The 57671-nt window shown below is 41.8% G+C and carries 49 protein-coding genes, 1 tRNA gene and 1 pseudogene (2 of these 51 cut by a window edge); 2 read left to right on the forward strand and 49 right to left on the reverse strand.

Features of this window, described 5'->3' with window-relative positions:
- From BLP87_RS00545 to BLP87_RS00655, 23 genes are all read right to left on the reverse strand, one after another.
- Positions 1–891, reverse strand: the 5' portion of a protein-coding gene (locus tag BLP87_RS00545) for a TlyA family RNA methyltransferase (RefSeq protein ID WP_074460984.1). Its footprint begins 12 nt before the window's first position; only the first 891 of its 903 coding nucleotides appear in the window; its start codon is at positions 889–891; its stop codon lies beyond the left edge, outside the window.
- Positions 892–897: 6 nt separating this feature from the next.
- Positions 898–2748: a 1-deoxy-D-xylulose-5-phosphate synthase gene (dxs, locus tag BLP87_RS00550; RefSeq protein WP_074460985.1), complete on the reverse strand. Its 1851-nt coding sequence runs from the start codon at positions 2746–2748 to the stop codon at positions 898–900.
- Positions 2749–2754: 6 nt separating this feature from the next.
- Positions 2755–3699 carry a polyprenyl synthetase family protein gene (locus BLP87_RS00555; RefSeq protein ID WP_074460986.1) on the reverse strand — a complete coding sequence of 315 codons (945 nt, stop codon included), beginning with the start codon at positions 3697–3699 and terminating at the stop codon, positions 2755–2757.
- Positions 3699–3932, reverse strand: a complete 234-nt coding sequence (xseB, locus tag BLP87_RS00560; RefSeq protein ID WP_074460987.1) for an exodeoxyribonuclease VII small subunit — start codon at positions 3930–3932, stop codon at positions 3699–3701. Before xseB ends, BLP87_RS00555 begins: the two co-directional genes overlap by 1 nt.
- A gap of 14 nt (positions 3933–3946) precedes the next feature.
- Positions 3947–5161, reverse strand: a complete 1215-nt coding sequence (xseA, locus tag BLP87_RS00565; protein WP_074460988.1) for an exodeoxyribonuclease VII large subunit — start codon at positions 5159–5161, stop codon at positions 3947–3949.
- Complete coding sequence (gene nusB, locus BLP87_RS00570) at positions 5151–5552, reverse strand: transcription antitermination factor NusB (protein WP_074460989.1); 402 nt, start codon at positions 5550–5552, stop codon at positions 5151–5153. The genes xseA and nusB overlap by 11 nt, the downstream gene beginning before the upstream one ends.
- 26 nt (positions 5553–5578) lie before the next feature.
- The gene (locus BLP87_RS00575; protein WP_074460990.1) at positions 5579–5932 is read right to left on the reverse strand and encodes an Asp23/Gls24 family envelope stress response protein; all 354 of its coding nucleotides are present in this window, start codon (positions 5930–5932) and stop codon (positions 5579–5581) included.
- Positions 5933–6069: 137 nt separating this feature from the next.
- On the reverse strand, positions 6070–7506 hold the full coding sequence (locus tag BLP87_RS00580; protein ID WP_074460991.1) for a transglutaminase domain-containing protein: 1437 nt from the start codon (positions 7504–7506) through the stop codon (positions 6070–6072).
- Between the two features lie 33 nt (positions 7507–7539).
- Positions 7540–9477: a transglutaminase domain-containing protein gene (locus tag BLP87_RS00585; protein WP_074460992.1), complete on the reverse strand. Its 1938-nt coding sequence runs from the start codon at positions 9475–9477 to the stop codon at positions 7540–7542.
- Between the two features lie 31 nt (positions 9478–9508).
- Positions 9509–11113 carry a peptide chain release factor 3 gene (locus BLP87_RS00590; RefSeq protein WP_074460993.1) on the reverse strand — a complete coding sequence of 535 codons (1605 nt, stop codon included), beginning with the start codon at positions 11111–11113 and terminating at the stop codon, positions 9509–9511.
- 264 nt (positions 11114–11377) lie between these two features.
- Entirely contained in the window at positions 11378–13462 is a 2085-nt protein-coding gene (locus BLP87_RS00595; protein ID WP_074460994.1) for a polyribonucleotide nucleotidyltransferase, read from the reverse strand.
- A gap of 195 nt (positions 13463–13657) precedes the next feature.
- The gene (gene rpsO / locus BLP87_RS00600; protein ID WP_024864377.1) at positions 13658–13924 is read right to left on the reverse strand and encodes a 30S ribosomal protein S15; all 267 of its coding nucleotides are present in this window, start codon (positions 13922–13924) and stop codon (positions 13658–13660) included.
- A 212-nt stretch (positions 13925–14136) separates the two neighbouring features.
- Complete coding sequence (locus tag BLP87_RS00605) at positions 14137–15696, reverse strand: ABC-F family ATP-binding cassette domain-containing protein (RefSeq protein ID WP_074460995.1); 1560 nt, start codon at positions 15694–15696, stop codon at positions 14137–14139.
- The gene (locus BLP87_RS00610) at positions 15697–16611 is read right to left on the reverse strand and encodes a bifunctional riboflavin kinase/FAD synthetase (RefSeq protein ID WP_074461161.1); all 915 of its coding nucleotides are present in this window, start codon (positions 16609–16611) and stop codon (positions 15697–15699) included.
- 22 nt (positions 16612–16633) lie between these two features.
- On the reverse strand, positions 16634–17593 hold the full coding sequence (truB, locus tag BLP87_RS00615; RefSeq protein ID WP_074460996.1) for a tRNA pseudouridine(55) synthase TruB: 960 nt from the start codon (positions 17591–17593) through the stop codon (positions 16634–16636).
- A gap of 76 nt (positions 17594–17669) precedes the next feature.
- Entirely contained in the window at positions 17670–18620 is a 951-nt protein-coding gene (locus BLP87_RS00620) for a DHH family phosphoesterase (protein WP_143002059.1), read from the reverse strand.
- Positions 18610–19005 carry a 30S ribosome-binding factor RbfA gene (gene rbfA / locus BLP87_RS00625; protein ID WP_074461162.1) on the reverse strand — a complete coding sequence of 132 codons (396 nt, stop codon included), beginning with the start codon at positions 19003–19005 and terminating at the stop codon, positions 18610–18612. Before rbfA ends, BLP87_RS00620 begins: the two co-directional genes overlap by 11 nt.
- Before the next feature lie 39 nt (positions 19006–19044).
- Positions 19045–21927, reverse strand: coding sequence for a translation initiation factor IF-2 (gene infB / locus BLP87_RS00630; RefSeq protein ID WP_074460998.1), 2883 nt, complete (start codon positions 21925–21927; stop codon positions 19045–19047).
- A gap of 15 nt (positions 21928–21942) precedes the next feature.
- Positions 21943–22254 carry a L7Ae/L30e/S12e/Gadd45 family ribosomal protein gene (locus BLP87_RS00635; protein ID WP_074460999.1) on the reverse strand — a complete coding sequence of 104 codons (312 nt, stop codon included), beginning with the start codon at positions 22252–22254 and terminating at the stop codon, positions 21943–21945.
- A gap of 1 nt (position 22255) precedes the next feature.
- Positions 22256–22516 carry an RNase P modulator RnpM gene (rnpM, locus tag BLP87_RS00640; RefSeq protein ID WP_074461000.1) on the reverse strand — a complete coding sequence of 87 codons (261 nt, stop codon included), beginning with the start codon at positions 22514–22516 and terminating at the stop codon, positions 22256–22258.
- Position 22517: 1 nt separating this feature from the next.
- Complete coding sequence (gene nusA / locus BLP87_RS00645; RefSeq protein WP_074461001.1) at positions 22518–23777, reverse strand: transcription termination factor NusA; 1260 nt, start codon at positions 23775–23777, stop codon at positions 22518–22520.
- 26 nt (positions 23778–23803) lie between these two features.
- Positions 23804–24268: a ribosome maturation factor RimP gene (rimP, locus tag BLP87_RS00650; protein WP_074461002.1), complete on the reverse strand. Its 465-nt coding sequence runs from the start codon at positions 24266–24268 to the stop codon at positions 23804–23806.
- A gap of 219 nt (positions 24269–24487) precedes the next feature.
- Positions 24488–24559: transfer RNA gene (locus BLP87_RS00655), tRNA-Glu, on the reverse strand.
- A gap of 369 nt (positions 24560–24928) precedes the next feature.
- Between BLP87_RS00655 and BLP87_RS00660 the strand changes: the two genes are divergently transcribed.
- A complete protein-coding gene (locus BLP87_RS00660) occupies positions 24929–25792 on the forward strand; it encodes an Rpn family recombination-promoting nuclease/putative transposase (RefSeq protein ID WP_051198925.1) in 864 nt (287 codons plus the stop codon).
- A gap of 44 nt (positions 25793–25836) precedes the next feature.
- Here BLP87_RS00660 and BLP87_RS00665 read toward each other — a convergent pair whose 3' ends face one another.
- The 25 genes and pseudogenes from BLP87_RS00665 to glpK form a co-directional block, all read right to left on the reverse strand.
- Complete coding sequence (locus BLP87_RS00665) at positions 25837–27507, reverse strand: hypothetical protein (RefSeq protein WP_074461003.1); 1671 nt, start codon at positions 27505–27507, stop codon at positions 25837–25839.
- 222 nt (positions 27508–27729) lie between these two features.
- Positions 27730–32256 (reverse strand): PolC-type DNA polymerase III, encoded by a 4527-nt coding sequence (locus BLP87_RS00670; RefSeq protein ID WP_074461004.1) that lies wholly within the window; start codon positions 32254–32256, stop codon positions 27730–27732.
- Between the two features lie 69 nt (positions 32257–32325).
- Positions 32326–33384, reverse strand: a complete 1059-nt coding sequence (gene ispG, locus BLP87_RS00675; RefSeq protein WP_074461005.1) for a flavodoxin-dependent (E)-4-hydroxy-3-methylbut-2-enyl-diphosphate synthase — start codon at positions 33382–33384, stop codon at positions 32326–32328.
- Positions 33385–33408: 24 nt separating this feature from the next.
- Positions 33409–34461, reverse strand: a complete 1053-nt coding sequence (rseP, locus tag BLP87_RS00680) for an RIP metalloprotease RseP (protein ID WP_074461006.1) — start codon at positions 34459–34461, stop codon at positions 33409–33411.
- Positions 34462–34470: 9 nt separating this feature from the next.
- On the reverse strand, positions 34471–35622 hold the full coding sequence (locus BLP87_RS00685) for a 1-deoxy-D-xylulose-5-phosphate reductoisomerase (RefSeq protein ID WP_074461007.1): 1152 nt from the start codon (positions 35620–35622) through the stop codon (positions 34471–34473).
- Between the two features lie 85 nt (positions 35623–35707).
- Complete coding sequence (locus BLP87_RS00690) at positions 35708–36532, reverse strand: phosphatidate cytidylyltransferase (RefSeq protein ID WP_074461008.1); 825 nt, start codon at positions 36530–36532, stop codon at positions 35708–35710.
- Positions 36533–36546: 14 nt separating this feature from the next.
- Entirely contained in the window at positions 36547–37275 is a 729-nt protein-coding gene (locus tag BLP87_RS00695) for an isoprenyl transferase (RefSeq protein WP_026666603.1), read from the reverse strand.
- A 25-nt stretch (positions 37276–37300) separates the two neighbouring features.
- Positions 37301–37852: a ribosome recycling factor gene (gene frr, locus BLP87_RS00700; RefSeq protein ID WP_026666602.1), complete on the reverse strand. Its 552-nt coding sequence runs from the start codon at positions 37850–37852 to the stop codon at positions 37301–37303.
- A 33-nt stretch (positions 37853–37885) separates the two neighbouring features.
- Positions 37886–38578: a UMP kinase gene (gene pyrH / locus BLP87_RS00705; protein ID WP_034468240.1), complete on the reverse strand. Its 693-nt coding sequence runs from the start codon at positions 38576–38578 to the stop codon at positions 37886–37888.
- A gap of 24 nt (positions 38579–38602) precedes the next feature.
- On the reverse strand, positions 38603–39595 hold the full coding sequence (locus tag BLP87_RS00710; protein WP_026666600.1) for a polymer-forming cytoskeletal protein: 993 nt from the start codon (positions 39593–39595) through the stop codon (positions 38603–38605).
- Between the two features lie 36 nt (positions 39596–39631).
- Positions 39632–40591: a polysaccharide deacetylase family protein gene (locus BLP87_RS00715; protein WP_074461009.1), complete on the reverse strand. Its 960-nt coding sequence runs from the start codon at positions 40589–40591 to the stop codon at positions 39632–39634.
- Between the two features lie 115 nt (positions 40592–40706).
- On the reverse strand, positions 40707–41912 hold the full coding sequence (locus BLP87_RS00720; RefSeq protein WP_074461010.1) for an NADP-dependent isocitrate dehydrogenase: 1206 nt from the start codon (positions 41910–41912) through the stop codon (positions 40707–40709).
- Between the two features lie 25 nt (positions 41913–41937).
- Entirely contained in the window at positions 41938–42618 is a 681-nt protein-coding gene (locus tag BLP87_RS00725) for a GntR family transcriptional regulator (RefSeq protein WP_074461164.1), read from the reverse strand.
- Positions 42619–42629: 11 nt separating this feature from the next.
- Complete coding sequence (locus tag BLP87_RS00730; RefSeq protein WP_074461011.1) at positions 42630–44066, reverse strand: 2-isopropylmalate synthase; 1437 nt, start codon at positions 44064–44066, stop codon at positions 42630–42632.
- A gap of 163 nt (positions 44067–44229) precedes the next feature.
- Positions 44230–44748, reverse strand: coding sequence for a cysteine hydrolase family protein (locus BLP87_RS00735; protein ID WP_026666595.1), 519 nt, complete (start codon positions 44746–44748; stop codon positions 44230–44232).
- A 51-nt stretch (positions 44749–44799) separates the two neighbouring features.
- Positions 44800–45165: a DUF1667 domain-containing protein gene (locus BLP87_RS00740; RefSeq protein WP_074461012.1), complete on the reverse strand. Its 366-nt coding sequence runs from the start codon at positions 45163–45165 to the stop codon at positions 44800–44802.
- Positions 45166–45282: 117 nt separating this feature from the next.
- Positions 45283–46746 (reverse strand): methyl-accepting chemotaxis protein, encoded by a 1464-nt coding sequence (locus tag BLP87_RS00745; RefSeq protein WP_074461013.1) that lies wholly within the window; start codon positions 46744–46746, stop codon positions 45283–45285.
- A gap of 131 nt (positions 46747–46877) precedes the next feature.
- The gene (locus tag BLP87_RS00750) at positions 46878–48956 is read right to left on the reverse strand and encodes an ABC transporter permease subunit/CPBP intramembrane protease (protein WP_026666592.1); all 2079 of its coding nucleotides are present in this window, start codon (positions 48954–48956) and stop codon (positions 46878–46880) included.
- Positions 48949–49719 carry an ABC transporter ATP-binding protein gene (locus BLP87_RS00755; RefSeq protein ID WP_026666591.1) on the reverse strand — a complete coding sequence of 257 codons (771 nt, stop codon included), beginning with the start codon at positions 49717–49719 and terminating at the stop codon, positions 48949–48951. Before BLP87_RS00755 ends, BLP87_RS00750 begins: the two co-directional genes overlap by 8 nt.
- 31 nt (positions 49720–49750) lie before the next feature.
- Entirely contained in the window at positions 49751–50620 is an 870-nt protein-coding gene (locus BLP87_RS00760; RefSeq protein ID WP_026666590.1) for a CPBP family intramembrane glutamic endopeptidase, read from the reverse strand.
- A 1-nt stretch (position 50621) separates the two neighbouring features.
- On the reverse strand, positions 50622–51413 hold the full coding sequence (locus tag BLP87_RS00765) for a DUF3169 family protein (RefSeq protein WP_026666589.1): 792 nt from the start codon (positions 51411–51413) through the stop codon (positions 50622–50624).
- Between the two features lie 49 nt (positions 51414–51462).
- Positions 51463–51666, reverse strand: coding sequence for a helix-turn-helix transcriptional regulator (locus BLP87_RS00770; RefSeq protein WP_026666588.1), 204 nt, complete (start codon positions 51664–51666; stop codon positions 51463–51465).
- Between the two features lie 139 nt (positions 51667–51805).
- Positions 51806–52786, reverse strand: a pseudogene (locus tag BLP87_RS00775) (NAD(P)/FAD-dependent oxidoreductase); the annotation flags it as partial.
- The gene (locus BLP87_RS00780) at positions 52783–54231 is read right to left on the reverse strand and encodes an NAD(P)/FAD-dependent oxidoreductase (protein WP_026666587.1); all 1449 of its coding nucleotides are present in this window, start codon (positions 54229–54231) and stop codon (positions 52783–52785) included. The pseudogene BLP87_RS00775 and the gene BLP87_RS00780, both read right to left, overlap by 4 nt.
- Before the next feature lie 47 nt (positions 54232–54278).
- On the reverse strand, positions 54279–55781 hold the full coding sequence (gene glpK / locus BLP87_RS00785) for a glycerol kinase GlpK (RefSeq protein ID WP_074461014.1): 1503 nt from the start codon (positions 55779–55781) through the stop codon (positions 54279–54281).
- A 191-nt stretch (positions 55782–55972) separates the two neighbouring features.
- Here glpK and BLP87_RS00790 point away from each other — a divergent pair, with 191 nt between their 5' ends.
- Positions 55973–56266 carry a hypothetical protein gene (locus BLP87_RS00790; RefSeq protein WP_026666585.1) on the forward strand — a complete coding sequence of 98 codons (294 nt, stop codon included), beginning with the start codon at positions 55973–55975 and terminating at the stop codon, positions 56264–56266.
- A 52-nt stretch (positions 56267–56318) separates the two neighbouring features.
- Here the strand turns inward: BLP87_RS00790 and BLP87_RS00795 are convergent, their stop codons facing one another.
- On the reverse strand, positions 56319–57671 hold the 3' portion of the coding sequence (locus BLP87_RS00795; protein ID WP_074461015.1) for a hypothetical protein. It continues 1185 nt past the right edge of the window; 1353 of the gene's 2538 nt are visible here — the last part of the coding sequence; its start codon lies beyond the right edge, outside the window; the stop codon is at positions 56319–56321.

Consider the following 57671-nt stretch of genomic DNA (forward strand, 5'->3'; position numbering starts at 1 on the left):
CTTGCCATGCGCCCTCATAACAGTCTCAGAAATAAGTTTCTCCATCTCAGGGGTATGTGAGAATCCGTCTCCGCCTGCTTCTGTTTCTTTTAATATTTTTTCACCCTCAGCCTCCGTAAGTTCTGAAACTCTTTCATCGGCGTCGGGATTTTTCCTTATGTGTATCAGATATTCAATATTCCCCTCAGGTCCTTTTATGGGAGAAAAATCCAGATGCAGAACTTCAAATCCCGCTATATCCACGAAATCCGTGATCCTGTGAACCACCTCTTCATGTACTTTCGGATCTCTTACAACTCCCTTTTTGCCGACTTTTTCCTTGCCGGCTTCAAACTGGGGCTTTATAAGGCAAACCATCTCTCCACCCGCTTTAAGAAGCCTTCTGGCGGGAAGAAGTATCTTGGTAAGTGAGATAAAAGAAACATCACAGGATGCAAAATCAAGATCATCCTGAATATCATCTCTTACCATATATCTGAAGTTGGTCTTCTCCATGCAAACGACTCTTTCATCGCTCCTGAGTTTCCAGTCAAGCTGTCCGTGTCCCACATCTACGGAATAGACCTTACTTGCACCGTTTTGAAGCATACAATCCGTAAATCCGCCTGTGGAAGCTCCTATATCCATACAGATTTTCTTTTCCAAAGAAACCCCAAAATTATTGACCGCCTTCTCAAGCTTAAGTCCGCCTCTGCTTACATAAGGAAGCATATCTCCCTTTACTTCAAGAGTCTTTATCTTACTCTCTTCAAAAGTAGTTCCGGGCTTGTCCTCTCTTTGTCCGTTTACAAAAACGTCACCTGCCATTATAAGTGTCTTTGCTTTTTCTCTGGAAACGGCGAGTCCTCTGTTTACAAGAAGAACGTCCAGTCTTTCCTTTTCTTTTGCCATATATCATTACCTGTGTAATTCGTTTATAATTCTTTCTGCGATAGAATCTGCATCTATCTTAAGCTCAGCTCTGAGCTTATCGACACTTCCGTGTGTAACGAACTGATCGGGAATTGCGATATTAAGAACTCCCGCATCTATTCTGTTCGTGTCAATATAATCTCTTACCTTCTCACCAAATCCGCCGGTAAGCACGTTCTCTTCCATTGTAACAAAGAGCTTGTGGCTATGTGACGCCGCTTTGATGTAGTCGGTATCTATAGGTTTATAAAAACGTGCATTTACAAGACTGCAGTTAAGCCCTCTGTCTTTTAAGAGCTTACGCACTTCTTCGCCTATTTTTACCATCGATCCGAGTGCAAGAAGACAGATGTCTTTTTCCTCATAAAGAGGCTCGCACTTTCCGAGTTTAACGGGTGCTCTGAAATCCTTCAGTCCGTCATATGCGTTTCCTCTCGGATATCTGACAGCAACAGGCATGTCAAAATCAACCGCAAATTTAAGCATATCCGAAAGCTCCCATTTATTCTTCGGAGCCATTATATGCATGTTCGGCATTGATGAAAGGAATGATACGTCAAAGATACCCTGATGCGTTTCGCCGTCGCTTCCTACAAGTCCCGCTCTGTCTATCGCAAAGACAACAGGGAGCTTCTGAAGGCATACATCTTCAAGTATCTGGTCATACGCCCTTTGAAGGAACGATGAATAAACCGCAAATACAGGCTTATATCCGCCTGCTGCCATTCCTGCCGCAAATGTAACCGCATGTTCCTCGGCAATTCCCGCATCAATAAATCTGTCCGGATACATGTTCCTGAATCTCTTAAGTCCGGTTCCGTCAGCCATTGCCGCCGTAATAGCGACAACTTTGGCATTTCTTGCGCCAAGCTTACACATTACGGTGCTGAAAATATCCTGATAATTGGCTGTAGTTCTCGGATTTCTCGGAAGTCCGTTCTCAACGATAAACGGCTCAGTTCCGTGGAATCTTGCGGGATGTCTCTCAGCGGGGCCGTAGCCTTTGCCCTTCTTGGTCATAACATGTATCATTACGGCCTTCTTGACCTTTTTTGCTTCCTTTATGGTTTTCTCAAGGCTTGCGACATTATGTCCGTCTACAGGGCCAAGATACGTAATTCCCAGGTTCTCAAAAACCATTCCCGGTACAAAGAGCTGTTTAAAACTGTTCTTGGCTCTTCTGATTCCGTCTACAACCTTGTGATTACTGCTAAGCTGCGCATATACATCTTCCTTGAGGTTAAGATATCCGTCCGCAGTACGAACGTTGTTGAGATACTTCTTCATACCGCCGACACTCTCGGAAATTGACATCTCATTGTCATTTAAGATAATGATAAAGTTTGTCTCAAGCTTTGATGCGTTATTAAGCGCTTCATAAGCAAGTCCGCCCGTGAGTGAGCCGTCACCTATAACCGATACAACGGTATAATCTTCGCCCATAAGGTCTCTTGCCTTCACCATGCCAAGTCCTGCCGAAATTGAAGTAGAACTGTGTCCGGTATCGAAACAGTCTGTGCTGCTCTCGCATCTTTTCGGAAATCCACTGAGTCCTCCGAACTGTCTGAGCGTATCAAACTTATCCTTTCTGCCAGTAAGGATCTTGTGCGTATAAGCCTGATGGCCCACGTCCCATATTATCTTATCCTTTGGAAGATCAAGTGCCAAATGAAGCGCCATTGTAAGCTCAACCGCTCCCAGATTGGATGCAAGATGTCCGCCTGTTTTTGATATTGTCTCGATCAAAAAGTGACGTATCTCACCAGCCAGCTCCTGATACTTCTGCTGTGGTATTTTCTTTATATCACCGGTTTTATTTATTAGTTCAAGTAACATAACATATCATTTCCTTCTATAAATCAAAGAATCAAAAAGATTTCCCAAAAATGAATCTTCAAATCCCTGTTCTTTCAAAATCTCCTCTGCCATTTCAGACAATTCTTTTACCTTTGCCGATGCAGCCTCCATGCCGTTGAGGCTTACATATGTGCTCTTATTGTTCTTCTCATCCGAGCCGACGGGCTTGCCAATCTCCGCCTGATCTCCGACAATATCAAGAATGTCATCCTGAATCTGAAATGCTATTCCGACGCAGCTTCCCGCTTTTTCCATAGCAGAAACCGAATCCTTCGACGCTCCGCCGAGGATTGCGCCTATCATAAGACTGCTCTCAATAAGTGCCGCAGTTTTATTTTCGTCTATATATGAAAGTATATCACTCATCTTATCTTTTGGAACATCAGTCGCATTCTCGGCCATTATATCGGCGCACTGGCCTCCGACCATTCCATATATTCCGGCTTTTTTTGATAAGATCTTAAGCGCCGCAAAATATCTGTTATCGGTATCTCCGTCATAGGAAGCAAGTTTTGTTCCCCTTGCCGCGCCATCTATCGCAGTCTCAAAAGCAAAATTCAAAAGTGCATCACCCGCAAGCGTTGCCATGCCTGCTCCGTATACCGCGTGTGTAGTCTTTCTTCCCCTTCTGTACTCATCATTATCCATTGCAGGAAGATCGTCATGTACAAGTGAATAAGTGTGGATCATCTCCATAGCTGCCATGAACGGCTCTACCACCGCTTCATCCGCATTGTCTCCCGCAAAGAGCTTATATGATTCAAGCATCATAACGGGCCTTAATCTCTTTCCACCTGCCAAAAGACTGTAATTCATCGCCTCTATCACTGTCTTGGCATAACCCTCTTCTTTCGGAAGATATTTTTTTAATATCTCTTCCACATGCTCCGCTCTCTTTAAAAGCTCGGCACTAAAATCATTCTGTGACATTACTCAAACTCCTCCAGACTGCCATCCGTAGCAATTTTCTGTACTTTTTTCTCAACGCTTTCTATCATCTCATGACAATGCTTTAAAAGCGTCATTCCCTCCTGATATTCCTTGAACGAATCATCCAAAGAAATATCTTCTTTCTCAAGCGCCTGTATTTTCTCCTCTATCTTGGCAAAAGCTTCCTCGACAGATAAATTGTTATTTTCATTCTGTTCTTTCTTGGCAGCCATATATCTTCTCCCGGTTATTTCCTGTCTATAAACATAGTTTCCGTAGCCGTCGCCTTTATAACACCGTCGGTCACATATATCGAAAGTTCATCGCCTTTATTCACCTGCTCTATACTGCGGACATTCTTTCCGTTTTCATCCGTTGTAAAAGAATATCCTCCCATAAGCCTTTCAAGCGGTGACAAGCCCTTCAATTTCTGTGTGTCGACCAGCAGTCTGTTTCGGGCTTCCATTATCTTTCTGTCCATGAGCGTTTGGATCGTGTCCTGCAATCTGTCCATCCTAAGAAGTTTTTCTTTGATCCTTCCCGCCGGGCTAAGGTGCTTTAAACTGTCGGCGTACTTTGCCTCTTTTAGCTTAAGCGTACCAATCACCCTGTTCATGCTCTTTTGCAATGTATAAGAATAGTCCTCAAGATCCTGCACAAATCTTCTGTACTCAAACACCGCGATCTCAGCCGCCGCCGAAGGTGTCGGTGCTCTTCTGTCAGCCACATAATCGGCTATTGTTGTATCAGTTTCATGTCCGACTGCTGAAATGATTGGAACAGGGCAGTTAAATATTGCTTCCGCAACAATTTCTTCATTAAAAGCCCATAAATCTTCGATAGAACCTCCGCCACGTCCGACAATGATAACATCAGTCTGCATTTCTGATAAAGTCTCAATTCCTCTGACTATGCTCTCGGCAGCCTGATCTCCCTGTACGATGGCAGGATAAAGAATAATCTGAATATGTGGATTTCTGCGGGTGGCAACATTGATAATATCCCGCACAGCCGCTCCCGTAGAAGCAGTGACTACGCCAAGAGTTTTTATATATGCCGGAATAGGCTGTTTGTACTCTTCAGCAAACATTCCGGATTCCGCCAATTTCTTTTTTAACTCTTCATATTTCTCAAAAAGAGCTCCCTCGCCGTCAAGTTCTATCTTTCTGGCATAGAGCTGATATTTGCCGTCTCTCTCATATACGTCAACGGTTCCGGAAACTTTGACCTGCTGTCCTTCTTTCATCTGAAATTTAAGGCCGCCCCTGTCTCTGTCTCCCCTGAACATTACACAAGAAATGGCACCACCCGAATCCTTCATCGTAAAATAGATGTGTCCGGAAGGATGGTACCTGCAATTACTGATTTCCCCTTTGACTGTGATCGATCTTAGCAGAAAATCCTGAGTAAACATGTTCTTTATATAGGCATTAACCTGTGTGACTGTGTATTCACTCCGCAAATTTAGCTAACACTCCATTTACAAAGGCGGGTGAACCGTCCTGTCCAAATTTCTTCGCAAGTTCAACTGCCTCATTGATCGCTACTCCGGTGGGAACAGACTCATCATGCTTTATCTCGTATACGGCAAGCCTGATTATTGTAAGCTCAACCTTGGCCATACGCTCTGTATCCCAGCCTTTTGTCTTTTCATTGATAGCCTTGTCGATATCATCGAGTTTCTCGGCTATCTTCTCATATTTTTCCCTGATATAATCAGCGTCCTGTTTGGAAAAATCATCATCGCTTGTTGAGGTAAAAAGCTCCTCCTGCTCAGGCATCTCTTCCATAGGATTAAATTCAACACGAAAGAGCAGTTTAAAAACCTGCTCTCTCAGTAAGCTTCTGTTCATCATTCGTCTCTCACTCTGAAAAATTTTTATGCTTTTGGCATTGTAATGCCGGCAATCCTAACATTTACGTCAGTAACTTCAAGTCCCGTCATGTTCTCAATTGCTGTCTGAACACGAGTCTGAGCCTGCTGACATGTAGCGGGTATATTGTATCCGTAAGACATCATAAGTGCAAGGTCAACTTTCACCTGAGTCTGTCCCACTACAACTTTTGCTCCCTTCGCAAGATTCTTGCGACTCACTTTTTCAAGTACATCGCTTGTATAATTACCTGCCATTGCTGACACACCGTCAACTTCAAGAGCTGCAAGGGCTGCTATTCTGGCTAAAACGTCATCGGCAATCTTTACTGCTCCGATTTCCGCAAGTTCTTTTCCCATAATACTATCACCTCATATTAAGTCTTTCTACATAGTATACCACACTTCTTGCTTAAATAAATAATTTCCTTAAACAGAAAAACATTGCCGATATTAACGATATAACCGCTAATACCGACAATGTTATGTTTTACACGTCACAACCAGAAAATAATTGTCTTGGTCTCTTCAAATGTTGTATAACGAACATTCTTTTTGTTATCACTGTCATAGCCGCCTCTGAGATAATCAAACACGGCTCCCTTTGATACCAATTTATCCAATAACGAATTATACACTTCTTTTGTTGCACACTTTATTGTGACATTTTCGCTTCCTTCATTGTAACGCCTGTCAAACAGTTCTCTTACAGGTTCGAGATCGTCGCTTTCAAAGTAAGCTTTTTCTCTCACATAGTAATTATCCGACATACTCTTACATTCAGGAAGTGCAATAACATCCGAAAACTTATGATTAGTAAGTATATTCTCCGTGGTAACACACAGATATTCATAATTAACTCTCGGAAGGTTTGTAACATCATCACTATCGCTACTTACCGTCTGATATGAAGAATCGCCCCAGGTAGTATCAATATAATAATAATTCCCATTACATAACACCAGATTCCAAGAGTGTTTTGCTTCAACATTCGATCTTGTATCCACCGTTCCCGAAACGGTTATGCAATCAATACCAAGCTTGTTCAGTAAGTACTGAGTGGCTTTGGCATATCCGTTACATACGCTTTCTCTTCCGATAAAAACAGAGCAAATATTCTGATTATCAGGTGCTCCGGACACATAATCCGTATTTGTTACCAGATAATCATATATATACTTGATCGTATAATAATCATCACCGGATGAAGGTGCACCTGCAATGCACTCATTTACATATTCGTCAATCTTTTTCTGCCTTGCGGCAACTTCTTTGAGGTCATAGGTGTACTGACCCGAAAAAGCCATTTTATCCGTAACATCGCCAACAGTATACTTTTTAAAAGAATAACCTTCCACCCAGAATATCTCGGGATGGTCGATCATCAGGTAATTAAAAACTATATCTATTGCCTGTTCACTCGTTGTGGAAACATATACGTCTTCAAGTTCCTGCTTAAGGATGAGCAACAACTCTGCATAAAGAGTTTTTCCCGCATCGGTAAGCTTGTCAAAAGCGTAATATCCTTCCTGATTTTTCTTCACCTTTTCTATATTCTCTTCGGTAAGTCCCGCTTCATCGCGAACTTTTTTCACTTCACCGTCAGAATCCGTGTCAAAAAACTTTCTATAAAATGCTGAAAAATCAAAACTCTCAGGGCCTTTCACATTACCGGACGCCCCTGAATTCAAAGATTCGTTGCCTTCTTTTGCCGCTTCATCGGTGGCCTCTTTTTCCTCAGAAGCAGTTTCGTCTGTATCAAGAAATGGCGAATCATCATAATCGTTATCAATCAGATCGAATTTTTCCAGAACTCCGTCAATATATTCACATCCGCACAAGAACGTTGATGCTACGGCAACTGTGGCAATAGCTGCAACCATTCTTGCATGTATACCTTTAAACTTTATCTTATTAACCAAGATATTTTTCAAAATGTCCCCTCATCTATGCCATATTATTCTGCTTTAATTAAGCCAGATGGCAATAGTGTTACTATCTTCGAAAAGCGTATATGAGAACTTCTTGTCACCCTGAAGGTAATCATATACGGCTCCGTCCTTTATAAGCTGTTCATACAGCGAATTGTATGTGTCCTTAGATTCACATTTTACTGTAACATTATCATTTCCGGACTCATATTCCTGTGCAAAAATCTCCTCCATCTGAGTGAGATTCGGGCTTTCCATGTAACGTTTTTCTCTTACATAATAGCTGTCCTTTGTGCTTGTGCACTCAGGATAATCAATTCTGTCAGAAAGTTTATGATTAACACTCATTGCCGCTTCTGTAGTACAAAGATAATCATAATTAATTCTCGGCTTGCCGTCTCGTGTAGTTACACCTGTGTCTCCCCAGGTTGTATCCATATAATAATAATCACCGTTACATCTTACTAGGTTCCACGCATGAAGTCCAGAACTTCCGGATCCATTGTCAGCCATTCCGGTTACATATGTACACTTAATTCCAAGTTTATTAAGCAAATACTGTGTTGCTCTTGCATATCCGCTACAAACAGTCTTTCTGTTAAGGAATACAGAGCAAATATTCTGATTGTCAGGAGCTCTGAGATCATACTCAGTATTAGCTATCAAATAGTCATAGATATATTTTATGACAAAATATTCATCGTCAGTTGAAGGTGCACCGGCAAGACATGTGTCAATATATTGTTGCATTTTTGCCTGTCTGTTTGCAACCTCATTTAGATCGTATGTATAAACTCCTGTGAAAGCAAGCTTATCAATTCCTCCGTTATTTGTAAAATGTTTTACATAACGATATCCGTTTACCCAGAAAATCTCAGGATGATCCATCATGAGATAATCAAATGCGAGCTGTATGGCATTCGGATCTCTTGTAGAAACAAATATCTCATTTGCCTCTTTATTGATAATCTGAAGAAGTTCAACATAAAGGGTCTTTCCTGCATCGCTTAGTCTGCTGTATGCATAATAACCTTCCTGCTGCTTCTTAAGTTCGTCAATACTTGCATCGGTAATTCCTGCAGCTTCACGATTTCTTCTTGCGTAATCATCGTCGAAGCCTCTGTATGAGCCTTCATAAGCTGCATCCATTTTTGCTCTTCCGTCATCCGGAAGAGGTTCGCCACCGTTTTGGTCGGTAACTTTGCCCTTGGAATCGTCAGGCTTTTCTGAACTATCCTCTTTGTTTGCACTGTCAGTATCTTTTTCTTTATCGGCCTCTTTGTCTGTTTCGCTGTCTTTTTGACTGTCAGTGTCTTCGGTAGATTCTTTGTTCGGATCACAATCAGTATCTTTTTTCTGATCGTCACCGGTGTTTTTGTCCTTGTTGCAATCTGTGTTCTGATTGTCACCGGTATCCTTGTTCTTATTGCAATCAGTGTTCTGATCGCCGTCCTTATCTTTGTTACAGTCCGTGTTCTTATCACAGGACTTATCCTTGTTGCAATCTGTGTTATTATCACAGACGTTGTTGCAATCCTTTTTTCTCTTATTGCAACCGTTGCCGTTGTTGTTATCGGCGTTGTTGCTGTCAATATCAAGATTAAGATCGGTACTGTTTCCGTCACTTGAATCCTCTGTCGTCCCCTCGTTAGAAGAATCATCCGACGAATCCTCGAGCTGATCGAGAAGATCGCTTATATCTTCCAGATCTTCCTTAGATATATCATTTTCATCAAGAATCTTTGAAATATCAATGTCTTTATCGGTATCGATGTCCTCAAGCAGATCGTAATATGCTTCTATGTCATCATAATCACATCCACTCAATGACATCGATGTTGTTGCAAGAATTGTGAATACCGTTGCATATCTTAATATTTTGCAACTTTTTTCTTTCATCCATATTAAGTTTTTCTTAACTATTAAGTCATTCTTTTCACCATTTTTTCTCTTTCCTCTTAAGCGTATCCTCAATAAATTACCCCCGTTGTGTTGCTTGTACTACTTAGTTTCTCTTAAATTCTGAAAGCATTAATCCCTCATTTCTTTCAATAGTCATTCCTACACTCCATTCGTTAACAAATAGAAGAAGCGGTCTGTCATGCATATCTTTGATCTTTTTCATGTCAGAAGTACCGATAATAGAGGCCATATCTATGTTATCGTTGTCCACCCATCTGATATGTTCGTATGGAAGATTTTCCAGAATGATATCTACATTGTACTCGCTTTGTAACCTAAATTTCAAGACGTCAAATTGAAGAATTCCAACAACTCCGACAATTATTTCTTCCAAACCCGTGTTAAACTCTTGAAAAATCTGGATTGCACCCTCTTGAGCAATTTGTGAAATTCCTTTAACAAATTGTTTACGTTTCATTGTGTCGACCTGACGCACTCGTGCAAAATGTTCCGGAGCGAAAGTCGGAATACCCTGATAGACAACATTATCCTTAGGCATACAAACAGTATCTCCGATAGCAAAAATACCCGGATCGAATACACCCATGATATCTCCTGCGTAAGCCTCGCTCAAAATTTTTCTTTCATCGGCCATAAGCTGCTGCGGCTGAGAAAGACGCATTACTTTTCCACTCTGTACATGCTTAACTTCTTTATTCGCATCATATCTTCCCGAACAGATTCTCATAAATGCAACTCTGTCTCTGTGAGCTTTATTCATGTTGGCCTGAATCTTAAATACAAATGCGGTAAAGTCTCTCTCAAACGGATCGATCATCTCTCCGTCTGCAGATGTACGTCCCATAGGAGGAGTAGCCATCTTAAGGAAGTGGTGTAAAAAGAGCTCTACTCCGAAATTCTGAAGCGCAGATCCAAAGAATACAGGTGTAAGTTCACCCTTTCTTACTCTCTCAAGGTCATATTCAGCTCCTGCCCCATCCAAAAGCTCAATTTCACCCTGTAATTTTTCAAACGCTTCATCTCCGACATGAGTTTCAATTCCTTCTTTGTCGGTAAGGTCTATTATTGTCTCCGTACCTTCTTTGGTACCTTTCTGTGTATCAGCGAAAGTAACGATATGTCCCTCTCTTCTGTCATATATTCCCTTGAAGTTCTTACCCGAACCGATAGGCCAGTTCATAGGACATGTTGCAATTCCAAGATTGTTTTCGATATCATCAAGAAGATCGAAAGTATCCATCGCATCACGGTCAAGCTTGTTGATAAAAGTAAAGATCGGAATATGACTCATAGCGCAGACTTTGAACAATTTTCTTGTCTGTGCCTCAACACCCTTACTAGCGTCAATTACCATGACTGCAGAATCGGCTGCCATAAGTGTTCTGTATGTATCCTCAGAGAAATCCTGGTGTCCCGGCGTATCCAGGATATTTATGCAGCATCCCTCAAAATTAAACTGAAGCACAGAAGAAGTAACCGAGATACCACGCTGTTTCTCAATTTCCATCCAGTCGGATACAGCATGTCTTGCAGTAGCTTTTCCCTTAACGCTTCCCGCCATATTGATTGCACCGCCGTAGAGAAGGAATTTCTCTGTAAGTGTAGTCTTACCTGCATCGGGGTGTGAAATAATCGCAAATGTACGTCTCTTATTTATCTCATTTATTGTTTCTTTTGTATTACTCATCTCTTTTTTCCTTTCTGAACTGCATTCAATCCGTTTATAGTTATTACTATGCAATCCAGAACTTAAGGTTCAAAATGCATTTCTTTTTCCTCTACTCAACATGAGGCCGGCATGAATTAACATCCCGACCTCATAAATCTGTTTATTATTATAGTTACTGATAGGACTAAGTAAGTTCTACTTTCATAAGGAGGTTCTGCTCTCGCACTTTGTGCTCGCCAGAACTAAGTAGTACACCAGACTCGAAAAAACCTCGTCAGGTGATTACTTAGCGTCCTTGATTGAGAAGCTGATTCTTCCCATCTTATCCTTACCGAGGCATACAACCTTAACTACATCGCCGAGTGTAAGAACATCCTCTACGCGGTCGATTCTCTCCTTGGAAATCTTGCTGATATGAACCATACCCTCTTTTCCGGGAGCGAACTCAACAAATGCACCAAACTCTTTTATGCTGATTACCTTACCTGTGAAGGTCTGACCTTTTTCGAAATCAGTAACAATGATATTTACCATATCGATTGCCTGCTGAAGCTTCTCCTGGTCTTCTCCGCATACAGAAACCTTACCGTCATCGGTAATATCGATCTTAACGCCTGTACGAGCGATGATCTCGTTGATTGTCTTTCCTCTCTGTCCGACAACATCACCGATCTTCTCGGGATCGATCTGAATAGATACGATCTTGGGAGCATACTTGGATACTTCCTTACGAGGCTCAGCAATAGCCTTGCTCATACACTCGTCCATGATGAAGAATCTTGCCTCGCGGCACTGCTCGATAGCTGTCTCAACGATAGGCTTTGTAAGACCGTGAATCTTGATATCCATCTGGATAGCTGTGATACCGTCTTTTGTACCTGTTACCTTGAAGTCCATATCTCCGAAGAAATCTTCAAGTCCCTGAATATCTGTAAGTACGATGAAATCATCGTCTGTATCGCCTGTTACAAGACCACAGCTTATACCTGCAACCATCTTCTTGATAGGAACACCTGCAGCCATAAGTGACATACATGATGCGCAAGTTGAAGCCATTGATGTAGATCCGTTTGACTCAAATGTCTCTGATACGCAACGGATTGCATAAGGGAACTCTTCAGGACTTGGAAGAACGGGAAGAAGTGCTCTCTCTGCAAGTGCACCGTGTCCGATTTCTCTACGTCCGGGTCCTCTTGAAACCTTTGTCTCACCTACTGAATAAGCAGGGAAGTTGTACTGGTGTACATATCTCTTATCTGAAGCAAACTCATCAAGTCCCTCAACTTTCTGAGCCTCTGAAAGAGGTGCAAGAGTTGTAACGTCACAGATCTGTGTCTGTCCACGAGTGAACATGGCACTTCCATGTACTCTGGGAATGATGTCAACCTCAGCTGAAAGAGGTCTGATCTGCTTGATATCACGTCCGTCGGGTCTCTTGTGATCTTTGAGGATCATCTTACGAACGGTCTTCTTCTCATACTGATAAATAGCCTCACCAAGAATTGCAAGCCACTCTTCGTTCTCTGCAAACTTCTCTGTAAGCTTATCTGTTATCTCTGCAATATTGTTCTCTCTTGTCTGCTTATCGTCTGTAAATACAGCCTTCTCCATCTCCTCGGGAGGAACAACCTCTTTGATAGCTGCAAAGAGTTCCTCGGGAACAGCACAGCTTGTATACTCGTGCTTGGGCTTACCGATCTCTGCAACGATACCCTTGAAGAATTCGATGATCTGAAGGTTTACATCATGAGCCTTGTAGATAGCTTCCTTCATCTTCTCCTCAGGAATCTCATTAGCTCCTGCCTCGATCATGATAACCTTCTGTCCTACAGATGCAACCGTAAGCTTAAGGTCACCAGTGTTCCACTGTTCCTGTGTGGGGTTGATGATAAGCTCACCGTCAACCATACCAACCTGTGTCATAGCACAAGGGCCGTCGAAAGGAATATCTGAAATTGAAACAGATACAGATGCACCAAGCATAGCTACGAGCTCAGGTCTGCACTGATTATCAACAGCCATAACCATAGTCTCGATTGTTACATCATTTCTGTAATCCTTAGGGAAAAGAGGACGCATAGGGCGATCGATAACACGGCTTGTAAGGATAGCATTCTCAGAAGGCTTACCCTCTCTCTTGTTATATCCGCCGGGGAACTTGCCCACTGCATAGAATTTCTCGCTGTATTCAACGCTCAAAGGGAAGAAATCAATTCCTTCTCTGGGCTTTGCAGATGCTGTCGCCGTACAAAGAACTGTTGTATCTCCATACTGCATAAATGCACATCCGTTAGCCTGTTTACCAACTTTGCCGATCTCTACTTTAAGAGTACGTCCGGCAAGATCCATTGTGTAAGTCTTAACCATTTTTATCTCCTTCACTCACATTAATCCGAATATGATACGTGGGTTTCAAGGTCATAATATGCATCTCGAATGCGTCGAAATGTATATTATAACTTTGAAAGCCCCGGTTCATATTCCATCACTTGAACAAAACATTAATAAAGACGGAATAAGCCGATTTGCATCAGCCTCATCCCGCCTTATTGTTTCTACAGATTACTTTCTCAAACCAAGATCTGCGATAAGCTTACGATAAGCTTCGATATCCTTCTTCTTGAGGTATCCGAGAAGGCTACGTCTCTGACCAACCATCTTAAGAAGACCTCTTCTTGAGTGGTGATCCTTAGGGTTCTTCTGAAGGTGAGCGTTGAGCTCCTGGATTCTCTCAGTAAGAATTGCAACCTGAACTTCCGGTGAACCTGTATCTCCGGCTTTTCTCGCAAACTTGTTGATAACTTCTGTTTTCTTCTCTTTTGTGATCATTTCTACACTCCTTATAATATTTTCTGAATCCGCCCGATACACAGACAAGGGTTGGAGTATCCCATATCCGAGTATAGGTAGTTCCGTTACCGACCATATAATCAGTAGGCAACTAAGTTATATTAGCATATATATTCTTTTATGTAAAGTCATTAGCGTATTGTCAAAAACGTTTCCATCATGCCCGTATTCATGCGTAGATCCGCTTAAGATCACAGACGTGTCGTCCATTTCGAGCAATCAAGGACCTCCGTCGCAAGACCTTCATAAAAATCAGGTTCATGGCACACCATAAGTATGCTTCCCTTGTATTCCAAAAGTGCTCTCTTAAGCTCATCCTTTGCATCGACATCAAGATGGTTTGTAGGCTCGTCGAGAACAAGAAGGTTTGATTCTCTGTTTATAAGTTTACAGAGCCTTACTTTGGCCTGCTCTCCTCCCGAAAGCACCTTGCACTTACTCTCTATATGCTTGGTCGTAAGTCCGCATTTGGCAAGCGCGGAGCGAACTTCATACTGTGAAAATCCCGGAAATTCGTTCCAGATTTCCTGCATACATGTAGTCTCGATATCAGGTGACATCTCCTGCTCAAAATAACCGATCTCGACATTTTCTCCGAGTTCCACCGTTCCTTCAAGTGAAGGAATAAGTCCGAGAATACTCTTTAAAAGAGTTGTCTTTCCTATTCCGTTTGCTCCCGTAAGAACAATCTTAGAGCCTCTCTCCATGGTTATGTTAAGAGGTGATGAAAGTGGATCGTCATATCCTATCACAAGGTCTTTTGTCTCAAATATAACTTTGCCGGGTGTCCTTGCCACCTTGAAATTAAACTCAGGCTTTGGCTTTTCCTTCACCATTTCGATTATGTCCATGTTATCAAGTTTCTTTTGCCTTGCCATAGCCATATTTCTGGTAGCGACCCTTGCCTTGTTTCTTGCAACAAAGTCCTTAAGATCCGCAATTTCCTGCTGTTGCCTGTTATATGCGGCTTCTCTTTGAGCTTTTTTCATCTCATATACTTCCATAAACTTATCGTAGTCGCCGACGTATCTGTCAAGAGAATGTGTCTGGCCGTCCATGTGGTAAATTATGTTCACCACGCTGTTAAGGAACGGTATGTCATGCGATATAAGTATAAAAGCATTTTCGTAGTCCTGAAGATATCTTGTCAGCCATACGATATGCTCCGCATCGAGATAGTTTGTAGGCTCGTCGAGAAGCAAGATATCAGGCTTTTCAAGAAGGAGCTTACCAAGAAGTATCTTGGTTCTCTGTCCTCCCGAAAGCTCGGTTACATCCCTGTCAAGGCCAAGATCAAGGAAGCCCAAAGCCCTTGAAACCTCTTCTATCTTCGAATCAATAAGATAAAAATCATGGTTGGTAAGAAGATCCTGAATCGTTCCGAGCTCTTCCATGTAATCTTCAAGTGTCTTTTCATCTGCTTCAGCCATTGCATCGCAGATCTCATTCATTCTGCGTTCCATCTCATAAAGTGGCTCATATGCGGAAGCGAGAACGTCACGTATAGTCATTCCCTGCTTCAATACGGCATGCTGATCGAGGTAACCCACCTTTACATTCTTGGCCCACTCGATCTTACCCGCATCAGGCATAAGTTTTCCGATAATAATATTCATAAAAGTGGACTTTCCTTCGCCGTTTGCTCCGACAAGTCCGATGTGCTCACCTTTTAACAATCTGAAAGAAACATCGTCAAATATGGCCCTGTCTCCAAAACCATGTGTGAGATGTTCGACATTTAATATACTCACTTAAAAACTCCTCACTGCATTTTTTATATCCTGCTGAATCTGCAATTTCAGCTGCTCCATACTTTCAAACTTCATCTCGGGTCTTACGAAGCTGTGGAGCACAACTTCTATATACTCGCCGTATACATCGCTGTCAAAATCATATATGTACGTCTCGACACCGACTTTTTCTTTGTCCGAAACCGTAGGCTTTCGCCCTATATTTGTCATTCCCTTAAACTCGCTGTCCCCGATCCTGACCGTACTGGAATATACACCGTATGGAGGAAGGAGTTTCATCGAAGGCGGAAGAATATTCACAGTGGGCACGCCTATCGTATGTCCGAGATGATTTCCGTGTTCCACGATTCCGGATATCGAATAATCCGCACCGAGAAGCCTTTTTGAAAGTGCAATATCCCCATCCGAGATAGCATTTCTGACTCTCGTGGAGCTTACCTCTTCTCCGTCGATCTTCACCTTATCAATAATGCAAAGTTCGTATGACAGCTCTTTTTCAAGCTTTTCAAGCAGCGCGCTGTCGCCTTTTCCCTTGTCACCAAAAGAAACATCACTTCCCGCCGCGATAAAGCCTGCATTAAGTTCATCTACAAGGATCCTTCTTACAAATTCCTCGGGATCGGTCGCCGCAGTTTCATCATTCAGCGGAAACATCACAAGAATATCAACGCCAAGGTCTTTAAATGCCTTGAGCTTTTCTTCCTTCGTAAAAAGCTGCGTCACCGGATGCCCCAAAAAGAATTCCTCCGGTGAAGGATCGAACGTGAACACAGTTGCCTTGAGCCCTTCCTTTTTCTTTTCAAGAATCTTGGAAAGAAGCTCCTTGTGCCCGACATGTATTCCGTCAAACTTTCCTATCGCAACCGCAGTTTTCTCGCGGATATTCAATTTATCAAGTTCGGTTATTATCTTCATTTTGACCCAATATCCGTTCTGATTATTTTTCAAAAAAGAATTTATCTACGTTAAACATTGCCGTCTTTGCACTGTAAGTGTAGATTCCAAAGAAAACATCATCTTCTGAATAAACTCTGAACTTATTACCTTCAGAGAACATCTCATTTTCGTATTCTTTGTCGTTTACGCCTTCCGGATCTTCATTTATGATATTATTCCTTCTGAAACTGTTTCCGTTCTCTAAAAGCGTTCTGACAGCGTTTTTCACATGTATCTTATCAAGGTCTCTGAAAATATATTCAGGCGACTTGATAATCTCTGTAAGTGTGCCTGCATCTCTCATATCCTCAACCTGTGAAAGCGTAACTGCCGTATCCAGAGTAAATGCTCCGACTCTTGTTCTTGTAAGGTGCTGCATTGCCGCACCACAACCGAGTCTAAGTCCGATATCGTGGCAAAGAGTCCTGATATACGTTCCCTTGCTGCACTTAACTTCTATTGTAAAAAGACCTTCAGACTCAATATGCGAATCATCAAGAACCGATATTGCAGAAATATGCACTTTTCTTGGCTTTCTCTCAACTTCAATACCTTCCCTTGCAAGCTCGTAGAGCTTTCTTCCGTCCTTTTTTATAGCAGAATACATGGGAGGAATCTGATCGTAATCGCCCACAAAAGCTTTTACCGCTTCATGTACCTGTTCTTTGGTAACTTTTACATCACTTGTATCTATGATATTTCCGGACATATCCTGCGTATCCGTTGTAACTCCGAGCCTGCATACGGCTATATATTCCTTGTCGTGATCCGTGAGCATCTCAACAAGCTTCGTTCCCGTTCCGAGGCATACAACAAGAACCCCGACCGCATCAGGATCGAGCGTTCCGGTGTGACCTATCTTTTTTTGCTTTAGGATGCCTCTTAATTTGGCAACCACGTCATTTGACGTAAATCCGGGTTCTTTATAGATATTTATAAGTCCGTTGTATGTACTTTTCATATTCTCCCGTGTTCTTAAAAAGGTACCCCTAAAAACAATCTTTATGGGTACCTTTTTCTTTTACTATAAAATATTTTCACTCTTCAAGTTGATGTTGAACATATCTCATTATGTTATTTATAACGTCATGGTAAGTTCCGTTCACACTGCATCCCGCCGCTCTTTGATGGCCACCGCCGCCAAATATCCCGGCGACTTTTGCAACATCTACGGCACCGTTACTTCTAAGGCTCACCTTATATTCCAAAGGCGCAATCTCATATGCAAATATCGAGCAGTCAACTCCGATAGTAAGCAGCATCTGGCTCACTATCCCGTCAAGATCGCTTGATACCGCACCATAGAACTCCATTGTCTGCTTCGAAATAACCGAAACGATACATCTGCCGTCAAGAAGCCTTATGCTCTCCAAAAGAGCTCTTCCGAGTATCTGGTTCTGAAGATAAGTCTTTTCATAAAAAACATGATCTATAAGACTTCCGAAATCAAAACCGTACGAGATAAGCCTTGCAGCAATCTCCATTGTTTTCGGAGATGTGTTTGAATATTTGAACACACCCGTATCTGTAACCATTCCGGTATATATTGTCTTGGCAATCTCAGCATCTATGCGTTCTTTGTCTATAACATCATACACAAGCTCGCATGCAGAGCTGGCCGTAGGAACAACATAATTTGCATCACCTGTTCCCGAATTACTCACATGATGATCTATGTTTATTGTCTTTTTGGCATTTTCAAAAAACTTCTCGGCTCCGCCTGTGCGCTCTTTTCCGCAGTCCAGAACAATAAACAGATCATAGTTTTGTACATCCGAAACAAAATCATTATTGATCTTGTCCGAATCCTTGATAAATGTAAGTTCCTGAGGTATCTTCTCAAGAAAAACATCTGCCTTAATATTTGGATAATTCTTTTTGAGGTAAAGATACATACTCATACATGCCCCAACACAATCTCCGTCAGGTCTTACATGTCCGCTTATTCCGACCGTACAGACACCGGTCAAATAATCATCAATCCTCATCAATATCCTCTCCACGAGCAATCTTTGCTTCATTATCCTTTGCAGTTACTTCATCAATTTTCTTGGACATATTGATTGCATACTCTATGGAATCATCCATGATAAAGCGAAGTTCGGGGGTATATCTCATATTCAGCTCTTTTGCAAGTGTGCTTCTGATATATCCCGCCGCACTCTTAAGTCCGGCTTCGGTTCTCTCCCTGTCCTCGTCATTTCCCATTACGGTAACCCAAACCTTACAAGTCTTAAGGTCCGGAGCGACCTCGACATCCATTACGGATGTCATGGGGCTGATCCTGGGGTCCTTGCTATATCTGATAGCCTCAGATATAACCTTCATGACCTCGCCGTTTATTCTTTTATTTTTATTGCTGTTCTTTCGCATCTTATCCCTTTCGATCGTCACAGGAAGTTCTGCTCACGATTATGTTCTGGGCACTTCAACCATCTCATATGCTTCTACAAGATCGCCTTCGTGAATCTGATCAAAGCCGTCAAATACAAGACCGCACTCGAAACCTTCTTTAACTTCCTTGACATCATCCTTAAATCTCTTGAGAGATGCAAGATCTCCTTCGAAGATCTGCTCGCCTTCTCTTGTAATACGAACCTTGCAGTTCTTCTTGATGATACCGTCCTTAACAAAGGAACCGGCGATATTTCCGACTTTAGAAGCCTTAAATATCTGTCTTACCTCTGCGTGTCCGGTTACTCTCTCTTCGAAGATAGGAGCAAGCATACCCTTCATGGCAAATTCGATTTCTTCGATTGCCTGATAGATAACCTTATAAAGCTTGATCTCTACACCTTCATGCTCTGCCATGCTCTTAGCTGTTGCATCGGGACGAACGTCAAAACCGATGATGATGGCGCTTGAAGCTGCAGCAAGTGTTACGTCAGACTCATTGATCGCACCTACACCGCCGTGAATAACCTTAACAACAACTTCCTCATTGGAAAGTTTAAGGAGACTCTGCTTAAGTGCCTCTACGCTACCCTGAACGTCAGCCTTGATGATGATATTGAGTTCCTGAAGTCTGCCTTCCTCAATCTTTGAATACAGATCGTCAAGTGACATCTTGGCTTTGGTCTCTTCAATAAGATCTTTCTTGTGCTGCTGAAGGTATGTATTTGCATACTGCTTAGCCTGCTTATCTGTCTCATGTCCGAGGAATACTTCTCCCGCATTCGGAACATCTGAAAGACCAAGGATCTCAACAGGCTGTGAAGGAAGTGCTTCCTTGAGCTTGTTACCCTTATCGTCAACCATTGCTCTAACCTTACCTGAGCTTGCACCGGCTGAAATAAAGTCACCTACATGAAGTGTCCCCTTCTGTACAAGTACGTTGGCAACAGGTCCGCGACCCTTATCAAGTCTTGCCTCAAGTACGAGACCTCTTGCTTCTCTGTCGGGATTAGCCTTAAGCTCGAGGATATCTGCAGTAAGAATGATTGTCTCAAGAAGTTCCTCGATTCCTTCTCCTGACTTAGCAGAAACAGGTACGAACTCTGTTGTTCCGCCCCAATCTGTAGAGATAAGGCCATACTCGGTCATTTCCTGCTTAACCTTATCAATATTTGCATTAGGCTTATCTATCTTATTTACAGCTACGATAATCTCTACTTCAGCTGCCTTTGCATGGTTAATGGCCTCAACTGTCTGAGGCATTACGCCGTCATCTGCGGCAACTACGAGAACTGCGATATCTGTTGATGTAGCACCTCTCATACGCATTGCAGTGAAAGCTTCGTGACCGGGAGTATCAAGGAAAGTGATCTTCTGGTCATTGACAGATACGGTATACGCACCGATTCTCTGTGTAATACCGCCTGCCTCTCTGTCTGTAACGCTTGTCTTACGAATAGCGTCAAGAAGTGAAGTCTTACCGTGATCGACGTGACCCATTACGCAGACAACGGGAGGTCTCTTCTTAAGTGTCTCTTCCGCATCTTCATCTTCTTTAAGAAGTTCCTCGATGATATCAACGGGAATCTCCTTCTCACAGATAATGTCATATTCGATAGCTATATTCTCAGCTTCTTCATAAGTAAGCTCTGTATTTACGGTAGAAATCTGACCTGCCATAAAGAGCTTCTTGATGATGACAGAAGGCTGCATCTTCATCTTCTCGGCAAGTTCCTTGATAGAAACCTTCTCAGGGATAGAGATAACCTTGATCTGCTCTTCGGGTTCCTCAACCTTCTTAACTTCAGGCTTGATGAATCTGCCGACTCTCTTACTTCTCGGCATCATCTCCTCCTGCTCGTAAGCAAGATCCTTCTTGTTTCTCTTATCCTTTTCCTGGCCGATTCTTCTTCTCTCATCGTCTCTGCGGCTTGAGTTGTCCTTCTGAGGAGCATCGGCAAATCCGCCTCTTGCGCCCTTATCGAACTTGTTGCCGCCGAATTTATTGTCACCCTTGCCCTGGAACTTACCATTCTGGCCGTTTCCGCCGTTGTTGTTATCTCTGCGGAATCCGCCGCCCTGGCCACCGTTTCTGTTCTGGAATGAATTTCTGTCTCCACCCTGGCGAGGCTGTCTGTTGTCTCTTCTGTCTCCGCCGTTTCCGTTTCTGTTGTCTCTTCTGTCGTTTCCGTTTCTGTTGTCGTTCCTGTTATCGTTTCTATTTTCGTTTCTGTTGTTATTCTGCTGAGGAGCCTGATTTCTCTCTGCAGATCTGTCGTTATTTCTCTCCTTATTAACGGGAGCCTTTGTCTGCTGCTTGTTCTCTGCAACAGTCTCCTTAGACTTAACCTGCTGATTTTCCTGCTTAACAGGTGCTTCCTTCTTGGCAGGAGCATTGTTCTGAACAGGTGACTTTGAAATTACAGATCCGTTTCCGTAGCTCTCAAGCTGAGAAGGCGCAGTCAAAGGCTTAATGGGATGATAAACATTCTGAGACTGAGCAAAAGTTCCTCTTCTGTTGTTCTGATTGCCGGAATTTCTGTTGTCGCGTCTCTGATTATTTCCCGCATTATTGTTATTCTGGTTCTGATAGCCGCCCATCTTGGAATTTCCTGCATTTGTAACCATTATGATCTTTTTCTTCTTTTTAGGTGCATCACCCTGAGCATTCTGATTGGAAGCTCCCTTTGCAGGCGCTTCTGTCTTAGCAGGCTTAGCTTCCTTAGATGCATCATTTGCACTTTTTTTACCAAAATGCTTTCTTGCAATCTCTGCCTCATTGTCATCAATCGAGCTGTTCGAACGCTTCGCCTCTATTCCCTTTTCCTGCAAAAAGCTAAGCAGCGCTTTTCCTTCGCACCCAAGCTCTGTTGCAAGTTCAGATATCTTAATTTTTGCCATTCACATTTCCTCCAACTAATCTTCTTGTAGTAAGTTCTTTAAAAGCGATTGCGCCAGCCCTTTGTCAGTGATGACAAGGCTTGTTCGAACTCCTTTACCAACTGCATGCCCGAGGCTCTCCATGTCTCCAAAAAAAGCAATAGGCACATTATAATAATTACATTTATCTTTGAACTGCTTCTTCGTATTGTCGGAAGCATCTTCACTCACTATCACGGCATACGCTTTGCCGCTGCGGATCGCATCCAATACCGAAAACTCTCCGCTCTTTAATTTCCCGGCCCTTGTACTTAGGCCAAGCAAAGAATAAATCTTTTTGTTATCCAATTTACTCTCCGAGCTCCTTATTCATCTGCTCAAGTATGTCTCCGGGAATCTGAGCCTTCAAAGATTTCTCAAGTCCCCTGTTTTTAACTGCTTTTTTTAGACATTCGGCACTGTTACAAATATATGCGCCTCTTCCGTTCGCTCTGCCCGTGACGTCAAGGCAAATCTCTCCCTCGGGAGTTTTTATCACCCTGATCATTTCCTTCTTGTCACGCATCTCTCCGCAGCCTACACACTTTCTTGTTGGAATTTTCTTCTGCATCTTATTCCTCTGCGTCAGTGTCCTCTTCTACTTCAATCTCAGCATCTTCTGCTTCTTCGAGTTCTTCAGCTTCTTCAAATTCTGTTTCTGCATCAGCATCTTCAGCTTCTACTTCATCGACTTCTTCGATTGCAGCTTCTTCAAATTCATCCTCTTCGTAATCATCTTCATCATCAAGATAATCTTCCATACGGAATCCGGGAGCATCCTTAGCCTGTGTTTCACTCTTTATATCAATCTTATAACCTGTAAGTCTTGCTGCAAGTCTTGCATTCTGACCTTCCTTACCGATTGCAAGTGAAAGCTGATAATCGGGAACAACTACTTTTGCGCTCTTCTCATCGGGATCTGCAAATACCGCAACGATCTTTGCAGGTGAAAGAGCATTCTGAATGAGGTTACCGGGGTTCTCATCCCAGTTGATAACATCAATCTTCTCTCCGTTAAGCTCATCTACGATAAGGTTAACTCTTGCTCCGTTAACACCTACACAAGCACCAACCGCATCAACATTCGGGTTATTTGAGAACACAGCGATCTTCGTACGGCTTCCTGCTTCTCTTGCAATGCTCTTAATCTCTACTGTTCCGTCCTGAATCTCGGCAACTTCCTGCTCAAAAAGTCTCTTTACAAGATCGGGATGAGTTCTTGAAACAAGGATTCTGGGGCCCTTTGAACCATTCTTAACTTCAAGGACATAAAGTCTGATTCTTGATGTAGGCTTATAGAAACCTGACTTAGCTTCGCTCTCAACCTGCTCATTCTCATTGAGAATGGCATCCGCACGACCAAGATTGATGCTGATATTCTTTCCGACATATCTCTGAATGACACCGGTCACAATATCATGCTCTTTCTTGTAGTACTCGTTATATATGGCACCACGCTCTTCCTCACGGATCTTCTGAAGAATAACGTTTTTGGCGTTCTGAGTAGCAATACGACCGAACTCTTTGGAATTGAGTGGCACATTGACAATATCATCGACTTTGCTCTTCTTGCTGATCTTCTTGGCATCGTCGAGTGAGATTTCAAGCATGGGATCCATTACATCGTCAGCAGTCTCAACAACTGTTTTCTCAGCATAGCACTTGAAATCACAGTTCTCTCTGTCAACTTCTACCCTGATGTTCTCAGCCTTTCCGAAATTATTCTTGCAGGCTGTGACAAGAGAATTCTCAATAGCATCAAACAGAGAATCCTTGCTGATGTTCTTCTCCTTCTCCAAAAGGTCAAGGGCATCCATTAATTCTTTACTCATCGTAGTCTCCTTCTTTTGCGCCCGGATTAAAAATCCAGAGCAAGCTTAATAACTGATATTTCTTTTCTCAAAAAAGTTTCGTCTTTGTCATTTATAGTTACGGTAACCGAAGTGCTATCGTAGCTCTTAAGTGTACCGGCAAACTCTTTAACTCCGTCAATTGCCTTATAGAGCTTGAGTTCAACATCCTTACCCAGGCTGTTCTCAAAATGCCTATCCTTCTTAAGCTGCCTTCCCAGTCCCGGACTGCTGACCTCCAATGTATATGCATCTTCAATGAAATCATCCACATCCAAAGCATCTGATAAAGCGTGATTTACATCAACGCAATCATTTATATTAACGCCTCCGTCCTTGTCAATGTATGCTCTAAGATACCACTCACCGGCTTCCTTCACATACTCGACATCATAAATCCTGACACCGCACTTCTCTGCTATCGGAGTAAGCAGCGCCTCTGTTTTCTTTTCAATATCTTCTTTTCTGGACATCTAATCTCCTTAAATTTAGACATTTCATATTTCGCTTCTTAGCCGTCAATGAAATCATGAAAAAATCCGAAACATGCAAAAAGTGGACTCGCGAAAGTCCACTCCTAAAATCAACTACATTATAACTTGCGTCGCGCTGTTTGTAAACAGCTACTTCAAAGAAAAAATCAAGTCACAAAGGACTTGATCTCGGGTTGGGCTGTTAAAAACAGTCTTGCGTACCTCGTAGCGGAATCGAACCGCTGATTCTGCCGTGAGAGGGCAGCGTCTTAACCGCTTGACCAACGAGGCTTAGTAGCTTTGTGTCAGCCGCTGTATCGCGGCGACTTGTTTATATTATCTCATAGTTTGAAATAATGCAAGCACTTTTTTAAATTTTTTTCAAAAAATTTTAAAAAAGTAGCCGTCACTGCCCTTTTTGCGCTGTATATATATGGAAAAAGCCGCATGGAAAGCGGTTTTCTCTTGAACACATCATCCTCTATCATGGTGAAAACGATTGATGCTGTATAACATCACAATCTACAAGAAATCTTAAGATTTTTCGTAGGTATTTCTTAAGATTTATATGATATCCTATCTAAGTCAGCAGGTTTTTCAACAACCATTCTTTGCTGAATTCATGGCTTATCGCCAAATCTATACAATTGAAAGGTGCATATGGGAAAGAAAGATATTGCAGAAAAGCATTTTGAAGAAATCAATAAAATCTTCGCAGACATTGTAAACGGAACATTATTTGGAGGAAATCAAACCATCAAAGAGGACGAACTAATCGACCTCCCACATAAATCACAGTATAAAGCTGATGACGGCAAGTTACACGAACAAGAACGTGATATTGTAAAACGATGGTCAAAAGAAAATGTCATATTTTCCATAATAGGAATTGAAAATCAGACCACAATAGATAAAGACATGGTCTTACGCGTGATCGGTTATGACGGAGCATCATACAGAAGCCAGCTTCTGGAAAAAAATCAATCCAAGCGATATCCGGTTATAACTATTGTGTTATACTATGGAAAAGAGGCATGGAATGCTCCCAGAAATCTCAAAGAAAGATTAGACATTCCAAAATGTCTTGATAAATATGTAAGTGATTATCATATCAATGTATTTGATATCTCTCACATGACCAATAACGAAATCAACACTTTGTTTCATAGCGATTTTAAAATACTTGCCAAATACATGAGTGGGATTACCGACACAGCTGATTATAATGAACAAATCGAGTTTCCTGATCCACTACTAAAAATAATATCTGTCTTAACAGGTAATAACCATTTTGAAATATTACGAGAACGCTTTCCAAAAGGAGGTACTACAATGAATTACTTACTTGATGATGCAATAAACAAAGGTCTGCTTGAAGGAAAAAATGAAGCCAACCGTCAAACAGCAATCAATCTTATAAAAAACGGAGTTTCTTTAGATACAATCATTGCTTCAATTCCGGATCTTCCAAAAGATGAAATTCAAAAGATTTTTGATAGCATCACCCAAAATGAAGCCAAATAATTTCAGGCACCATCCCTGAATTGTGGATGGTGCCTGTTTTCTGCTTATTTACTGAGTTCTGCAAGCAGCGTCTCATAATCCATATCGCCGCACAGCTCTTTGTAATCATACTTGCTGTATTTTGTGGTTATTTTTTTAATTTCTTTTTCGGACATTTTCTTGTCAGTATTGTTATGATATTCGACAAAGCAATCATCTCCATCGGACGCAGCAAGTTCTTCTTCAGAGGGATTTCCGTCACCGTCAAGATCTTTGAAATAGATATATTTTATATAATAATCCGTCGCAATCTCACCTTTATCGCGCTTTGACATAAATGAAGTGTAATGAACGTTATAATCGGAATTATCATTGATGAAAACATTTTTTCTTTCGGCATAGTAATATCCGGAATTAGCGCCTGCTCCATATGCCCAACCATCAATAAGCCTGTGAATATGGCCGTCTTCATATGCAAAAAGCGACACCCAATATCCGGGCCGTCCGATTACAAGTTCAGGAATATCGTCATCATCAGTATATGCAAGATCAAACTTATAGCCGTCATCTGCCACATGATAGATCTTTGCCATTTGAGCATATACCTCTTTATAGTTGTTATACACTCCGTTTTCATTGTCACCAAGAAGATATTTTTTTGCTTCTGCTATTGTTAGATTGCCTTTTAGCTCAGGTACATTTTCTTCATCCAGCTCTGCAATTCCACAGAAACCATTTGATTCATAATCATATTCATGCAAAATAATCTTTTTTCCGCAATATGAAATACACAAAACAGCAATATCCTGATAGCCGTCTGCGTTAAAATCAAAAAAGCCTATATCGTCAATAATTACCGGATATTGTGCATCATCAGATGCTTTGACATAATACCGAATGGTTGTAAGATATTTCCCATCTTTTACGATTTCTAATTCCGTCTCTTCAGGATCAACATTATATGTATAAAAACGCAGAGGACTGTCAAACTGTGTCAAATTCGCATCGAATGTTTTGTCTTTGACGCAAAGATCGTCCCACTGAATCTCATTTGATATCATTACAAGTTCATCATTTTCTTTAGTGAATTTCAAAACTCTGTCGGCGTCTTTTCCATAATGATCATCTGTAGCCATCTTGAATCTGATAGTATATACGTTTCCTTCTTTTTCTCCTGAAACACAACTGCAGTATTTTAGTTCCTTCCAACATACATTCATAAAATAATATGAATCATACTTCTCCAGATAGATCCAATGATTATAATCGTCTCCCCATGTATCCAGATCATCTTTATCGGGAGCATACTCATATCCTGCATGTTTTTTCGTGAAATTCATCATATCAGTCTTTCTAATAACTATAAAAGTGTCAATATCGTAAAGACAATCTTGATGTGTTGCCTCCAGATAGGCTTCTTTCTCGTCCTCACTTATATTTTCTACATTTATTCCTGCACCGTTTTGAAAAACATCATCCCACTCAATATCCTTGGGGCTGTTAAATCCGTCATCTAAAAAACCGCTATATTCACAAGTCCAGAACAACTGAGCAAATTCAGCCAGTTCTTCATTTGTCAAAGCGTTTTCCACAACCTCGCTTTGGGCTTCGGATGCCGAATCAACTTCAGATCCGCTTTCCACCGCAGCTGTAGACTGCGCATCCCCGTTCGATGACTTGGCACATCCTGCAAGCAGAAATGCCAGCGCAGCTAACGCAAATATTTTTTTCTTCATTGATTGTCCTTTCGTTGCCCATTACCTAACCCAAAGCATATTATACATAGGTGCAGGCATTTGAACTGTGAAATGTTTGTGTAGTTTGCACCGGCGCCAGGCTGACGGCATACAGCTGTATCTGCTGATGTTCGGCTGTGCGCGGATTTTATTAATTTCAAAAAGCCCGAAAATGCTTCCTTTCGACGTTGCTCATAGAAGTCAGCATTTTCGAGCTTTTTTCTATCCTTTCATTAGATCAAAGATACTAATCTGATTGGAGTCGGGAATATCGCCAAGGAGCCCCATATCTGCCATCTTGTCGATAACCGCCTGAGGGCACTTTGTTCTTTGTTTGAAGTCGTCCTTTGAAAGGAACGGACCGTCTTTGGCAGCTTCGACGATCTGGTCGGCAGCTTTTTCACCCATTCCGTCTATGCTGTTAAGCGCAGGCATGATCTTATCTCCTATAACCTGAAATTCTCTGGACTTAGCCTTAAAGATGTCGATTGGAAGGAACTCGATTCCTCTCTCGTACATCTCTTCAACAAGTCTCATATCGCCGTACTCAGCCTGCTGTGCATTTGAAAGCTCATCTTTCCTGTTTTTGTAGTCATTCATAACGGCATGAAGGTGGTTCTCGCCCTGGCACATATGCTCATAGTTGAACGCCTTAGCTCTTATACTGAACCACGCAGCATAGAATGCCTGCGGAACATAAACCTTGAAGTATGCGATTCTCCACGCCATCATAACGTATGCGGCCGCATGAGCCTTCGGGAACATGTACTTGATCTTTTTACAGGACCAAATATACCAATCGGGCACTCCCGCAGCGATCATGGCTTCTTCCATCTCCGGCTTAAGTCCTTTTCCTTTACGCACGGACTCCATGGTCTTGAAGGAAAGAGACTTATCCATACCCTTCTGAATGAGATAGATCATGATATCGTCTCGACAACAGATACAGGTATCGATCGTAGCCTTACCCTCCTGAATAAGAGTCTGGGCATTGCCAAGCCAAACGTCCGTACCGTGTGAAAGTCCCGAAATCCTTATAAGGTGAGACAATGATGTAGGCTTGGCGTCGATAACCATCTGCATGGCAAAGTCTGTACCGAACTCGGGAAGTCCGAGGCATCCGAGCTTCGTTCCGCCCAGCTGCTCAGGCGTAACACCGAGAGCAGTCGTATTCATAAACAGACTCATTACGTTTTTATCATCCAAAGGAACGAGCTTGGGATCGAGTCCCGTGCAATCCTGCAAAAATCTTATCATCGTAGGATCATCGTGTCCCAGAATATCGAGCTTAAGCAGGTTGTGATCAATCGAGTGATAGTCGTAATGTGTCGTGATTGTCGCGGTTGTCATATCGTTTGCAGGGTGCTGCACAGGACAGAATGAATTGATATCCTCTCCCACCGGCAAAACGATGATTCCTCCGGGATGCTGACCGGTACCTCTTCTGATACCCGTACATCCCTGAACTATTCTGTTTATCTCACATTTTCTTTTACTCGAACCGATGCCGTCATAATATTTCTTTACGAAACCGTATGCCGTCTTATCCGCAAGAGACGCGATGGTTCCCGCTCTGAAAGTCTGTCCGTAGCCGAAAATAACCTCGGTATATTTATGAGCCTTGGACTGATACTCACCCGAGAAGTTAAGGTCGATATCAGGCTCCTTGTCTCCCTTAAATCCAAGGAATGTCTCAAACGGGATATCAAATCCGTCCTTGTACAAAAGAGCTCCGCACTTCGGGCACCTCTTATCAGGCATGTCACATCCGGAATTACCGCCGTATTTAAGCACTTCTTCCGAATCAAAATCACTGTATTTGCACTTAGGACACACATAGTGCGGACTAAGCGAATTAACTTCCGTAATTCCCGAAGTAAAGGCAACGAAAGAAGATCCTACAGATCCACGCGATCCAACGAGGTATCCGTCCTCATTAGACTTCCAAACAAGCTTCTGCGCAATGATATACATAACCGCGAAACCGTTCTTGATAATTGAATTAAGCTCTCTTTCAAGACGTTCCTGAACTATCTCGGGAAGATTGTCTCCGTATATCTCATGTGCCTTGTCATAACAGATCTTGGTAAGAATCTCATCACTATTTTCAATAACAGGCGCGCACTTATCGGGTCTTACGGGCGATATGCTGTCACACATATCAAGGATCATCCTGGTGTTGTCTATTACAATCTCTTTTGCCTTATCACCGCCAAGATAATCAAACTCAGCCATCATCTCATCGGTCGTTCTGAGGAAAAGAGGTGATTCTTCCTCATCATTCATTCCCTTTCCGGCCATGATGATAGTCCTGTATATCTCATCCTCGGGATTTAAAAAGTGCGCATCACAAGTGGCGACAACAGGCTTATTAAACTGCTCTCCGAGCCTAACTATCTCTTTATTTATATTCTTGATATCTTCTTCACTGTTTATATCTTCATATCTCTCGGAGTCAATCATAAAGCGGTTGTTCGCAACAGGCTGAATCTCGAGATAATCATAGAAATCAACAAGTCTAGCTATTTCTTCAGGCGGCCTTCCTTCTACAACCGCTCCGTAGAGTTCACCCGCACAGCAGGCGCTTCCGACAATGAGTCCTTCCCTGTGCTTTATAAGTTCGCTCTTTGGAACAAGAGGAAATCTCCTGAAATAATCAACATGAGACTCACTTACAAGAGTATACAGATTAACTCTTCCAAGCGTATTCTTCGCCAAAATAATGCAGTGATTCGGGCGAAGGTGTCTTATCATCTCTTTTGTAGGCTTTCCGAGTATATTTACATCCGTAAGCGTTTCAGCCTTCTGCTCTTTAAGCATAGGCACGAATTTATTAAATATAAGCGCCGTACACTCGGCATCATCAACCGCCCTGTGATGGTGCTCAAGAACAACTCCAAGAGTCTTTGCGACCGCATCAAGCGTATGCTTTGCCTGAAGAGGGAAAAAGTATCTTGAAAGCCACAGCGTATCAACTGTCGTATAGTCAACATCAATACCAAGCTCTTTACAGTTCTGATTTATGAAACTGATATCAAATCCGACATTGTGTCCGACAAGAACCGCATCCTTACAAAACTCAACAAAACGCGGTATTATAACCTCCCTTGTCGGCGCATCAATAACCATATCATCCGTGATACTTGTAAGCTTGGTGATCCTGTACGGAATCGGAACCTCAGGATTTATGAACTCGGAAAATCTCTCAAGTATCTCTCCGTTTCTTACCTTAACGGCACCGATCTCGATTATCTTATTCTTAATAGGCGAAAAACCTGTCGTCTCAATATCAAATACAACAAAGGTCGTATCTTCGATAGGCTGTCCCTTGTCATTTACAACTATTTCCTTAAGGTCGTCGACAACATAAGCCTCCACACCCAGTATCAGTTTAAAAAAATCCTGCCTCTCAATGGGAGGCTCTCCTGCTTCTTTTCTTCTTTTCTTTTCCGCAGAATAAAGATCTTCCCAGACGTGATTAGCATCGGTGAGTGCCTGCACAACGCCGTGATCTGTGATGGCAATTCCGGGCATACCCCATTTATAAGCCTGCTTTACAATGTCCTTAACTTCGGAAACACCGTCCATATCGCTCATCTTGGTATGGCAGTGAAGCTCAACTCGCTTTACATCCGCTCTGTCGACACGCTTACTTGTAAAGTCAGGGATTTTCTTAACTCCGGCAACCGACTGAATAGAAAGCTCATGATCGAACTTATCAACCGCAGCAATACCCTTGATCTTAAGGAACGCTCCCATCTTGATATCTTTTGTGATCTCGGGAACATCCTCGGTCCTTACGAACATCTTTACCGTAATCGAATCCGTAAAGTCAGTTATGTCAAAGATAAGAATACTCTTTTCATTCCTGATATCTCTCTTATCAAAAAGAATTACTTTGCCGTGAACGCAGACTTCTCCGAGCTCTCCGACGAGATCCGAGAGCTTCATAGTCTCATCGTCAAAGTCCCTTCCGAATATAACATCAGGATTATCCGACCTCTTGAAGCTTCCTCCAAAATCTCTTTTTCCGCCCCATTTTCCTTTTGAAGCGCCGCCTTCTTTTCCAAAGGCTTTTCCGGCAGGTTTCTCCGGAGCAGTTTTCTTCTCCGCAGCTGCTGTCTTTGCAGCTTCCTGTTCTTCCTTCTGCTTTTTCTTTTCTTCCGACCTCTGTTCAGCGTCCTCAAGCTTTTTGGCCATCTTAGCCGACTCTGCGGAATAATCTGGCTCCTCTGTATTTTTTACAACCTCGATAAATTCAGGAGTTATCGATGCGGTAAGGCCGCACCTTTCATTGATTATCTTTGAAAGAACCCTAACGAGATCCGGCGCTTTTTTCTGCCCGACAACGCTGTCCTCAAGCTGAATTACGATATTGCCGTCCTCGGGATAAAGAAACTGTGCAGAACGAAAAAGACTATACTCCATATGGTCATAGTCCTTTAGTTCAAGCTCAATACTATCTTTGTATATATCAATAAGATTCTTGGGCGTATATTGCGCCGAGAGGGAGAATTTCTCGTAAATCTTGACCGTAAGATCCTGATTTCCAAAAAACTGCTTTTTTATCCCCGTCTCAGCCTTTATAACATCCGCTTTATCAATAAGATTGTTGCTTGATATATATATTCTTATAAAATCCTGCTTTCTTGTTGTAGAGACTTTTTCAACCACAGTCTGTTCCATGATCTCTTTAGTCTTTGCATCAAGCTTAAGCGTAGGAAAAACCTCAAAAAAACTTTTTGACATCTACTCCCTCACACGGAATACTCCGGTTCCCCAAAACTTCTTTCTACAGCACGTCCGATCCTAAAAAGCTTATTTCCAGTTATCAAGCTCCTCTTTAAGAACGGCAAGAAGCTCATCTTCTTTAACTTTCTTAATGATCTCGCCCTTTTTAATAAGGAGTCCTTCTCCTATGCCGCCGGCAATTCCTATATCGGCTTCCTTGGCTTCGCCGGGGCCGTTTACGGGACATCCCATAACAGCGACCTTGATATTAAGATCAGGATAGTTCTGAACGAGCGTCTCTGTCTGATTTGCAAGTGAGATAAGATCTATCTTGGTTCTTCCGCATGTAGGGCATGAAATAACTTCTATTCCGCCCTCTCTTATGCCAAGAGTCCTAAGGATTGCTTTTGCAGTCTTGATTTCTTCAACAGGGTTACCCGAAAGAGACACTCTTATCGTATCTCCGATTCCTTTATTAAGAATTATTCCAAGTCCAACCGATGACTTGATATTTCCGCCCCACAAAGTTCCCGCTTCAGTGATGCCGACATGCAAAGGATATCTGCATCTCTCAGCAAGAAGTTCATGTGCCTTTACACAAAGCATAACATTTGATGACTTGATACTTACGACCATATTGTCGTATCCGAGTTCTTCGATTATACCTATCTTATCAAGAGCACTCTCAACAAGTCCCTCTGCCGTTACACCGTTATATTTTTCTACAAGATCTTTTTCCAGAGAACCGCTGTTAACACCGACTCTTATGGGAATATTTCTCTCTTTTGCACATGATACCACTGCTGCGATACGGTCTTTGGAGCCGATATTTCCGGGATTGATCCTTATCTTATCGGCGCCGTTTTCCATAGCGGCTATAGCCATCTTGTAATCAAAATGGATGTCCGCAACAAGAGGAATTGAAATCTGTTTCTTTATCTCTTTAACAGCTTCCGCAGCTTCCTGAGTCGGAACAGTGCATCTGATGATATCGCAACCTGCAGCTTCAAGCTCGTGTATCTGCGCAACCGTCGCTTTGACATCCTCTGTTCTTGTATTTGTCATAGACTGAATGAGAATAGGATTGCCTCCTCCTATCACTCTGTCGCCTATCTTTATGACTTTAGTATTATCTCTGTATGCCATAATAATTCTCCCAATAATCAATCATTACCTTGTAAATTTGGTAATATCGTTAACTAAAACAAATACCATAAGCGCTATAAGAAGCATCATTCCAACCATGTGCACAACGCCCTCTTTTTCAGGCGGTACAGGCTTTCCGAATATCACTTCTATAAACTGGAATACAAGTCTTCCGCCGTCAAGCGCAGGGAAAGGAAGAAGGTTCATGATTCCCAGATTCACAGACAGAAGAACCGTAAGCGACAGCATTACAACAATAACCGCCGATGCGCCGTATGGCTTAACTTCTTCATAGGTATCATCAACAATCTTGACCATACCTACAGGCCCCGAAACATCATCCTTCGAAAGTTTGCCCTGAACCAAAAGAGCAAGACTTCTGTAAGTTGCTATAAAATTATATCTAACAGTGTACCATGCATATTTAAGAGACTCGGGACCTTTAACATCCTTGTACTCACCAAGATACACCCCCATGTAATAGCGCTTGTTCTCTTCGCTGAACTTAGGTGTGAGCACAGTCTTCTTAACTTCACCGTTTCTTTCATAAACAATATCCATCGGTGAGCCTTCGGCAAACTGGGAAATAAGCATTATCTCGGATGACATATATACCTTCTCGCCATCTATGCTTATGATCGTATCTCCGGCTTCCATTCCCGCTTCCTGAGCCGCAGAATCCTCGGTAAGCGCCTTTATTGTAGGCATATCCCAGGGAGATAAGTTCACAAGGGCAACCGCCAGAATATAAGCGATTATAAAGTTTGCAAACGGTCCTCCAAACAAAGTTGCAATCCTGCGCCACACAGGTGCACGCAAAAATGAATGTTCATCATACCCTTCTTTTTCTTCTTCAACAGGATCCATCCCGTCAAAAACGCAAGCTCCTCCTATCGGGAGAAGTTTAATGCTGTAAAGAGTATCTCCTTTTTGTTTCTTCCAGATTGTCGGTCCCATTCCGACAAAAAATTCATTTACACGAATTCCACCGGACTTAGCTATTATAAAATGTCCGAATTCGTGTGATGTAACCAAAACTCCAAATATTATAAAAAAGATCACTATACTGGCTATCATTATTTTTCCTCAAATTCCATATTTTGTGCCAAGAAACTCATAAACTTCCTTCTCGGTATCAAGTATTGCAGACACATCGGGATTTTCTATCTTGTTATGATGTGTCATCGCTTCTTCTATCATATCGAATATCTCAAGATATCTGATATCACCCTTCAAAAATCTTCTGACCGCCATCTCATTTGCCGCATTAAATACAGTAGGCATGCTGCCTCCCGCATATGCCGAGTCAAATGCAAGCTTAAGACCTCTAAAGGTATCAGTATCGGGCTTTTCAAAAGTAAGACTTCCAAGTTCAAAAAGATCCAACCTCTTCTCTGCCATAGGACGTCTGTCCGGGTAAAAAAGAGCATACTGAATCGGAAGTTTCATATCAGGTACTCCGAGCTGCGCAATAACAGCACCGTCAACATACTGAACAGCACTGTGAACTATGCTCTGGGGATGAACCAGAACTTCGATATTATCAAGGCTCACATCAAAGAGCCATCTTGCTTCCATAACTTCAAGTCCCTTATTTACAAGAGATGATGAATCTATCGTAACTTTTGGGCCCATATCCCAATTGGGATGTTTAAGCGCATCAGCCGCTGTCATAGCAGCGAGTTCTTCCCTCTTCTTTCCTCTGAAAGGGCCACCGCTTGCGGTAAGAAGGATTTTCTCAACCTTATCTTTGGGCTGTCCCACAAGGGACTGGAAAATAGCACTGTGCTCACTATCAACGGGAAGAATCTGTACATTCTTCTCCTTAGCAAGAGGCATGATAATATGTCCCGCGCAAACAAGAGTCTCCTTGTTCGCAAGAGCTATGTCCTTTCCGCTTTCAATCGCCTTTATAGTAGGTCTTATTCCGATCATTCCGACAACCGCAGTAAGAACGGTATCTGCTTCGGGAACAGAGACCATCTCAAGAAGTCCGTCCATTCCGGACATAACCTTTATACCGGTATCGGCTATTTTCTCCTGAAGCTCTTTTGCCGCTTCCTGATCAAACATACAAACATATTTGGGATTAAACTCCCTGACCTGCTGCTCAACTTCATTAACTCTCTTGTTTGCCGCAAGTCCCACAACTTTAAGCTCATCTTTATTATTTCTGACAACATCAAGTGTCTGTGTTCCAATGGATCCCGTAGATCCAAGTAATACTATACTACGCATCTTTTCTCTCTTTTTATACTCCTATATAACTTAAAAAGGAAAAGAGCCGCCGATCTAACTGCCTGCGACTCTCTAATGCCTTGCCTTATAACAAACGGTATAACACCGCAGCCAAAAAATATACACATGGTATCACAAAAATAACACTGTCAAAACGATCCATGATACCACCGTGTCCCGGAATAACATTTCCGTAATCTTTGATATTGTGGTCTCTCTTAATCCCCGATGCAAGAAGGTCTCCCAGTTGTCCGATAATACTTCCCACAAAAGTAATAATTATCATAACAACGAGGAATTTAATGTCATGTATTTTTTGAATATATACAACATATCCAATTATAAATCCCACTATTACCGAGCCGAGTACACCACCTACCGCGCCTTCGATTGTTTTCTTCGGTGAAAGAACAGGTGCGAGCTTGTGTTTGCCAAATGCTCTTCCCGTAAAATAAGCGCATGTATCGCTTACCCATGCAATAAAAGGCACCCATGCAAAAATCCATCCATAATCGGGACGAATCCTTAACAGGAATACAAAAGACATGTTGACCGGCGCGTATACAAAACTAAAAAAAGCCGACATTGCCTTTGTAGATGTAAACCTTGGAAATGTCAGAACATAACATGCCATTATCAGGAAAAAGGCAAACATCAATGAAAAAATATAATACCTGTAATCTCTTAACACTATCATCTGAAGATAATGTACTACTATCGATATATATCCGCAAACTTCAAGCGGATTATATTTTTTTTCGGAGTCATGGACTCCGGTAGCTTTCGTAAGCTCATTATAACTGACAAGTGAAACGGCAAAAAGCACGCCTGCCAGAAAATATCCCCCCGAAATCAGAACCGCCGCAAGCCCAATAGCTATCACGATTCCGCTAATCACTCTCGTTTTCAATGCTCTATCCCCGCTTATTCAATCTGATCCTGCTTGAGACCTCCGAATTTACGGTTTCTGTTCCCATATGCTTCTACTGCCTTTTCAAGTTCGGCCTTATTAAAATCAGGCCAAGCGACAGGCGTAAAATAGAACTCCGTATAAGCAAGCTGCCACAATAAATAGTTTGATACTCTCTGCTCATTGCAGGTTCTGATCAAAAGATCGGGATCCGGCATATATTCAGTATCAAGATTTGAAGCTATCATATCTTCTGTAATCTCTGAAGGATCAAGTTCTCCATTTTTTACCTTGTCCGCAAGTTTAACGACGGATCTTCTGATCTCGTCTCTGCTTCCGTAATTGATGGCAATGGTGAAAGTAAGTCCTGTATTTCCCGCAGTCGTCTCCTCAAGGTTTTCAATAGCCTCAATGATATCCTTTGCAAGAGCACTTCTGTCGCCGATAACACGACATCTTACATTGTTCTTCATTGCTTTCTTTATACTTGTTTTAAGGTAATTACGTAAAATCGTCATGAGAGCAGAAACTTCTGCCTCAGGACGACTCCAGTTTTCTGTTGAAAAAGCATAAACCGTAAGATATTTGATGCCCATATCTCTGGCATCTACCAAAATATCCTCAACAGCTTTTGCCCCCCGCACATGTCCGGCATTTCTGGGAAGTCCCTTTGCCTTTGCCCATCTTCCGTTTCCGTCAAGAATTATCGCTACATGTGCAGGTATATTTTTATTTTCTTCCATAATACAATTTCCCACTTATCGGAAATCAAACAGTCATGACTTCCTTGTTCTTCTCTTCTACAGCTGCATCAATATCCTTAATGAACTTATCTGTTACCTTCTGAAGTTCATCATTAAGATCGTTGATCTCATCCTCGGATACGTCAGAGCCCTTAAGCTTCTTAAGTGCATCATTACCGTCACGTCTTACATTTCTGACTGCAACCTTTGCATCTTCACCCTTCTTGCGGATATCTTTTGCAAGCTGTTTTCTTCTTTCCTCAGTAAGCTCGGGGAAAACAAGTCTGATAACGGCACCGTCGTTGCTTGGAGTAATACCCAGATCCGATGTCATTATTGCTTTCTCGATATCCTTGATAAGTGTCTTATCCCAGGGTGCAATCTGAATAATACGTGCTTCCGGAACAGAAACGTTACCAACCTGCTGAAGAGGTGTGGGTGTTCCGTAATAATCAACCTTTATCTTATCAAGCACATGTGGATTGGCTCTTCCTGCACGGATAGAAGCCAGATCTTCCTTGAGAAAATCATAAGACTTCTGCATCTTGTCGTTGTATTCTTTAATTCTTTCGTTCATAAATATGCCTCCGTTATTTCAGTACCCAAAACGTCAAACAGTAACAGTCGTGCCGTTAAAGTTGCCGTTGGCGGCGTTTACAATGCTTTTTTCCTCTTGAAGAGCAAATACTCTCATAGGAATCTTGTTATCTCTTACCATTATTGAAGCTGTCATATCAACAACCTGCAAGTTCTTGGCAATAACTTCGTCGATAGAAACCTCAGTATATTTCTTTGCATCGGGATTTGTGGCAGGATCGCTGTCATATACACCGTCAATGGCTTTTGCAAGCAAGATGCAATCAGCCTCTACCTCTATTGCGCGAAGAGCAACTCCCGTATCTGTTGAGAAATAAGGATGTCCCGTACCTCCCGCAAAAAATACAACCATTCCCTTAGCAAAATACTTATTAGCTCTGTCTTTGGAAAAGAGCTTGGTAAATGAGCCGCACTCAAAAGGAGTAAGTATATTTGTCATCATTCCTTCACTTCTGAAAATCTCAGAAACATAGATGCAGTTCATTATGGTTGCAAGCATTCCTATCTGATCCGCTTTTACACGGTCGATATTTTCGCTGGTTCTTCCTCTCCAGAAATTACCGCCTCCGATAACAATTCCAACCTCGGTTCCTTTCTCGGTAAGTTCTTTAACCTGAAGAGCAACCTTTCTGACAGTTTCCTCGTCAAATCCTGTCTTCTTGTCACCTGCGAGTGCTTCACCACTTAGTTTTAATAATATTCTCATAATCTCTCCAAATACTTATACTACTTATCTGTTTTTAAGTCCCTCGAAGAACTCTGAAGGATTTACATCAGCATATGCCTGTGAGCACATACCTTCAATAACAGCACCGTTATTGATCTGCACTGACTGAGACTTGATATTACCCATAACGATGGCTGTTGTATCAAGAACAACAGGTCCATGCACGTCGATATCACCCTTTACAGCTCCTGCGATAACTGCGCTTGAACCAAAGATGTTTCCTACGATAACAGTGCTCTGTCCAACCTTTACACTGCCTTTACTCTTAACCTCACCTGTGATTCTTGCCGACTCGGCATAAATCTCTGCCGCATCCGAATCACCTACGATCTCACCTGTAACATTGAGTTTGCCGAGGCACTTAACATTACCGTTGATCTTACCGATAAGATCAAGAGATCCTGTTGTCTGCAAATCTCCTGTAAGTATCATTCCTTCTGTAATGCTGGCAGTTTCATCTGTAGGTGTCTGCTGATCAAATTCCATAGTTTCTTCTCCCCCGTTAATAGTATTTTTATCTGTAGCATTGCTCTCTGCAATGTACTCATCGATATTAGAATCATTAATAGCCTCAAGCGCGCTCATCGGCTCACCCTCTTTTACCTCTGACGCCGTCTGTGCTTCGATAAGCTGTTCAAGCGCACGCTCTTCACTTATCTCTTCAGTCTGTTCCTCAGAAGCCCCTTCATTTAAATTTTCTTTATCGGAAGTTTCAACATTGAAATTCTCTTCTTCAGTCTCTGCTCCCGTATTTTCAGAATTATCAAGAGTCTGCTCCGACTCTTCAGATAAACTCTCTTCCTCGTTCACCACATCATCAAGCTTGATTTCATCAAGACGATCAAGCATACTGTCAAGATCCACGTCTTGAGCTCTGACAGTTTCCCCATCAACACTTTCCTTATCAAGAACCCTTGTCTCATCGGCCTTATCATCAGGCATGAGTGTGTTAACTGCTTGGGATAAATCGCTCTTTAGCTCAGAAAAAAATCCCATTGTTTCTCCTCCGTTCACTTTTTCTTGTTAATACTTTTATTTGATATGTTGAACCGGTAACGTATTATCTGTTATCGGAACTATCACGGTATCATCCATAGCCTTGATATCTCTTATGATATCAGGCAAAGCGTCAACGGTACTACGCTTGTCTGCAGCGTCATGCATTAACACGATGCAGTGTTTAAATTTGGGAACATTATCTACTATATTAGCATAAATCGACTCTTTGGTGTTGCCCGCTTTGTCATCTTTCGCAGAAATATTCCAGTCATAGAAAGTTGCGTCGGTTCCTTCCAAAAAGTCCTCAAGCTCCTTGATGTCAACCTTGCTGACAGCATTGGAACTTCCTCCGGGAAATCTGTAATACTTGGCCCAGACACCCGTAGTCTGGTATAAAAATATTCTTAGTTTGTCAAAATCCTCTTTAAATGAATCCAGGGATGAGTAAATCTCAGCATATTTGTGGCTGTAGGAATGCATCCCCAGCGTATGTCCTTCATCGACTATCCTCTTATAAGCATCGACATACTTGGCATCGGGTTTCCCGCACACAAAAAAAGTGGCCTTTACATCATTCTCTTTTAAAATATCCAATATCTCTTCGGTATAAATACTCGGACCGTCATCGAAAGTAAGATATACATATCTCGTACCCTCGATATCCTCGGGATTAAGAGCTCCGCTGGTATCGACATCGGAATAATCCTGCTCAAATCCACCCGCCTCGGCATCCGGAACGTTATCTGTTTCCGCTTCCGTATCCGGTTGCACGGCAGAAAGAATCGAAAGTTCGCTTCCATACCTCTGTCTGTACCATTCAAGATCCGCAGTGCTCTGCTTATACTTGGCATTTAACCTGTCATACCTCACGGAAAGAATAACACAGATACATGTGGGAATAAGACACGCCGCTACAACGGTTATCACAATGCCCCTGCGAAGACGCTTTATCTTTTTACTATATACTTTATTCTTACGACTCCTATCCAACATCCGTGTGTGTCTCTTTCATACCGTAAATGTATAACCAGTGAATAGTATAGCATATAAACGCCGCGGCAAAAAGAGAAAAATAAGAGCCTTCCAACAGATGAAAGGCTCTTTGCTATCATATTTTATTAAATTCTTCGGCAATGGCATCAAGAAATTCTTCGCTTCCAAGTTTAACAGGATTTGGAAGAGATGTTATAAGAGCAAGATCTCCCGTCATACGTCCTGATTCGATAACGGAAAGCGTTGCCTTCTCCATCTTATCAGCCCAGGCCATAAGCTCTGAAATGCCGTCAAGTTCTCCTCTCTTACGAAGAGCACCTGTCCATGCAAAAATAGTTGCTACAGGGTTTGTTGATGTAGGCTCACCCTTTAAATACTTGTAATAATGTCTCTGAACCGTTCCATGAGCAGCCTCATATTCATAAACACCTGTAGGTGATACAAGAACAGATGTCATCATTGCAAGTGATCCGAATGCAGATGAAACCATATCACTCATAACGTCTCCGTCGTAGTTCTTGCATGCCCAGATAAATCCGCCCTTTGACTTCATAACACGGGCAACCGCATCATCTATAAGTGTGTAGAAATATGTAATGCCGGCCTTTTCAAAGTCAGCCTTAAACTCCTTTTCAAAGATCTCATCAAAAATTTCTCTGAATCTTCTGTCATAGGTCTTACTGATGGTATCTTTTGTTCCGAGCCAAAGTTCTTTCTTCTCTGCAAGCGCATACTTAAAGCAGGCTCTTGCAAAGCTTCTGATTGAGGCATCCTTGTTGTGAATACCCTGAATGATTCCGGGCTCGTCGAACTCATGGATGGTCTCTCTTATCTCTTTTCCGTCGGCACCAGTAAATACAAGTTCTGCCTTACCTGCACCGGGAACTCTGATCTCAACATTCTTGTAAACATCACCGTATGCATGTCTTGCAAGTGTGATAGGCTGCTCCCATGTTCTTACGTTTGGCTCGATTCCCTTAACCATGATGGGTGTACGGAAAACGGTTCCGTCAAGAATGGCTCTGATTGTTCCGTTAGGGCTCTTCCACATCTTCTTGAGCTTGTACTCAGTCATTCTCTCATTATTGGGAGTAATTGTAGCGCACTTAACGGCAACACCGTACTTAAGTGTTGCATTTGCACTGTCAACCGTTACCCGGTCGTCAGTCTCATCTCTATATTCAAGTCCAAGATCGTAATACTCGCTCTTAAGATCGATATAAGGAAGAATGAGCTTATCCTTTATCATCTTCCATAAAACTCTGGTCATCTCATCGCCGTCCATCTCAACGATGGGGGTAGTCATCTGTATTTTTGCCATATTCGCCTTTCCTTTCAAATTATTTTTATTCAAACATTTCAAGAAGTCCCTTGTCCACCATATTTTCATATGCGTTGATCATATGCTGGTTTGCAAGTTCCTCCGCTTTATCCGGATTGTTCTCCTTGATGGCTTCCATTATATATTTGTGCTCAACATTGGAAACCGCACCTCTGCTGCTTGAAAGAGTCTTCTGTCTGACTCTCCATACATACTGGTGGTAATCCTTAAGAAGATGCTCAAGCATCTTTGAATTGCATGCTTCATATAAAATATTGTGGAAACGGTTATCAAGTTCCGCCATCTGCTCCATATGGCCTCTTGCGGCATGGAACTCGGCAAGATATATGTTCTCTTCCATTTCCTCAAGTTGCTCTTTTGAGATATTTTCGCAGGCCCATCTTGCGCAGAGTCCTTCAAGCTTTGATCTTATCATATAAATATCTTTTATGTCTTTAACCTTTATTCCGGTGACATAAGCGCCCCTGTTGGGGATAATCTGAATAAGACCTTCAAGTTCAAGCTGTCTGAACGCCTCTCTTACCGGAGTTCTGCTGACTCCAAGTTCCTGACCGATGGCGACTTCTTTGAGCTCCTCGTGATCCTTATATTTGCCATTTAAGATATCTTCACGGATTCTATGAAAAACTCTTCCTCTCAGGGAATATTTGTCTGTAACTTCATGTTTTAAGTCTTGATTTTCCATATTTTCCCTCATCATTTAGAGATTTCGATAACTTCTCCATCTCTGATCTCAATGCCAAGTTCGGCACTAACCTTCTCTATCTCTCTTACAAGCTCATCGTCCGTCATAACGGTTACTCTTCCGCCTGCGTATTCGCCGTCAACCCATGCTTTTATCTTGGTAACAATAGGTGAATTCTTGGAAAGAGCGTGTTCTTCCTTGAGTTTGTAATGTACATTCATCCAATGTGCGATGCCCGCAAGGCCGGATGTATTGGAAACAGCACTTACAGGAGGTCTGTTAAGGAACTTATCCGTATCGAAGATATTGTAAATTTCCTCATTTTTAAGAAGACCGTCCGCATGGATACCTGCCCTTGTCACATTGAAATTCTTTCCAACAAAAGGTGTATTTGCGGGAACCGTAAATCCTATTTCTTTCTCATAATACTCGGCAAGTTCGGTAATAACCTGAGTATTCATGCCGTTAAGCGTTCCCTTGAGCTGTGCGTACTCAAATACCATAGCTTCAAGAGGCGTATTACCTGTTCTCTCACCGATTCCGAAAAGAGAAGTATTGACTGAAGAACAGCCATAAAGCCACGCTGTCGTTGAATTGGTAACAGCTTTATAGAAATCGTTGTGTCCGTGCCACTCGATAAGTTCACACGGAACACCTGCGTTTGTATTTATCGCATAAATTATGCCCTGTACACTTCTGGGAATAACCGCACCGGAGAAGTTAACTCCGTATCCCATTGTATCACATGCACGGATCTTAACGGGGATTCCGTATTCTTCCTTGAGCTTCATAAGCTCTACGCAGAACGGAACAACAAATCCGTAAATATCTGCTCTTGTGATATCTTCAAGATGGCATCTGGGGCTGATTCCCGCCTCAAGACAGGATCTTATTACACTGAGATAATGATCGAGTGCCTGTCTCCTTGTCATCTTAAGTTTTAAGAAAATGTGATAATCCGAGCAGGAAACGAGAATACCTGTTTCCTTCATTCCCATCTCTTTTACAAGTTTGAAATCTTCTTCACTAGCTCTGATCCAGCTGGTAACTTCAGGGAATTTGTAACCTCTTTCCATACACTTATATGCCGCATCGCGGTCGCTCTTACTGTATAAAAAGAACTCACTCTGTCTGATCATGCCGTTCGGGCCGCCAAGCTCATGAAGCTTGTCATATATGGTAACGATCTGCTCAGTTGTATACGGAGCTCTTGACTGCTGTCCGTCACGGAATGTAGTATCCGTTATCCATATGTCCTTAGGCATATTATGGGGAACAATCCTGTCATTAAAAGGAATCTTCGGAATTTCCTCATAAGGAAACATATTTCTGAAAACGTTTGGCTTCTCCACGTCATCAAGAATATACATATGCTCCTCGATCTGGAGCAGGTTATTCTTGTCATTCATGGTCACCGGTCTGTTCTGAAATGCACTTGTATCGTTCATAGTAAAGTAAACCTCTCTCATATGTACAATAGCTAACCTCGTATAATTGTATACAATCATACGAGGTGTGTCAAGGCGCGTATCTCAACAAAAAACCCTTAGCTGCAGTAGCCAAGGGTATTGTTTTAAACCTTTACAGATATTAGATTTTTTTCAACTCTTATCAGCAGTAAATCTGGCAAGAACGCATAGTCTCAAGAGCCGCAAGATGCTTTTCTACAGTAACGCCTGCGCAGCAATCCTTATCTACACTGATCTTAAGCTCAGGCATGTTTGCCTTAAGTAAAAGAGCATTAGAAACAACGCATATGTCTGTGCAAAGTCCGATAAGCTCAACTTCAATCTCTTCTTTTTCATATATATCTTTGATGGCCTTTGCAAGTTCTACAGAGCCGAATGTAGGCTTATTAATGAATGTAGCGCCTTCCACTTCTGCGGCAACGGTCTTATCAAGTTCCCATCCTTCTGTATTTTCAACACAGTGAACCACGGGAAGATTCTTTCCCTCCTGAGTGTCCATGTAGTTCTCCTGATGAGTGTCTCTTGTTACAAAGATATCTTTTTTATCATATTTCCTTATTTTCTCAACAACAGCAGGAACAATGGCAACCGCCTCCTTTGTTCCAAGTGCTCCATCAACAAAATCTTTTTGCATGTCAACAACAACGAGTATTTTTCTCATATTTCTTTTCCTCTTTCCTTAATTACTTTCGTATGCCAAAAAAGAACTAAATCAGACTTTTTCGGCTCTTGCGGTAGCGATGATATCGCTTCCGGTCCCCGCGATATTTTTTATTATAACATCTCCGATCGAAACAGGGGCATTAACACAACTTTTATTAATCTCATCCATAACGGCAAAAATCTTATCCTTTGGAATATCGCTTTTTGTCTTAACGGAAACTCTGCTCTTGTCGCTTCCGGTAACCTTAACGGTGCTTGTAACTATCCTTGTGGGATTTACAACTTCTTTCCTCGCATAAATATCGCCTTTTGGACAGGTATTCCCGGATACCGATATAACCTCTCCGTTTTCAATAGTAACCGAAAGCAAGCATCCATTCGGACAACCTATACATGTAAGTTCTCTGTTCTCCATAGTCATAGCCTCCGTGTTCTTTGAATGAATAAAATTATCTGTCCAATCAGAAACGCCTCCCTGCATTTATTATACAAGGAAGCGTCAATAGAAAAAAGTAATCTTATATTCAAAATTTTAATCCGTCTGCATGTCTTTGAGCTTGTTTGCCTGCATGAATATTTCACCGAGGATTCCTTTAAACTCATCAAATTTCTCTACAGCATCATCCGAAGATTTAACACCCTGATTGGAAAGAGAAGCAACTTCTTCACTGGTTGCGGACAGATTAGAGATGGAATCGTTGATCTCAGTGGTAGAGGCCGCGATTGATTTCATTCCTTCGCCAATTTCTTTAAATCTTGAAAGCATCTCTGTTACGTTTACATTGATGCTATCGAAGTTTTCTCCGACTGTCCCTATCATTTCGTTTTGCTCGGCAACACTTTTTACCGTATCGTCAATACTTGCCATTGCTTTCTGCACATCTTCCACAAGCTCGGTGATAATGCCTTTTATCTCGTTTGAGGCCGTATTTGTCTCTTCAGCGAGTTCACGAACATCATTTGCAACAACCGCAAATCCTTTACCGGCATCTCCCGCTCTTGCCGCTTCTATGCTCGCATTAAGCGCAAGCAGGTTTGTTTGCTTCGAAATAGACATGATGGATCCGACGATTTTTTGCACTTCCTGAACCTTGTTGATAACTGCCTGAGTGGCTTCAACTGTGATCTTACTTGCATTTTCTACATTGGCTGATTTTTCTTTTAACTCGGAAATGACCTGTACGCCCTCCTTAACAGTCTTCTGTGTGCTCTCGGACGCTTCCGTCATCTCTTTTCTGTGCATTTCTGTAGTCTCGGTTTCTTCCTGAATCTGCTGAACTTTCTGCGCCTGTGTGGTCACGGACTGTGCCGTACTCTCCATACTGCTTGCAATATCCTGCATTCCCGCATGCTGGGCATCCATGATATTCTGAAGATCAACCATATCGCCTTGTGATTTATTAAAAAGCTCCGTGATCGCATTTGCGATTTCTGCCATTGAATTACCTGTTTCAAGAGTTTTTTCGGCATTCTTGGTAATCTTGGCATTGTTTTCTTCATTGAACATTGTAAGAAGAGTAACCGTGCATAAGCATGCGATAAATGCAAGTCCCAACGTGATTGCTGCAGGAATCAGCTCAAGATTGAACTTGCCTGTTACCACGGTATTTTTTATACATGTGATAATAAAAGAAACTATTATTGCACTAATTCCGAATTTACAAAGACGGACATTCAAATAAATAATACTGCAGATAAGTATCGGAAGGCCGAACGCAAAGTATATCAGCGACTCCTCCGCGATCAGTATCACAAAATAAAATATGGTCGCTCCGCCCATTATCATTATGGAGCCCTTCTTTTCATAAGGATACTTAAAATTTCCCAACGCACATATTCCCGCGCAAAAGAAGGCATCGATGATAATTGATATTCTGCCTATGGTCGCCCCGTATTGAAACAAAGAAAAAACTGTGAGCAAAAGTCCGCTCAATATGATGATGATTGTTACGTAAAAACTGTTATTATTGGCTCTCTTATACTGTTCTGAATTCATAAAAACATCCCTTTCACATACAATCTCATTGTTTTTAACACACTAAAATTGTATCATGAAAGGGATTTGGATAACGTTATTGCGAATATTAAATTATTATAAAAAGAACTTATGCATCACACCTGATGCTATCATGTTTCCGCGGCGCTTACCACTTCCACAATTTTCTTGTTTGAATTTTTTACGATAAACAATCCGACTGCCACCGCAGCAACTCCCACAATTCCAAAGACAGGATTATTGAGCGATTGAGCCATCTGCTCTGTCGCATATTTTGTCAAAATAATCGAGACAAAGTTTATTGTAAAATGTGCAAACATTGAAGGGAATATGCTTCCGCCATAGTATGTCAAAAGGCACAATATCGCTCCCAAAGCTCCTGTTGTAAAGAACTTAATGAGATCCATATGGAACAATCCGAATAATACAGACACGATAAGAACCGAATAAACAGGTTTTAATTTATCTTTTAATGCGCTAAACAATACTCCTCTAAAAAACATTTCTTCCGCTATTGCCGGTGTAAGAGCCACACAAACGGTTACAAGAATAACATTTTGCGAATAGAATTTCATAAATGTATCGACAAGCCTTTCATTCACCGTTATTCCTGTCACCTTCATAATAGCATCTCCAAGAATCGACGCTATTAAGAATCCGCCGATTCCGGTAAGAACTCCTCCCACCAAACTAAGAGGACTACACTTGTTAAAGGAATATACCTTCTTAAGGTCTTTCTTTGCATATACAAAAAACGCAACAGGTATTCCGACCAGTATCAGAAACTGACTTAAAGGCATTCCCACAAGTTCATACTTTGCTTGAATCAATGCCCCGAGCAAGAAATATATCAATATAACAACAGGAAATATAAAGCACAGATCACCGATTGTAACAGGCATACCTTTCTTTATGTTACTTCTCTTTTCAAAAAGAGAAATTGCATTTTTCCCATCTCCAAACAAAAGATTCTCGCTGTTATAAGCTTTTGAAAGAAACAGTATCGCCAATACCGAATACAGTACCATACTGCATAAAACCAATAGAAACATTGAATAATCAAGTTTAAAATTAAGTGCATCTCTAATCAAAACCGATACATTGAGTACCGGAACAATCGCAATATATTGATTAAGTTCAACGGTAGGTGACATCGAACCATAACCAAGAAACATCAGTACGATCATTACGGGCGACATATAACTGTTCGCTTCCTTGTATGACTTGGCAAAACATGTAAAGCACATGAAAATTGCGCTCATAAACAATGCAGTTACGATTATAACGGGAAACGTAATCAGCATTGCCGAAATAAAAGAAGAAAACTCAATATTGAATCCGCCCATCATTCCTGCTATTTTTGACTGTTCAATAAAAATAATGAAAACAGCGGACATAGACAATATATTAAGAATTGCCGTAACCACTCCGCACATTGCCGCCGTAAGAGTTTTTGACAAAACTATATACTTACCCGAAACAGGCAGCATCAAAAGCGTCTCAAGCGTTCCTCTCTCTTTTTCTCCGGCAGTCAGATCTATACTTGGATGCATAACACTTATAAGTATTGATAGAATGATCATCATGGGCAAGATCATTCCCATGAGCATCCCCGCCATCTGCTCATCACTCGACAGTCCGCTCTTCTCAAAAGAAATCGGATTCAAAAAGCTGTTTGTATCAAGCCCTGCATTCTCTACATTTTTTTGGACAATATCATCCGAAATGCTGTCCACGGCTTTTCTCACCTTATCCATAGCATCCGATGACTCATTTACGGATTCCATGTAAAAAGCCTTAACGTCCATTTTTTCATCTATATCGGTTATCTCGATATATGCATCAAATTCTTTATCATCGATCTTATTTTTGCATTCCTCTTCACTTATCTTTTTATCTGAAATTTCATAATTTATGCTGTAAAGCTGTTCTTCACTTCCGTCTTCTTCATTTTTCTCTACAGCATTTTCCTTTAACACATTTTCAAGATTCTCTGCATCAAATCTTGAACTCTCATTATATACGACAATGTCGTATACTCTATCATTATTTCCGTCAACCATGCTTGCTATCGCCATAGAAACAACCATGATAAGCGGATAAACGATCACAGGAACAAACACCATCATCATAATCGCTTTTTTATCTCTGAGAACATCACATACTTCTTTTAAAAACAGTGTCTTAATAATCTTCCACTTATTATTCATTAGCCGCACTCTCCATCTTGTTTTCTATAAGCTTTCTAAACACTTCTCTTAAATTCTGTGATCCGGTATCTTTCTTCAAATTATCGAAAGAATCATTACATACTATTTTTCCTTCGTTTATCATAACAATCCTGTCGCACAGATACTCGGCTTCTTCCATGTAATGCGTTGAATATATAACTGTTTTTCCCTTCTCTTTTTCCGCCTTCATAAAATCAATGATCGCGGAGGAACTGAGGATATCAAGTCCAAGCGTAGGCTCGTCAAATATATATATTTCAGGATCATGGATAAGGCACCTTGAAATGGACGCTCTCTGCATCTGGCCCGTGGAAAGCTTGTCGATTCTGTTGTCCGCAAACTTCTCCATTCCCAAAACATTTATTATCTCTTCCGTTCGCCTGTCTATAGCTTCATCTTCCATACCATAGACACGCCCGTAAAACTTTAGAATCTCTCTTGCCGAAAATCTACCGTAAAGCTTTGTATTGGCAGACAAATAACCGATATGTCTTTTAAGATTTTCACCACGGACTGTCTCTCCGTCGCCCGCAATAACAGACACCTCACCTTCCGTCGGAGCCATAAGTCCCGCAAGCATCCTTAAAAGCGTAGTTTTTCCCGCACCGTTAGGTCCAAGAAGCCCCACTATTTCTCCTTTCTCCGCTTCAAAAGAGATATCGTCAACCGCATTAAATTCAATCTTCCTGTTTTTTTGAACTGTTTTGGTAAAAGTTTTTACAAGATTTTTTGCTCTGATCATATTTGCCCCTTTTCTTCAAGAATGTAATTTTTTAAGCAGCGGCATTATCCTCAACTGCACTTGTACCTTCACGCTTTGCAATAGCTTTGATGATAAGTCTTGTAAGGAAAAAAGAACCTATAGACAAAATTCCCGTCACAACAAGAGTTATGATCATCTGTTTACTGTCCGCCCTTGCACTCTCCGCAACCTCTGCAAAGTCTTTTCCCTGACTCTTGTAATAAATATTTTGAAAATAGAGTATAATACCGCCAAAAGAATTAATAACAACATGCATGATCATAGATGTATAAATACTTCCGCTTGCCCTGTTCACATAAGCAAAAACAACTCCCAACAACCATGCATAGCAAAACTGGTTAAGATTAAGATGAAACACTCCAAACCAAAAGCCTGACAGAATTGCCGCAGCGGTAAACGGAACCAGCTTCTTTAATCTGTTATGGAAAAAGCCTCTGAGTAAAATCTCTTCGCATACAGGAGCCAAAAGAGCTATTGCGATCATATAAAGCACCGGCGTATTTCCAACCAGGTCATCAGTAGCCTGCGCCATTGTATTATTGACAAAAAGCTGCGAAAAAACATTTGTAAACATGACCATAGGATAAGAAACTACAGTAAGAAGAATTGTTAAAAAGACCGTACTTGTCTTAATCTTATTAAATCCGCACTCCTTCCATAAATTATCGCCCTTCTTGCGCACATATAAGAATGCGATCGCGATCATCGGAATATAAAGTGCCAACGAATAGAATATAAACGGAACAGTTATACCTGCATATGATAAATATGCCGCAACTATCCCAACACCTATGTTCAGACCGTATCCTACGACCATCATGATAACCAATATCCCTATCAGTTTAAATACTTCTTTCTTGTTAACTGTTTTGTTTGTCATTTTATCTCCCTCTTTCTTTTTTATCCTGATATTTATATTTAAATACCGATTTTGTATAAATCATCATTTCCATAAACCATGCAACACATATAATAACAACGGGAAAATCTCCTGTGCCAAAGAATAATTTACACGTAATAGCTATAAAGAACAAAACTGCATAGATATAGTGAAGTCCCTTGTGAGCATCATAAGTTGCTCTATATATTATCATCTTCTGCCCCTCATCTCGGCTCTCAAAGTATTTACGCTCAAAATGCAAATCCAATACATGTATTTTTTCTTCACAATCCAGCTTGTGTTTGAACGACATTATTTTCCCTCTCATGGTAAATGTCCATCCAATACAAAAAAATACCAAGACCATATGTATTATCCATGCTGTTTTAGGATCTGCCCATCTCTTAATATTACTTATACTAAGCCCCCAAAGCATCACTCCTGCAATCAATGTAAACCAATTAATCGAACCGGCAATATCCAGGTATACATCAATCTTATCGATTTGATTCTCATCTACACCATCCCACTTTTCCGCCAATATCTTACTCTTTACATATAACCCTATGCATAAAGAGCACATAACGATATTTAATACCAGATAAAAATGTAATTCATATTGCCTTAAGACATCGTAAGCCGAAATAAAACACGCTTTGATTATTTCATTATCCATTACAATTCCAAAAATAAATCCCATAAATACAGCCAAAAGCATAAAAGCTATAAATTTAAGCACTGTCTTACGATTGCTGTCTATTCTTATATCTTTTTTCATATCATCAATCTGCATATCTTTCCCTCTGCATATGAATACATCATATGTCAATCAACTTTTGCTATTATTCTTCAGTATACTCAAAGACCTCTTCAACAGTTACACCGCATGTCTTGGCTATCTTGAGCGCAAGTGTAACGGAAGGTGAATAATCACCTCTCTCTATCTGACTTATTGTCTGCCTGCTGGTTCCAACAAGTGCGCCCATCTCCTGTTGGTTTACTCCCAGCCGCGCGCGCAACTCTTTGAGATGGTTCTTTAATGGCATAGATTAATTTGCTCCCTTCCATATGACAACTATCATTATCATTTTGACAAGTATTGTTGTCAACTTATACAAATAATACCCCATAACAAGAATTCTTGTCAACCCTTTCCATGAGGTATTATTTGTGTGTTATTTAATAGTCTTTAGATTCTGCATTTATATATTTGACTGCATTTTGTCCGGCTCTCATCGCTTCTTCCGAAACATGATCGACAAGATCATGTACATGAAGCACATTTCCACATGCAAAGATTCCGGGGATACTTGTCTCAAGAAGCTCATTAACAACAGGACCGCCGGTAGCAGGATCAATCTCTATTCCCGCAGCGACAGACAGCTCATTTTCAGGTATAAGTCCGCATGACAAAAGAAGCGTATCACAAGTATATCTTTCTTCCGTTCCGGGAATCGGTTTTCTGTCAGCCCCGACTTCTGCTACAGTAACCGCCTTGATATGTTCTTTTCCCTCAATATCAACAACTGTATGAGAAAGTAAAAGCGGAATCCCATAATCATCAAGACACTGCACTATATTTCTCTTAAGCCCGCCCGAATATGGCATAAGTTCCGCAACAAGTTTGACTTTGGCTCCTTCAAGTGTCATTCTTCTTGCCATGATAAGGCCTATATCTCCCGAGCCAAGGATGACCACTTCTTTTCCCGGCATATATCCTTCAATATTTATAAGTCGTTGCGCACAACCTGCCGTAAAAATCCCGGCAGGGCGGTAACCGGGTATATTAAGCGCTCCTCTTGCCCTCTCCCTGCATCCCATGGCCAGAACGACCGCCTTTGCAGGTATAGTAAACATGCCGTCTTCCCTGTTCATGGCAGTTACAGTCCTGTCACGACCTATATTCATCACCATGGTTTCAAGTTTATAGTCTATACCATGTTCAAAAACTTTCTTTATGAACCTGTCGGCATACTCGGGGCCTGTCAGTTCCTCCTTAAAGGTATGAAGACCGAATCCGTTGTGAATGCACTGATTTAAGATGCCTCCAAGTTCTTTGTCCCTCTCAAGAATAAGAACTTTGTCATTTCCCGCTTCTTTGGCGGCTATAGCTGCCGCGAGACCTGCAGGTCCGCCTCCGATGATAACTATATCGTATGACTTCATGGTCTTTTCACCTCCCCTTTGGTTCTCGTTACAACTATGTTCGAGCCCCCTCCGGACTTTGTAATATCTTCATATGAAAGCCCAAGTTCTCTTGCGAGTATCTCCATGGTCCTCGGCATACAAAAGCCTGCCTGACATCTTCCCATTCCGGCTCTTGTCCTTCTCTTTATTCCGTCAAGCGTCGTTGCGCCGAGAGGCCTGTGGATCGCATCAAGTATCTCGCCCTCCGTCACCGATTCGCACCTGCATATAACATTTCCGTAAGCGGGATTTTCTTTTATAAGTTCATTCACCTCTTCTATGGAAAGCCCCGCCGTACTTCTGACAGCTCTTCTCTTTGTTATGACATTTTCTTTCTCCCGTAAATTCATGCGATCATTCAAAATATCACAGACCATCTCACCTATTGCGGGACAACTTGTAAGTCCCGGAGATTCTATCCCTGCGCAGTCTATAAATCCCGGAACATCGCAAACTTCTTCGATTATAAAGTCATTATTGTCCTCATGCGCACGAAGCCCCGCAAAAGAGGTTATAACCTTATTAAGCGGTATATTTTTCACATTATCGCCCGCTTTTTTGGTAAGTTCATCAATGCCCAAAGCTGTCGTTGCTGTTTCCTCCTTATCCTCCGTATCAACGGCTGTCGGACCGACAATAAGATTACCGTGAACGGTAGGTGCGACAAGCACTCCTTTTCCAAGCCCTGTCGGCTGCGGGAAAATAACATGACTTACATGTTTTCCCGCCTGCTTATCAAGAAGACAATAATCTCCTCGCCTCTGTGTTATATGGATTTTCTTTGAACTTACCATGTTATGGATAACGTCAGCATACACTCCCGCCGCATTTACAACATATCTCGCGTCAAATTCTCCGTTATCGGTAAAAATCTTAAAACTGCCGTCATCCTGCTTCCTGATATCTTTAACTTCCGTGTTCAGCCTAAACTCCGTCCCGTTCATTGCCGCAATTTCCGCCATCCCGATATTAAGTTCAAACGGGCAGATGATACCTGCACTTGGGGCAAAAAGAGCTCCCTGCGTATCTTCGGAAAGATTTGGTTCCATAAAAAGAGCTTCTTCTCCCGTAAGGATCTTGAGCCCCTTAACTCCGTTTCTTACGCCTCTTTCGTAGAGGTCGTCTAGCCCGGAAAGTGCGTCTTTATGAAGGCACACAACAAGTGAGCCGATTCTTTTAAAAGGAATATCAAGATCTTTGCACAGCTCATCCATCATCTCATTGCCCCTAATATTGAGCTTTGCCTTTAATGAGCCTGTCTCAGCATCATATCCGGCATGTATGATAGCCGAATTTGCTTTTGATGTACCTTCGCAAACATCACTGCATTTTTCTAAAACGCAAGTCTTAATATCATATTTTGCAAGTTTCCATGCAACTGCTGCCCCCGTAACTCCTGCGCCGATTATCACCACGTCGTACATAACCATTCTCCTTTTTGCCTACGATAATATGTTTAACGCACTGCAGATCAATCTTGCTTGTCCCACAAAAGCGTTGCTTTCACCGCTTTATGCCATCCCTTTAATTCTTCTTCTCTTTTTTCCGGAGAAATATCAGGTTCAAACTTTCGATCGACAGCCTGGTTTTTTATCACATCTTCTTTGCTCTTCCAATATCCAACTGCAAGTCCCGCAAGATATGCCGCTCCCATTGCCGTTGTCTCTACGCAGGCCGGTCTAAGCACATCGGTATTAAGGATATCTGCCTGAAACTGCATCAAAAAGTTATTGTTTGAAACACCGCCGTCCACTTTAAGCGACTGTATTTTTTTACCCGTATCAAGTTCCATTGCGTGAAGAACGTCGTAAGTCTGAAATGCCAATGATTCAAGCGTTGCCCTGACTATATGATATTTATTAACGCCTCTTGTAAGTCCCATGATAGCTCCCCTTGCATAAGGATCCCAATACGGCGCGCCAAGTCCAGTAAATGCCGGAACAACGTAGCATCCGTTCGTATCTTCAACTCTTGTTGCAAGATATTCTGAGTCGGGCGATGAATCTATGATCTTAAGCTCATCACGAAGCCACTGGATTGCCGCTCCCGCAACGAAAACCGAACCTTCAAGGGCATATTCGACTTTCCCATCTATCCCCCATGCTATCGTGGTAAGAAGATCATTATTTGAAAAAATCGGCTTATCTCCCGTATTCATAAGCATAAAGCACCCTGTTCCGTAGGTGTTTTTGGCTTCGCCTTCCGTAAAGCAAGTCTGTCCAAAGAGCGCAGCCTGCTGATCTCCCGCAGCTCCCGCAATCTTTATGGCACCACCGAAAAACTCAGGATCTGTCTCTCCGTATATATAGCTTGACGGTCTTACTTCAGGCAGCATCGGCATCGGAACGTCAAGTTTTTTGCATAGTTCCTCATCCCACTTAAGTGTATTTATGTTAAACAAAAGTGTTCTTGATGCGTTGGAATAGTCAGTAACATGAACCTTTCCCTTTGTTAGTTTATAGATAAGCCAGGAGTCTACCGTACCAAAACACAGCTCGCCGTTCTCCGCCCTTTTCCTTACTCCGTCCACATTTTCAAGTATCCATCTTATCTTGGTTCCTGAAAAATACGGATCGAATTTAAGCCCTGTCTTTTCACGGAATTTCTCTACTATCTGCGGATCTTCTTTCATTTTCTGCGCCGCATAATCGGCTGTTCGTCTGCATTGCCACACAATCGCACGGCTAACGGGCTGTCCCGTCTTTTTATCCCAGACTATGACCGTTTCGCGCTGGTTTGTTATGCCTATTGCAGCGATATCTTCATAGGTTGCGCCCACATTTTGCATCGCCGTTCGCGCAACAGAAAGCTGAGTCTGCCAGATCTCGTTGGCATCATGTTCCACCCATCCGGGTTTTGGAAAAAACTGCGTAAACTCCTTTTGAGATACGCTGCACATTTCTCCTTTTTCATTGAATAAAATACATCTGTTGCTGGTTGTTCCCGCATCAAGCGCCATTACATACTTTGCCACTTCCTTCCCTCCTATACCGTTTTTATATTGCTATAGCCATTTTGTGTTTTATTTCTCTATTTTCATTCAAAAATATAAATTGTAAATTCTTCTTGATTCAATTATACTTAAAAAGCTACGGTATTGTGTAAATACCGTAAAATAAGATATAATTTAGAAAGGAACAAACGAATATGGGGAGGGCGAGTATCATGGCAAACGAAAGAGAAGATCTCATTCATTCACTTGCAAAATCCATGGGCGTTGGCGATGCCCAAAAGGCACGCGGTGCATCCGGCAAATATAATGCCGAGACAGGCACTATGTACTGTAACGGCCACATTATTTCCCGTACCACCATTGAACAGGCAAGCGCATATTTTAATTCGCAGTACAGACGCCTTGCTGAAATTGACGACGAGAATGTAAAACAGATGGCTTCAATCTATGAAGTCGCAAAAGAAGCAATAAACATGATAGTTGCTCCTACGGATATGACAGAATAAGCGGATCCCTAAGGACCCGCTTTTTTAATACTCTATATTATTAAGATCTGTATTATGCTGCTTTCAATTCCTGAGCCTTCTTCTGGCGCTCATCGCGAATCTTCTTTTCTGTTATAAGAAGGATTGCGATAATAAGGAGCCATAACCAGTTGATCTTTATTCCACTCTCTGTATCCATCTCTGCAAGAGCCTTAATATTCTTTGTAGCTCCGATTCCTGCGAAAGCTGCTTCGCTGTTCTCAAGACCAACAAGCTTATTTGTGAACTCTTCGAATTCCTTGTTGTACTTGTTGTATCTCTTTGCTCCGAGGATCTGTCCGAGCATATCTACAGGTGCGATATTTGCTTCTTCTGTGATCTGCTGAGCTTCACCTGCTGCTTCGCCTGCTGTTACTCTTACAGTATTCTCTGATACGTTCTCGTTTGCTGTATTGCTCTGAGCTGTGATAGCTGTTGCTACAGGTGCAACTGTGTTTTCAAAAATCTCTGCAAGTGTTGCAAGTACAACTTCAACAGGATTCTCTGCGATTACTTCTTCTGCAACTGTCTCTGTCTCATATCTTCTGCCTTCGATGTTATTTTCTACGTTGTTGTCTGCTACAACCGGGATTGCTGCTACTGCAGGAACTTCTGTATTTGCAACTGCTTCTGTATTTGCTACTGCTTCAACTACTTCTGAAGCTACTACTGTTTCAACTGCCTCTTCTGCTGCGTTCTCTACAAGAACTATCTCTTCGCTTACGCTTAAGCTCTCCTTGATCTCATCGCGCTTCTCAATAAGTTCATCAAGTTCTGCTGCCGCATTGTCAAGATCCTCTTTTGCGCCTGCAAGGATGCTTTCAAGAATCTGTACTGCCTTCTGTGTCGATCCTGCATTAAGAACTCTTGTCATATCTTCTTCGCTCAAATAATCTCTGAGATCTGCTACAAGATCTGCTGAAATTCTTACTCTGTTCTCTTCGATATTGTCAATGGCATCCTTCAATGCTTCAACCTTATCTGATGCTTCCTCTACCTTATCCTGTGTATCTGCAATGATCTCACCGTACTTCTCATACTTCTCAACAAGCTTTGAAGCATTTTCGATAAATGCCTTAAGTCCTGCATCATCCTTTGTTGAAATTCTGATTCCTTTTGCATTTCCGCTTGTTGTCTGAACAATCTTGCGAGCTGCTGTGCCGTTCATATAGTAAACACCGTCTACAAACTCAATCTCTCCGCTCTCTACGCCTGCCTCAAGCTCATCAATGCACTTAAACTCATTTGTTCCGTCAGCATAATCAAATGAATATACATCATATTTTCCTGAATTTACATCTGCCTTGAACTGGTTTGTAACACTAAAATTTCCGAAGTGATTCTTCTGATATACTGAAGATGTGATATCCTCTTCAGGCTTCTCGTA

The sequence above is a fragment of the Butyrivibrio hungatei genome, assembly GCF_900101605.1.
Classification (GTDB): domain Bacteria; phylum Bacillota; class Clostridia; order Lachnospirales; family Lachnospiraceae; genus Butyrivibrio; species Butyrivibrio hungatei_B.

Bases quoted from the DNA above. Each gene is read 5' to 3' on its own strand.
- BLP87_RS00715 (WP_074461009.1), bottom strand. From the start codon at position 40,591: ATGTTGGATAGGAGTCGTAAGAATAAAGTATATAGTAAAAAGATAAAG.
- rnpM (WP_074461000.1), bottom strand. From the start codon at position 22,516: ATGCAGAAGAAAATTCCAACAAGAAAGTGTGTAGGCTGCGGAGAGATG.
- BLP87_RS00770 (WP_026666588.1), bottom strand. From the start codon at position 51,666: ATGCCATTAAAGAACCATCTCAAAGAGTTGCGCGCGCGGCTGGGAGTA.
- BLP87_RS00765 (WP_026666589.1), bottom strand. From the start codon at position 51,413: ATGCAGATTGATGATATGAAAAAAGATATAAGAATAGACAGCAATCGT.
- BLP87_RS00745 (WP_074461013.1), bottom strand. From the start codon at position 46,746: ATGAATTCAGAACAGTATAAGAGAGCCAATAATAACAGTTTTTACGTA.
- BLP87_RS00780 (WP_026666587.1), bottom strand. From the start codon at position 54,231: ATGTACGACGTGGTGATAATCGGCGCAGGAGTTACGGGGGCAGCAGTT.
- pyrH (WP_034468240.1), bottom strand. From the start codon at position 38,578: ATGAGAATATTATTAAAACTAAGTGGTGAAGCACTCGCAGGTGACAAG.
- xseB (WP_074460987.1), bottom strand. From the start codon at position 3,932: ATGGCTGCCAAGAAAGAACAGAATGAAAATAACAATTTATCTGTCGAG.
- rbfA (WP_074461162.1), bottom strand. From the start codon at position 19,005: ATGCGAAAGAACAGCAATAAAAATAAAAGAATAAACGGCGAGGTCATG.
- rseP (WP_074461006.1), bottom strand. From the start codon at position 34,461: ATGATAGCCAGTATAGTGATCTTTTTTATAATATTTGGAGTTTTGGTT.
- BLP87_RS00695 (WP_026666603.1), bottom strand. From the start codon at position 37,275: ATGGAAGAAAATAAAAATATACCTGCACATGTAGCGATAATTCTTGAC.
- BLP87_RS00685 (WP_074461007.1), bottom strand. From the start codon at position 35,622: ATGCGTAGTATAGTATTACTTGGATCTACGGGATCCATTGGAACACAG.
- nusB (WP_074460989.1), bottom strand. From the start codon at position 5,552: ATGAACAGAAGCTTACTGAGAGAGCAGGTTTTTAAACTGCTCTTTCGT.
- dxs (WP_074460985.1), bottom strand. From the start codon at position 2,748: ATGTTACTTGAACTAATAAATAAAACCGGTGATATAAAGAAAATACCA.
- rimP (WP_074461002.1), bottom strand. From the start codon at position 24,268: ATGTCCAGAAAAGAAGATATTGAAAAGAAAACAGAGGCGCTGCTTACT.
- BLP87_RS00610 (WP_074461161.1), bottom strand. From the start codon at position 16,611: ATGAAGATAATAACCGAACTTGATAAATTGAATATCCGCGAGAAAACT.
- BLP87_RS00665 (WP_074461003.1), bottom strand. From the start codon at position 27,507: ATGAAGAAAAAAATATTTGCGTTAGCTGCGCTGGCATTTCTGCTTGCA.
- BLP87_RS00595 (WP_074460994.1), bottom strand. From the start codon at position 13,462: ATGGTTAAGACTTACACAATGGATCTTGCCGGACGTACTCTTAAAGTA.
- BLP87_RS00575 (WP_074460990.1), bottom strand. From the start codon at position 5,932: ATGGGAAAAGAACTTGCGGAAATCGGAGCAGTAAAGATTGCCGATGAC.
- truB (WP_074460996.1), bottom strand. From the start codon at position 17,593: ATGAAAAGTACATACAACGGACTTATAAATATCTATAAAGAACCCGGA.
- frr (WP_026666602.1), bottom strand. From the start codon at position 37,852: ATGAACGAAAGAATTAAAGAATACAACGACAAGATGCAGAAGTCTTAT.
- BLP87_RS00750 (WP_026666592.1), bottom strand. From the start codon at position 48,956: ATGAATAATAAGTGGAAGATTATTAAGACACTGTTTTTAAAAGAAGTA.
- BLP87_RS00620 (WP_143002059.1), bottom strand. From the start codon at position 18,620: ATGAGGATTGATGATTATTTGACCGGTGTCTGTACGGTCGGAATAAGC.
- BLP87_RS00755 (WP_026666591.1), bottom strand. From the start codon at position 49,719: ATGATCAGAGCAAAAAATCTTGTAAAAACTTTTACCAAAACAGTTCAA.
- BLP87_RS00720 (WP_074461010.1), bottom strand. From the start codon at position 41,912: ATGGCAAAAATACAGATGACTACCCCCATCGTTGAGATGGACGGCGAT.
- BLP87_RS00730 (WP_074461011.1), bottom strand. From the start codon at position 44,066: ATGAACGATACAAGTGCATTTCAGAACAGACCGGTGACCATGAATGAC.
- BLP87_RS00670 (WP_074461004.1), bottom strand. From the start codon at position 32,256: ATGTCAAAAAGTTTTTTTGAGGTTTTTCCTACGCTTAAGCTTGATGCA.
- BLP87_RS00710 (WP_026666600.1), bottom strand. From the start codon at position 39,595: ATGGGATTTTTTTCTGAGCTAAAGAGCGATTTATCCCAAGCAGTTAAC.
- rpsO (WP_024864377.1), bottom strand. From the start codon at position 13,924: ATGATCACAAAAGAGAAGAAAACAGAAGTTATCAACAAGTTTGCGAGA.
- BLP87_RS00790 (WP_026666585.1), top strand. From the start codon at position 55,973: ATGGCAAACGAAAGAGAAGATCTCATTCATTCACTTGCAAAATCCATG.
- BLP87_RS00760 (WP_026666590.1), bottom strand. From the start codon at position 50,620: ATGACAAACAAAACAGTTAACAAGAAAGAAGTATTTAAACTGATAGGG.
- BLP87_RS00725 (WP_074461164.1), bottom strand. From the start codon at position 42,618: ATGGAAAATCAAGACTTAAAACATGAAGTTACAGACAAATATTCCCTG.
- nusA (WP_074461001.1), bottom strand. From the start codon at position 23,777: ATGAGTAAAGAATTAATGGATGCCCTTGACCTTTTGGAGAAGGAGAAG.
- BLP87_RS00740 (WP_074461012.1), bottom strand. From the start codon at position 45,165: ATGGAGAACAGAGAACTTACATGTATAGGTTGTCCGAATGGATGCTTG.
- infB (WP_074460998.1), bottom strand. From the start codon at position 21,927: ATGGCAAAAATTAAGATATCTGAACTTGCAACAGAGCTTGGGTGCGAA.
- ispG (WP_074461005.1), bottom strand. From the start codon at position 33,384: ATGGCATACAGAGATAATACTAAAGTCATAAAGATAGGCGACAGAGTG.
- BLP87_RS00660 (WP_051198925.1), top strand. From the start codon at position 24,929: ATGGGAAAGAAAGATATTGCAGAAAAGCATTTTGAAGAAATCAATAAA.
- BLP87_RS00590 (WP_074460993.1), bottom strand. From the start codon at position 11,113: ATGAGTAATACAAAAGAAACAATAAATGAGATAAATAAGAGACGTACA.
- BLP87_RS00555 (WP_074460986.1), bottom strand. From the start codon at position 3,699: ATGTCACAGAATGATTTTAGTGCCGAGCTTTTAAAGAGAGCGGAGCAT.
- BLP87_RS00735 (WP_026666595.1), bottom strand. From the start codon at position 44,748: ATGAGAAAAATACTCGTTGTTGTTGACATGCAAAAAGATTTTGTTGAT.